50 protein-coding genes (2 of these 50 only partly in view) are annotated in these 56282 nt (G+C 74.4%); 30 read left to right on the top strand and 20 right to left on the bottom strand.

Translation table 11 applies throughout. The features are described from left to right. Positions 1-669, bottom strand: partial view of a GNAT family N-acetyltransferase gene (locus tag ACFC1T_RS10250; protein ID WP_375886032.1) — the 5' portion only. Its footprint begins 102 nt before the window's first position; the window shows 669 of its 771 coding nt (coding positions 1-669); its start codon is at positions 667-669; its stop codon lies off the left edge, out of view. A 50-nt stretch (positions 670-719) separates the two neighbouring features. Beyond that, on the bottom strand, positions 720-1484 hold the full coding sequence (locus ACFC1T_RS10245; protein ID WP_375886029.1) for a crotonase/enoyl-CoA hydratase family protein: 765 nt from the start codon (positions 1482-1484) through the stop codon (positions 720-722). Positions 1485-1629: 145 nt separating this feature from the next. On the opposite strand from ACFC1T_RS10245, the gene ACFC1T_RS10240 reads away from it, so the two are divergent. Then, positions 1630-2964, top strand: coding sequence for a PLP-dependent aminotransferase family protein (locus tag ACFC1T_RS10240; protein ID WP_375886026.1), 1335 nt, complete (start codon positions 1630-1632; stop codon positions 2962-2964). Between the two features lie 19 nt (positions 2965-2983). Here ACFC1T_RS10240 and ACFC1T_RS10235 read toward each other — a convergent pair whose 3' ends face one another. Then, positions 2984-4009, bottom strand: a complete 1026-nt coding sequence (locus ACFC1T_RS10235; protein ID WP_375886023.1) for a hypothetical protein — start codon at positions 4007-4009, stop codon at positions 2984-2986. 216 nt (positions 4010-4225) lie between these two features. Further along, entirely contained in the window at positions 4226-5200 is a 975-nt protein-coding gene (locus ACFC1T_RS10230) for a helix-turn-helix transcriptional regulator (RefSeq protein WP_375886022.1), read from the bottom strand. A 110-nt stretch (positions 5201-5310) separates the two neighbouring features. Here ACFC1T_RS10230 and ACFC1T_RS10225 point away from each other — a divergent pair, with 110 nt between their 5' ends. Then, positions 5311-5856 (top strand): DinB family protein, encoded by a 546-nt coding sequence (locus tag ACFC1T_RS10225; RefSeq protein ID WP_375886020.1) that lies wholly within the window; start codon positions 5311-5313, stop codon positions 5854-5856. Between the two features lie 49 nt (positions 5857-5905). Here the strand turns inward: ACFC1T_RS10225 and ACFC1T_RS10220 are convergent, their stop codons facing one another. Beyond that, the gene (locus ACFC1T_RS10220) at positions 5906-6121 is read right to left on the bottom strand and encodes a heavy-metal-associated domain-containing protein (RefSeq protein WP_375886017.1); all 216 of its coding nucleotides are present in this window, start codon (positions 6119-6121) and stop codon (positions 5906-5908) included. Between the two features lie 293 nt (positions 6122-6414). Between ACFC1T_RS10220 and ACFC1T_RS10215 the strand changes: the two genes are divergently transcribed. From ACFC1T_RS10215 to ACFC1T_RS10205, 3 genes are all read left to right on the top strand, one after another. Beyond that, positions 6415-7404, top strand: a complete 990-nt coding sequence (locus tag ACFC1T_RS10215; protein WP_375886015.1) for a TIGR03619 family F420-dependent LLM class oxidoreductase — start codon at positions 6415-6417, stop codon at positions 7402-7404. A 112-nt stretch (positions 7405-7516) separates the two neighbouring features. Further along, complete coding sequence (locus ACFC1T_RS10210; RefSeq protein ID WP_375886013.1) at positions 7517-8227, top strand: DUF3152 domain-containing protein; 711 nt, start codon at positions 7517-7519, stop codon at positions 8225-8227. A 156-nt stretch (positions 8228-8383) separates the two neighbouring features. Continuing rightward, positions 8384-9304: a glutaminase gene (locus ACFC1T_RS10205; RefSeq protein ID WP_375886202.1), complete on the top strand. Its 921-nt coding sequence runs from the start codon at positions 8384-8386 to the stop codon at positions 9302-9304. A gap of 50 nt (positions 9305-9354) precedes the next feature. On the opposite strand, the gene ACFC1T_RS10200 is transcribed toward ACFC1T_RS10205, so the two are convergent. Beyond that, positions 9355-9528, bottom strand: a complete 174-nt coding sequence (locus ACFC1T_RS10200; protein WP_375886011.1) for a hypothetical protein — start codon at positions 9526-9528, stop codon at positions 9355-9357. Positions 9529-9559: 31 nt separating this feature from the next. Here ACFC1T_RS10200 and ACFC1T_RS10195 point away from each other — a divergent pair, with 31 nt between their 5' ends. After that, positions 9560-11020, top strand: coding sequence for a hypothetical protein (locus tag ACFC1T_RS10195; protein WP_375886009.1), 1461 nt, complete (start codon positions 9560-9562; stop codon positions 11018-11020). A 53-nt stretch (positions 11021-11073) separates the two neighbouring features. Here ACFC1T_RS10195 and ACFC1T_RS10190 read toward each other — a convergent pair whose 3' ends face one another. Continuing rightward, positions 11074-12120, bottom strand: a complete 1047-nt coding sequence (locus tag ACFC1T_RS10190) for a HEAT repeat domain-containing protein (protein ID WP_375886007.1) — start codon at positions 12118-12120, stop codon at positions 11074-11076. 53 nt (positions 12121-12173) lie between these two features. Further along, a complete protein-coding gene (locus ACFC1T_RS10185) occupies positions 12174-12839 on the bottom strand; it encodes a HEAT repeat domain-containing protein (protein ID WP_375886004.1) in 666 nt (221 codons plus the stop codon). 106 nt (positions 12840-12945) lie between these two features. Between ACFC1T_RS10185 and ACFC1T_RS10180 the strand changes: the two genes are divergently transcribed. Continuing rightward, positions 12946-14340 (top strand): DUF2254 domain-containing protein, encoded by a 1395-nt coding sequence (locus ACFC1T_RS10180; protein ID WP_375886002.1) that lies wholly within the window; start codon positions 12946-12948, stop codon positions 14338-14340. A 388-nt stretch (positions 14341-14728) separates the two neighbouring features. Then, on the top strand, positions 14729-16249 hold the full coding sequence (locus ACFC1T_RS10175) for a serine/threonine-protein kinase (protein WP_375886000.1): 1521 nt from the start codon (positions 14729-14731) through the stop codon (positions 16247-16249). Positions 16250-16310: 61 nt separating this feature from the next. Here the strand turns inward: ACFC1T_RS10175 and glmS are convergent, their stop codons facing one another. Together glmS and ACFC1T_RS10165 are read right to left on the bottom strand one after the other, a co-directional pair. Continuing rightward, positions 16311-18137 (bottom strand): glutamine--fructose-6-phosphate transaminase (isomerizing), encoded by a 1827-nt coding sequence (glmS, locus tag ACFC1T_RS10170; RefSeq protein ID WP_375885997.1) that lies wholly within the window; start codon positions 18135-18137, stop codon positions 16311-16313. A gap of 39 nt (positions 18138-18176) precedes the next feature. Beyond that, positions 18177-18452, bottom strand: coding sequence for a hypothetical protein (locus ACFC1T_RS10165; protein WP_360237016.1), 276 nt, complete (start codon positions 18450-18452; stop codon positions 18177-18179). Between the two features lie 194 nt (positions 18453-18646). Here ACFC1T_RS10165 and asnB point away from each other — a divergent pair, with 194 nt between their 5' ends. From asnB to ACFC1T_RS10145, 4 genes are all read left to right on the top strand, one after another. Beyond that, positions 18647-20500: an asparagine synthase (glutamine-hydrolyzing) gene (gene asnB, locus ACFC1T_RS10160; protein WP_375885995.1), complete on the top strand. Its 1854-nt coding sequence runs from the start codon at positions 18647-18649 to the stop codon at positions 20498-20500. Positions 20501-20738: 238 nt separating this feature from the next. Then, the gene (locus ACFC1T_RS10155; RefSeq protein WP_375885994.1) at positions 20739-21860 is read left to right on the top strand and encodes a hypothetical protein; all 1122 of its coding nucleotides are present in this window, start codon (positions 20739-20741) and stop codon (positions 21858-21860) included. Positions 21861-21985: 125 nt separating this feature from the next. After that, positions 21986-23410, top strand: a complete 1425-nt coding sequence (locus ACFC1T_RS10150) for a pyridoxal phosphate-dependent decarboxylase family protein (RefSeq protein ID WP_375885992.1) — start codon at positions 21986-21988, stop codon at positions 23408-23410. Positions 23411-23487: 77 nt separating this feature from the next. Beyond that, positions 23488-23913, top strand: a complete 426-nt coding sequence (locus ACFC1T_RS10145; protein ID WP_375885990.1) for a hypothetical protein — start codon at positions 23488-23490, stop codon at positions 23911-23913. A 21-nt stretch (positions 23914-23934) separates the two neighbouring features. On the opposite strand, the gene ACFC1T_RS10140 is transcribed toward ACFC1T_RS10145, so the two are convergent. Then, positions 23935-24606 (bottom strand): hypothetical protein, encoded by a 672-nt coding sequence (locus tag ACFC1T_RS10140; protein WP_375885988.1) that lies wholly within the window; start codon positions 24604-24606, stop codon positions 23935-23937. 196 nt (positions 24607-24802) lie between these two features. On the opposite strand from ACFC1T_RS10140, the gene ACFC1T_RS10135 reads away from it, so the two are divergent. Continuing rightward, complete coding sequence (locus tag ACFC1T_RS10135) at positions 24803-25576, top strand: hypothetical protein (protein WP_375885987.1); 774 nt, start codon at positions 24803-24805, stop codon at positions 25574-25576. Positions 25577-25615: 39 nt separating this feature from the next. Here the strand turns inward: ACFC1T_RS10135 and ACFC1T_RS10130 are convergent, their stop codons facing one another. After that, entirely contained in the window at positions 25616-25885 is a 270-nt protein-coding gene (locus tag ACFC1T_RS10130) for a hypothetical protein (protein ID WP_375885986.1), read from the bottom strand. Between the two features lie 121 nt (positions 25886-26006). Beyond that, positions 26007-29966 carry an amino acid adenylation domain-containing protein gene (locus ACFC1T_RS10125; protein ID WP_375885984.1) on the bottom strand — a complete coding sequence of 1320 codons (3960 nt, stop codon included), beginning with the start codon at positions 29964-29966 and terminating at the stop codon, positions 26007-26009. Between the two features lie 222 nt (positions 29967-30188). On the opposite strand from ACFC1T_RS10125, the gene ACFC1T_RS10120 reads away from it, so the two are divergent. From ACFC1T_RS10120 to ACFC1T_RS10095, 6 genes are all read left to right on the top strand, one after another. Continuing rightward, on the top strand, positions 30189-30899 hold the full coding sequence (locus ACFC1T_RS10120; protein ID WP_375885981.1) for a GNAT family N-acetyltransferase: 711 nt from the start codon (positions 30189-30191) through the stop codon (positions 30897-30899). Positions 30900-31161: 262 nt separating this feature from the next. After that, complete coding sequence (locus tag ACFC1T_RS10115; RefSeq protein WP_375885978.1) at positions 31162-32424, top strand: MurT ligase domain-containing protein; 1263 nt, start codon at positions 31162-31164, stop codon at positions 32422-32424. Between the two features lie 46 nt (positions 32425-32470). Next, a complete protein-coding gene (locus tag ACFC1T_RS10110; RefSeq protein WP_375885976.1) occupies positions 32471-33199 on the top strand; it encodes a type 1 glutamine amidotransferase in 729 nt (242 codons plus the stop codon). 438 nt (positions 33200-33637) lie between these two features. Next, complete coding sequence (locus ACFC1T_RS10105) at positions 33638-34663, top strand: 6-phosphofructokinase (protein ID WP_375885974.1); 1026 nt, start codon at positions 33638-33640, stop codon at positions 34661-34663. 125 nt (positions 34664-34788) lie between these two features. Next, the gene (locus ACFC1T_RS10100) at positions 34789-35784 is read left to right on the top strand and encodes a 2-hydroxyacid dehydrogenase (protein ID WP_375885972.1); all 996 of its coding nucleotides are present in this window, start codon (positions 34789-34791) and stop codon (positions 35782-35784) included. Positions 35785-35820: 36 nt separating this feature from the next. Next, complete coding sequence (locus ACFC1T_RS10095; protein WP_375885969.1) at positions 35821-36324, top strand: DinB family protein; 504 nt, start codon at positions 35821-35823, stop codon at positions 36322-36324. Between the two features lie 27 nt (positions 36325-36351). On the opposite strand, the gene ACFC1T_RS10090 is transcribed toward ACFC1T_RS10095, so the two are convergent. Then, positions 36352-37254, bottom strand: coding sequence for a UTP--glucose-1-phosphate uridylyltransferase (locus tag ACFC1T_RS10090; RefSeq protein ID WP_375886200.1), 903 nt, complete (start codon positions 37252-37254; stop codon positions 36352-36354). 134 nt (positions 37255-37388) lie between these two features. Next, positions 37389-38936 carry an MFS transporter gene (locus tag ACFC1T_RS10085; protein ID WP_375885968.1) on the bottom strand — a complete coding sequence of 516 codons (1548 nt, stop codon included), beginning with the start codon at positions 38934-38936 and terminating at the stop codon, positions 37389-37391. Between the two features lie 258 nt (positions 38937-39194). On the opposite strand from ACFC1T_RS10085, the gene ACFC1T_RS10080 reads away from it, so the two are divergent. Then, a complete protein-coding gene (locus tag ACFC1T_RS10080; RefSeq protein ID WP_375885966.1) occupies positions 39195-39566 on the top strand; it encodes a YciI family protein in 372 nt (123 codons plus the stop codon). Further along, on the top strand, positions 39563-40777 hold the full coding sequence (locus ACFC1T_RS10075; protein WP_375885963.1) for an RNA polymerase sigma factor: 1215 nt from the start codon (positions 39563-39565) through the stop codon (positions 40775-40777). Before ACFC1T_RS10080 ends, ACFC1T_RS10075 begins: the two co-directional genes overlap by 4 nt. A 61-nt stretch (positions 40778-40838) precedes the next feature. Here ACFC1T_RS10075 and ACFC1T_RS10070 read toward each other — a convergent pair whose 3' ends face one another. Continuing rightward, a complete protein-coding gene (locus tag ACFC1T_RS10070) occupies positions 40839-41780 on the bottom strand; it encodes an NAD-dependent epimerase/dehydratase family protein (protein ID WP_375885961.1) in 942 nt (313 codons plus the stop codon). A gap of 245 nt (positions 41781-42025) precedes the next feature. Between ACFC1T_RS10070 and ACFC1T_RS10065 the strand changes: the two genes are divergently transcribed. Both ACFC1T_RS10065 and ACFC1T_RS10060 read left to right on the top strand, forming a co-directional pair. Then, positions 42026-43030 (top strand): cytochrome c oxidase assembly protein, encoded by a 1005-nt coding sequence (locus ACFC1T_RS10065; RefSeq protein WP_375885958.1) that lies wholly within the window; start codon positions 42026-42028, stop codon positions 43028-43030. A 152-nt stretch (positions 43031-43182) separates the two neighbouring features. Next, positions 43183-43821, top strand: coding sequence for a YdcF family protein (locus ACFC1T_RS10060; protein ID WP_375885956.1), 639 nt, complete (start codon positions 43183-43185; stop codon positions 43819-43821). Positions 43822-43942: 121 nt separating this feature from the next. Here ACFC1T_RS10060 and ACFC1T_RS10055 read toward each other — a convergent pair whose 3' ends face one another. Then, positions 43943-46162, bottom strand: coding sequence for an NADP-dependent isocitrate dehydrogenase (locus tag ACFC1T_RS10055; protein WP_375885955.1), 2220 nt, complete (start codon positions 46160-46162; stop codon positions 43943-43945). A 413-nt stretch (positions 46163-46575) separates the two neighbouring features. On the opposite strand from ACFC1T_RS10055, the gene ACFC1T_RS10050 reads away from it, so the two are divergent. Further along, on the top strand, positions 46576-46902 hold the full coding sequence (locus ACFC1T_RS10050) for an SAV_915 family protein (protein WP_375885953.1): 327 nt from the start codon (positions 46576-46578) through the stop codon (positions 46900-46902). Continuing rightward, a complete protein-coding gene (locus tag ACFC1T_RS10045; RefSeq protein ID WP_375885950.1) occupies positions 46899-47228 on the top strand; it encodes a hypothetical protein in 330 nt (109 codons plus the stop codon). Before ACFC1T_RS10050 ends, ACFC1T_RS10045 begins: the two co-directional genes overlap by 4 nt. 10 nt (positions 47229-47238) lie before the next feature. Here the strand turns inward: ACFC1T_RS10045 and ACFC1T_RS10040 are convergent, their stop codons facing one another. Together ACFC1T_RS10040 and ACFC1T_RS10035 are read right to left on the bottom strand one after the other, a co-directional pair. Further along, complete coding sequence (locus ACFC1T_RS10040) at positions 47239-47490, bottom strand: hypothetical protein (protein ID WP_360237083.1); 252 nt, start codon at positions 47488-47490, stop codon at positions 47239-47241. A gap of 91 nt (positions 47491-47581) precedes the next feature. After that, on the bottom strand, positions 47582-48445 hold the full coding sequence (locus tag ACFC1T_RS10035; RefSeq protein WP_375885947.1) for an EamA family transporter: 864 nt from the start codon (positions 48443-48445) through the stop codon (positions 47582-47584). Positions 48446-48900: 455 nt separating this feature from the next. Between ACFC1T_RS10035 and ACFC1T_RS10030 the strand changes: the two genes are divergently transcribed. Beyond that, a complete protein-coding gene (locus ACFC1T_RS10030) occupies positions 48901-50559 on the top strand; it encodes an APC family permease (protein WP_375885944.1) in 1659 nt (552 codons plus the stop codon). A 128-nt stretch (positions 50560-50687) separates the two neighbouring features. Here the strand turns inward: ACFC1T_RS10030 and ACFC1T_RS10025 are convergent, their stop codons facing one another. Then, positions 50688-52313, bottom strand: a complete 1626-nt coding sequence (locus tag ACFC1T_RS10025) for an FAD-dependent oxidoreductase (protein ID WP_375885942.1) — start codon at positions 52311-52313, stop codon at positions 50688-50690. Between the two features lie 302 nt (positions 52314-52615). Here ACFC1T_RS10025 and ACFC1T_RS10020 point away from each other — a divergent pair, with 302 nt between their 5' ends. The 4 genes in view from ACFC1T_RS10020 to ACFC1T_RS10005 are tightly spaced (at most 32 nt apart) and all read left to right on the top strand, a layout consistent with a single transcriptional unit that may run on beyond the window. Next, on the top strand, positions 52616-53782 hold the full coding sequence (locus ACFC1T_RS10020) for a SchA/CurD-like domain-containing protein (RefSeq protein WP_375885940.1): 1167 nt from the start codon (positions 52616-52618) through the stop codon (positions 53780-53782). A 32-nt stretch (positions 53783-53814) separates the two neighbouring features. Continuing rightward, on the top strand, positions 53815-54258 hold the full coding sequence (locus tag ACFC1T_RS10015) for a cupin domain-containing protein (RefSeq protein WP_375885938.1): 444 nt from the start codon (positions 53815-53817) through the stop codon (positions 54256-54258). After that, positions 54255-55511 carry a beta-ketoacyl-[acyl-carrier-protein] synthase family protein gene (locus ACFC1T_RS10010; RefSeq protein ID WP_375885935.1) on the top strand — a complete coding sequence of 419 codons (1257 nt, stop codon included), beginning with the start codon at positions 54255-54257 and terminating at the stop codon, positions 55509-55511. The genes ACFC1T_RS10015 and ACFC1T_RS10010 overlap by 4 nt, the downstream gene beginning before the upstream one ends. Before the next feature lie 5 nt (positions 55512-55516). Further along, on the top strand, positions 55517-56282 hold the 5' portion of the coding sequence (locus tag ACFC1T_RS10005) for a beta-ketoacyl synthase N-terminal-like domain-containing protein (RefSeq protein WP_375885933.1). Its footprint extends 476 nt past the window's final position; the window shows 766 of its 1242 coding nt (coding positions 1-766); its start codon is at positions 55517-55519; its stop codon lies beyond the right edge, outside the window.

Genomic DNA, 56282 nt, shown 5'->3' with positions numbered 1-56282 from the left:
CGGGATCCCGGCCGCCGCCGCCAGGGCCAGGCCGCTGGCCAGCAGGGTGTCCCCGTGACCGGCCCCGCGGTGCGGGATCGCGGTGACCAGGTCCTCCAACTGCGCCAGCCCGGCGGCCGGTTCGAGGTAGAGGTCGACCCAGGCGGCCACCTCGCCGTCCGCCGCCCGGGCCGCCAGGAAGTGCACCTGCTCGGCGCCGCGCCGCCTGGCCGGTCGGCGGTCGGTGAGCTGGCGGAGCAGCTCCGCCTCCTCGTACCACTCCCGCTGCTGCCGCAGGACGGGCTCCCGCAGTTCGGCGAACTCCGTCGGCAGGGCGGCCGGTTCGGGCAGTGCGCAGCCCGCCGTGCCCCTGGCCATGACCACCACGGCGCTGCGCGCGTACCCGGCCCCGGCCAGTACCGGCGCGGCCCGCTCGCCCCACGCCTCGTCGAGCACGGTGATCGCGTACTGCCGGCGCTGCCCGAGCCAGCGCGCCGCCAGCCCCGGCAGGGCCGCCGGGTCGGTGCCCGGCCCGGTGACGATCAGCTGGTTGTGCTCGTGGGAGCGCACGAACTCGGGGTTCCGTACGGCGAAAACCCCTGGGAACTCCGGCAGTTCGATGACCTCGGCCGCCTGGCGGCGGGCGAAGGCGACGTGGAAGGCGGCTACCCGCTCGAACAGATCGGACATCCCGCCATGATCGCCCGGCCCGCCACCGTCGGCCAAGCGAATATCCGGCCTCAGGTCCGGTCGAGGAACCGCCGGATCCCGTCCCGCACACCGTCCGTCGGCACGGTGGCGGCGAAGGCCGCCGCCTCCACCGCGAGGCCCTCGTCGATCGGCAGGTTGATCCCGCGGGTGACCGCCCGCAGGCAGGCGGCCACCGCGGTCGGCGCGTACCGGATGATGCGGTCCGCCAGGTCCCGTGCCTCGTCGAGCAGTTCACCGGCCGGGACGACCGCGTTGACCAGGCCCAGCTCGGCCGCCCGGGCGGCCGGGACCGGGTCCCCGGTGAGGATCAGCTCCAGGCCGCGCTTGCGGCCCACGTGGCGCGGCAGCCGCTGCGAGCCGCCGAAGGGTGGCGGGAAGCCGAGCGCGATCTCCGGCTTGGCGAAGCTGGCGTGCTCCGCCGCGATCGCCAGCGGCGCCGCCTCGGTGAGCTCGCAACCCCCGCCGTACGCCAGCCCGTTGACCGCGACGATGACCGGCTTGGGGAACTCCTCGATCCGCCGGGTCAGGGTGTGGCCGCGGCGGACGAACTCGCGCAGCGCCCGCTCCGGCCCGCCCGCGATGCTGGCCGCCAGCGACGGGATGTCCGCGCCCGCGCTGAACGCCCGCTGCCCGGCCCCGGTCAGGATGACGGCGCGGACGCTGTCGTCGGCGTCGATCCGGTCGAGTGCGGCGAGCAGCGCGTCGATCGTCGGGTAGTCGAGGGCGTTGAGCTTCTTCTCCCGGTCGATGGTGAGGGTGACGACGTGCTGGTCCCGCTCGCTGTGGACGGTCATGGCCGCTGGTTCCCTTTCGCCGTGGTCGCTTCGGTCACTGCCCGAGCGAGGCTAGGAAAGGTGGTCCAGGACAATCCAGTTATTGTCCTGGATACACTTCCTCCTCCCCCGCCCACGCCTTCGGACCACGGAACGGCAGGCCCCCGTGCGACCTCCCTCCTACAAGGCCGTCGTCGACGAGTACGCCGCCGCGATCCGCTCCGGCGCCCTGCCCGCCGGCACCCGGCTGCCGACCCACCGCGCCCTCGCCCGCGAACGCGGCCTCGCGCTCGCCACCGCCACCCGCGTCTACGCCGAACTCGGCGCCGCCGGGCTGGTCGTGGGCGAGCAGGGCCGCGGCACCTTCGTCCGGGTCCGCTCCGGCTACGACGGCCTCGAACCCTCCCGCGTGCTCCCGGTGCCCCGCACCGCCGACCTCTCCTTCAACCAGCCCCTCGCCCCCGATCAGGGCGACCAGCTGCGCCGGGCGCTGCGCGCCCTCGCCTCCTCCGGCGACGCCGAGGCCCTGCTGCGCCAGCACCCGCCCGGCGGCCACCGGCACGACCGGGCGACCGTCGCCCGCTACCTGCTGGACCGCGGCGTCGACACCGCCCCCGACAACGTCCTGCTCACCAGCGGCGCCCAGCAGGCCCTCGACTGCGTCCTGCGCACCCTCACCCGCCCCGGCGACGTCCTCGCCGTCGACGCGCTCAGCTACCCGGGCGTCAAACTCCTCGCCGCCGCGCACGGACTGGACCTCGCCCCCGTGCCCGTCACCCCCACCGGGCCCGACCTCGACACCCTCGACCGGCTCTGCCGCAGCCGCCCGGTCCGCGCGGTCTACACCGTCCCGACCGTCCACAACCCGCTCGGCTGGGTGCTCGACCGCGGCCAGCGGCAACGCCTCACGGCCCTCGCCGCCGCCCACGACTGCACCCTGATCGAGGACGGCACCTACGCCTTCCTGGAGGCCTCACCGCCCCCGCCGCTGCACGCCCTCGCCCCCGACCGCACCTGCTACGTCGCCGGCCTGTCCAAGAACGTCGCCCCCGGCCTGCGGTTCGGCTTCGCCGTCCTCCCCGACCGCCACCTGCGCGCCGCCACCACCCAGCTGCGCGCCGCCGCCTGGGGCGCCCCCGGCCTGATCACCGCCCTCGCCACCGGCTGGCTCGCCGACGGCACCGTCACCCGCCTCGAAGCCCGACGCCGCGCCGACGCCGCCGACCGCCAACGGCTCGCCCGCACCGCCCTGGCCGGCCTCGCCGTCACCGCCCACCCCGCCTCCTACATCCAGTGGCTCACCCTGGAACCCCACCAGCGCCCCGACCGGGTCGCCGCCCTGCTCGCCGCCGAGGGCATCCTCGTCTCCACCGCCGACGCCTTCGCCACCGGCCCCCACCACCCCAACGCCATCCGCCTCGCCCTCGCCAACCCCCCGCTGCCCGAACTCCCCGCCGTACTCGGGCGCCTGCGCGCCACCATCGAGTCCATCGCCCCGTAGTGGCGGCGGCCCGCCGCCACTACGGCTCCGGCGGCGCCTCGTGCAGATAGCCCGGGTCGAACCGGTGCACCGACGGCAGCAGCCGCGCGTCCGGGCCCGCCGCCTCACGCCCGTCCTGGCGACGCCCGTCCTGCCGGGCCAGTTGGGCCTTGGCCGTGCGCAGGACGTCGGACGGATCGGGATCGTCGTCACGCCTGTCCAGGTGCCAGTACCGGTCCTGGGTCAGCTTCCCGGCCTTCCGCACGCACGAACGCAACCTGGCCCGGGCCACGACGGGGTTCCCGACCCGGAGGAAGTGCTGGGCCAGCCACAGCTGACGCAGGTCGGGGCGGTCCACCCGCAACCGCACCATCGCCGCCACGTCCGGCTCCGCACCGGCGAGGACGGCCCGGCAGTCCAGGTAGAACAACTGCTCGTGGTCGAGGGCGGGATGCAGCTCACGGGCCGTCCTGAGGGCGTCGCGCACCTGCACCCGGTCGCCGACCTCCGCCACCCGCAGCAGAGCGAGGTACACCACCCGCTTCCGCACGTGCGGACAACCGAGGTCGTGCGACCGGGCGAAGTGCCGGTCGGCCAGCTCCAGGTCACCGTCCTCGACCGCCCGGTACCCGAGATCGCACCACCAGTCCGCCTCCGAACCCAGCGGGCCCACCGCCATCAGCAGCTCCATCGGCGGGTGCTCCGGGTGGTACTCCATCAGCATGTCGCGCACCTCCGGGGCACTGCGGTGCTCCCGAAGCGCCGGTTCCCCCCGGTACAGGTCGGTCAGCCGGGCGGCCAGCGACCGGCCGGTCGTGGCCAGGGCCTCCCGCAACCGTTCGTAGGCACCTCGCTGCAAACGGCCCTGCCGACCGGAACGGACCCACCGGGCCAGCGCCTCGTCGACGAACTCGCCGGTCGCCACGTCCAACCCGTCCACCACCGCGTCGGCGAGCGCCGTCAGCGCCAGGTCCGCATCCTCCTCCACCGCCCGCAGCCACTGCCGACGTACGAGCGGCAGCCGCCGAGCCCGCCGCCACCCCGACAGGGTGAGGAGCTGGAACACCCCCTCCAGCCTCAGGTCCGCCGCCCGCACGTACCTGTGGTCCGCCTCCCGGAACAACCTCCTGACCCGCCACACCCTGACCCGCGCCACACCCACCCCCATCCACCCCCGGCCGGCGTAACGACCGTACGAATCCCGGCAGTTCCAGCCCCACCCCACGGGAGGACCACCCCACCACAGCCCCACCCCGCACAGGAAGTCGATCGGGCCGACTTCCTACTCCTCCGCGGCGCCTTCCGCCGCCCGGCCGAAGCGGGTGGACCATTCCGCGATGAGGGTCCGCAGCTCCGGCGGGTGGACGACCTGGAACTCGGCGCCGAGGGAGCCCAGGGCCATGGCGGGCCAGTCCAGGGAGTCGGCGGTCATCCGTAGGCGGCAGCGGGTGGCGTCCACCGCCTCGACGTCGCCCCAGCGGCCGACGTGGGCGCGGACGCGGTCGGCGGGGGCCTCCACCAGGGCCTCGACGCGGTTGGGGCGGGGCATGGCGCTGAGGCCCGCGCGGACGAACTCGGCGGCGTCGGCGGCCGGGAGGGTGCGGGGCGCGAAGCGGGCGCCGGTGGCCTCGGCGGCGGTGAGGCGGTCGAGGCGGAAGGTCCGCCAGTCGCCGCGGTCGAGGTCGTAGGCGACCAGGTACCAGCGCCGGTCGAGGCAGACCAGCCGGTGCGGTTCGACGTGCCGCTCGGTGCGCCGCGCGGAGGCGGCGGTGTACGAGAAGCGGATCCGTTCGTCGTCCCGGCAGGCCAGGGCGACGGCGGTGAGGGCGTCGGGGTCGACGCGGGAGGCGGGGGCGGTGCCCCAGTCGACGGGGACGGTGACGGCGCGCAGCGCCTCGACCCGGCGGCGCAGCCGGCCCGGCATCACCTGCACGACCTTGGCCAGGACCCGGACGGAGGCCTCGGCGACCCCCTCCACCGGGCTGTCGGCCGCCGCCTGGAGTCCGACCGCGAGGGCGACCGCCTCCTCGTCGTCGATGACCAGCGGGGGCAGCGCCGCACCCGCGGCCAGCTGGTAGCCGCCCTCGACGCCGCGCTGGGCCTCGACGGGGTAGCCGAGGTCGCGCAGCCGGTCGATGTCGCGGCGCAGGGTGCGGACGGAGACGCCGAGCCGGTCGGCGAGTTCCTCGCCGGGCCAGTACCGGTGGGTCTGGAGCAGGGAGAGCAGTCGCAGGGTCCGGGTGCTGGTGTTCGCCATGTCCCGATTCTGGCCGCAATTCAGGACAGGAAGTGGCCGCAATGCTCCGTAACGTGGTTCTCGTCCGAGGGAGCAGGACCCGAGCAGGACCCGAACGGAAGGCCAGAGCCATGACCACGACCACCACCCCCGACGCCACCGCCCCCGTCACCGGCGAGCGCGCCGACCTCCTGGTCGCGCTGGAGAAGCAGCGGCACTTCCTGCGCTTCACCACCCGCGACCTCACCGACGAGCAGGCCGGCCTGCGGACCTGTGCGAGCGAGCTGTGCCTGGGCGGTCTGGTCAAGCACGTGACCACGGTGGAGCGGCTGTGGGCGGAGTTCATCGTGGAGGGCCCGTCCGCGATGCCCGACTTCTCCGCCATGACCGAGGCCGACTTCGCCCGCCGCGCCGACGAGTTCCGGCTCCTGCCGGGCGAGACGCTGGCCGGGGTGCTCGCGGAGTACGCCGAGGTGGCCCGCCGGACGGACGAGCTGGTGGCCACCCTGCCGGACCTGGACGCGACCCAGCCGCTGCCGAAGGCGCCCTGGTTCGAGGCGGACGCCGAGTGGTCGGCCCGCCGGGTGCTGCTGCACGTCATCGCGGAGACCGCCCAGCACGCGGGCCACGCCGACATCGTCCGCGAGTCGCTGGACGGCGCGAAGAGCATGGGCTGAGCCTGGTGGGGCCCGCCGTAGCAGGCGGCGGGCCCCGGCCCGTCCGGGGTCAGATCTCGTCGACGAGGGTGAAGCCGGCCCCGTCCACCACGCTGCGGACCGCCGCCGTCTCCAGCGGCTGGGCGGAGGCCACGGTGACCCGTCCGCTCGGCGCGTCCGCGACGACCTCGGTGACCCCGGGGATGGCGGCGAGCCCGGCGCTGACGGTCCTTTCGCAGTGGCCGCAGCTCATGCCGTCGACGGTGAGGACGGTGGTGATGGACATGACGGTGCCTCCGGTTACGGGTCGTGGTGCGGGTGGTCGTCGTGCGGGTGGTGGTGCGGGTCGTCGTGATCGACTCGCACCACAACAGCCGATTCCGACGGCGATCCCCAGGAACACGCCGCACGGGTGGCACCTTCGAGTGGTTCCGGGAACCGGCGGCGCCGCCCGCCCGACGGAAGCCCCGGCAGAAGCCCCGAAGGGAGTCCAGCGGGAGCCCCCGACGCCTGGCGTTCCGGGCACCCGTCGGCCGACACTGGGTGCTCCGACCCCCGCACGGAAGGCGGAAGCACCCCATGCCGCTCGGACTCGCCCTCCCCCAGTACGGCCGCTTCGCCGACCCCGCCCTGACCGTCCGGATCGCCGCCGCGGCCGAGGCGCTCGGTTACGACCGGCTCTGGACAGCCGACCGGCTCCTGGTCGCCAACGCCCCGCGGACCCCGTACCCCGGCGGCAGCGGCGCCGTCCCGGAGAGCCACCGGACCTTCCTCGACCCGCTCACCCTGCTGACCGCCGCCGCCGGCGCGACGAGCCGGGCGCGCCTGGGCACCAGCACGCTCAACGCGCCCTGGTACCCCCCGGCCCTGCTCGCCCGCACCCTGACGACGATCGACCTGCTCAGCAACGGCCGCCTCGACGTCGGCTTCGGACTCGGCTGGTCCGAGGACGAGTACGGGGCGGTCGGCGTCCCGTGGCGGGGCCGGGCGGCCCGGCTGGAGGAGACCCTGGACGTGCTGGAGGCGTTCTGGACCGGGGGCGCCGACGTCCGGCACACCGGTGCGCTGTGGACCGTCCCGCCGTCGACCGTCCTGGCCCGACCGGCCCAACGACCGCGCCCGCCCGTCCTGTTGGGCGGGGTGAGTCCGGCCGCGCTGGAGCGGGTCGGGCGGCGCGCCGACGGCTGGCTGGGCGTCGGCCTGCCGCTGCCCGCCCTGCGCCCGCTCTGGGAGCGCGTCCGCGACTCCGCCCGGTCCGCCGGCCGCGACCCGGGGGCGCTGCGCCTGGTGCTGCGGGTGAACCCGGTGGTCACCGCCGGCCCGGCGCCCGAGGGCGACGTCCCCCAGCGCGGCACGGTCGCCCAGATCGCCCACTACCTGGCCACCGCCGTACGGGAGTTGGGCGCGGAGCCGCTGATCGACCTGCACCACGCGGCGCGGTCCCCGGAGGAGTTCCTCTCCCTCGCCCGGGAGTTCCGCGATGCCCTGGCGCTCCCGCCGTCCCCTACCCTGGCCCCGACACCCACAACAGGACTGAACCCTCCGCCGCAACCGGACCGTTCCTCCTGATGTACCCCGTTTTGAGCCCGCCCAGGAGCACCACCACCATGTCCGACACCGCCGCGCCCCCGACCCACCGAATACGCCGGACGCACGGCCGTGCGGCGGCGGGCAGCGGCCGATGACGGCGGCCGCTGCCCGCCCGCGCCGTCGGTGGCGCCTGCGGCCCTGGCACGCCGCGCTCGCCCTGGCCCTGGTCGCGGCGGTGACCGCCGGCCTGCTGTGGTGGCAGCCCTGGCGCAGCGGCGAGCCCGCGCCGCTGGCCTTCACCACCGCCCCTGGCGGCTCCGCCCGCTTCGGCACCGGGGAGCACCTGTACCGCTACAAGGTGCGGGTGGAGGACGGCATCGCGGAGAGCCCGGCGCAGTTCGCCGCCGAGGTGGACGCCGTCCTCGGCGACACCCGGCGCGGCTGGGCGGCCGGGGGCACCGCGTCCTTCGAGCGGATGGCCGCCGACCCGGTGGACTTCACGGTCTACCTGGCGACCCCGGGCTCCACCGACCGGATCTGCGGCCAGTACGGGCTGGACACCGGCGGCTGGGTCAACTGCGGCGTCCAGCACCAGGTGGTGATCAACCTCAAGCGGTGGACCGAGTTGTCCGAGTTCTACCGGAACCAGCCGGAGCTGTACCACGCGCTGGCGATCAACCACGAGGTCGGGCACATCCTCGGCAACGGCCACGTCGACTGCCCGGGCCCGGGCGCCCCGGCGCCGGTGATGATGCAGCAGATCAAGGGCCTGCACGGCTGCGTCCCGAACGGCTGGCCCTACACGGACTCCGGCACCCTGCTGACCGGCCCGCCGGTCCAGGCGCCGACCGACGCGCCGTAGCGCCGGCCTCCCGGCACGCCACGCACCGCACCCCCGCCTGGCGCACAGCACTCCCCCGAAGACGGATAATCACAGGTCGGACGGTGCCCGTACCCGTCCATACCCGTCCGTACCCGTCCGCGCGTGGAGTGAAGAACCTTGTTCGATGTGGAGAACCTGGACTACCCCGTCCTGCTGGCCGCCGCCGAGGCGGCCGCCCGGGCGACCACGGGCCGGGGCCACGTCGCCGACTACATCCCGGCCCTCGCCGAGGCGGACCCGGAGGCCTTCGGCATGGCCGTGGCCACCGTCGACGGCGAACTGCACGGCGTCGGCGACTGGGAGCGGCCGTTCTCGATCCAGAGCGTCTCCAAGCTGTTCTCGCTCGCCCTCGCCCTCGCCTACAGCCCCGACGGCGGCGAGGACCTCTGGCGGGGCGTCGGCCGGGAGCCCTCCGGCAACCCCTTCAACTCGCTGGTCCAGCTGGAGACCGAGCACGGCATCCCGCGCAATCCGTTCATCAACGCGGGCGCCCTGGTGGTCACCGACCGCCTGCAGTCCCTGACCGGCGACGCCTCCGGCGCCGTACGGCAGTTCCTGCGCCGCGAGTCCGGCAACCGGCTGCTGGACACCGACCCGGTGGTCGCCGCCTCCGAGGCCGAGCACGGCCACCGCAACGCCGCGCTCGCCCACTTCATCGCCAGCCACGGCAATCTGCGGAACCCGGTCGACACCGTGCTGGACCACTACTACGCGCACTGCGCGATCGCCGCCAGCTGCCGCGACCTCGTGCTCGCCGGCGCCTTCCTCGCCCGCTACGGCGTGCGCACCGACGGCACCCGGCTGATGAGCCGCGGCGAGGCCAAGCGCCTCAACGCCGTCCTGCTCACCTGCGGCACCTACGACGCCGCCGGCGAGTTCGCCTTCCGCGTCGGCCTGCCCGGCAAGAGCGGCGTCGGCGGCGGCGTCCTCGCCATACTGCCCGGCCGCGCGGCCGTCTGCGCCTGGGGCCCCCGCCTCGACCAGGCCGGCAACTCGGTCGCCGCCGTGACCGCCCTGGACACCCTCACCACCCTCTCCGGCTGCTCGGTCTTCTGACCCGCACCACCCGGTCCCACGGGCCGGACGGACGCTTGTGCGACAAAGTGTCAGTGGTCCATGCTGGCCGCATGAACCGCCACACGCACCTGAGCCGTCGACTCGACGTCGACCTCGGGCACGCGTGCTCGGCGATCTGTCACCGCGCGCTCTGACGCGGTGATCAGCCCGGCGCCCCCGGCGCCGTCGGGAACCCCCACCCGGGCGATCACGTGCACCACCACGCCGTCCACACCTCTCCCGACGGGAACTCCCATGCGCCTCGCGCTGCCCGCACTCGTGACCGCCGCCCTGCTGGCCCTCCCGGTCCCCGCCCTCGCGGACCCCGCCCCTGCTCCTGCTCCTGCCCACGCCGACAGCCCGTTCGGTCCGCTCCCCCCGCACAACCCGTACGCGGGGCCCGACGGCACCGCCACCATGCACGGCGACACCGGCTCCTCCGACGCCACCCCGCTGCCCGGCCCGAAGCCCGGCCCGCTCGACTCCGAGCGGGTGGCCCTCCAGTCCGCCTGCCCGACGGTGCTGGTCGGCTCGGACGGACGCCCGGTCGCGCTCTGCACCACGATCTTCGGCCTCGTCCCGACGGTCCACCTGCTCGACCCGGCCGACGGCGGTTCCGTCGCCGAACTCCCCATCGCCAAGGGCTCGTTGCTCGGCGGCGTGTACGCCTACCTGGACCAGGACGACCGCCTGGTGGTGGTGGACGGCAACCGCGACCTGCTGCGGATCGGCCACCACCGCACCGCCACCGGCGCCTGGGCGCTGACCGTGGACAGCCGGCTGTCGCTGGCCGGCGCCGTGCCCGAGGGCGACGCCGTGACCGGCCTGTCCCCGGACTGGCAGGGCCGGGTCTGGTTCGCCACCGGCGGCGGGGTCGTCGGCACCGCCGACGACCGCACCGGCACCGTCCGCACCCTCGCCCTCCCGGCCGGGGAGAAGGTCGCCAACTCCCTCTCCACCGCCCCGGCCGGCACGATGGTGGCCACCACCCACGCCACCTACCTACTGACCGCCGGGGCCGACGGCACTCCGCGCATCGCCTGGCGGCGGCCGTACGACCGCGGGCCGGGCCGCAAGCCCGGACAGCTCAGCTGGGGCACCGGCTCCACGCCGACCTTCTTCGGCCCGCGCACCGGCACCGACTACGTCACCGTCGTCGACAACGCCGCGCCGACCGTGCACCTGCTGGTCTACCGCACCGCCGACGGCTCCGAGGTCTGCTCCGTCCCCGTCCTCAGGGCGGGCGGCAGCGGCAGCGAGAACTCCCCGGTCGGCGCCGGGAACGCCGTCTTCGTCGCCAGCACCTACGGCTACCCGTACCCCAAGCTGCCCGCCGACGCCGGCCCGAGCGTGCCCGCCTCCGGCCGCTTCTCCGGCGGCCTCAGCCGGGTCGACGTCCGCTCCGACGGCTCCGGCTGCGACCTCGTCTGGGACACCACGGTGCGCTCCGCCGCCGTGCCGAGGCTGTCCACCGGTGACGGTCTGCTCCACACCGTGCTGCGCCGGCCGGTCATCCCCGGCACCGACGCCACCTCGATCCTCGATCCGTACGACTACGCCGAGGTCGACCCGAGCACCGGCGCCGTCACCCGCACCCACTACCTCGGCGCGGGCTTCCTCTTCGACACCCTCCAGATGGTCGGCTCGATCGCCCCCGGCGGCGTGGTCTACCAGGGCACCACCACCGGCATCCTGCGGATCAGCAGCGCCGGCTGACCGGCCCACCGCCACCGGTCGCCCACAGCCACTGCGCGGCGCGCGGGAGCCCGCTACCGCGCGCCGCGCAGCGTGAGCACGTACGCCGCCGTGAGCGCGACCACCCGGTCACCGTCCCGCGCCAGCCCGGCGAGCGCGCGCGTCGCCGTGCTCCCCGGGATGTCCGCGAGCGCCTGGGTCAGCCGCCGCCGGGCGGGCTCGTCCACCCCGTCCCGGGCCAGCCGCTCGACGAGCCGCCCGGCGATCCGGTCCGCCAGGACGGGATCAACGGCAGCACCGACACCGGCAGCACCGCCCCCGGCGCCGCCGTTCGCCAGCGCGGCCAGCGCGTCGGCCGCGTCGGCGTCGTTCCGCTCCTCGACGATCATGTCGATGAGCGTCGGGACGGCATCGGCCACCCGCCTGGCCCCGAGCGCCAGGGCCGCGTACCCGCGGACCACCGGATCGGGGCCGGCCAGGGCGTCCCGCAGCAGTGCGGTCGCCGCCTCGTCCGGGATCTCGGCGAGGGACCGGACGGCGCGTTCCCGCACCTCGGCCGAGGGCGAGCCGAGGCCCGGCGCCAGCAGGGCCACCGCCGCCTCGCCGGCCCGTGCCAAGGCCCACCGCAGGGCCCCGGCGGCGTTCGGGTCCGACTCGGCCAGCACCGCCTCGGCCAGTGCCTCCAGGGGGACGGGGGCCTCCTCGACCGCCGCCAGGGCCGCGCGCTGCCGCGCCCCCGCGCTCCCCGACTCCAGCCCGCGCAGGAGCGCCACGGTCCGCAGGACGTCCTCCCAGCCGCCGGGCTCCGCCGCACCGATCCGGCGCAGCCGCGTCAGCAGCTCGCTCTCCGCCGCGATGCGCTCCAGCGTGCGGGCGACGAGGTCGTCGACCAGCCCCGAGGGCGCGAAGCCCGGGTCGTCGAGCGCCCGCCCGACGTCGTGCAGCGACAGGCCGAGCGAGCGCAGGCTCTCGATGTGGAAGATCCGCCGGATGTCCGCGTCGGAGTACTCCCGGTAGCCGGAGCCGGTACGGCCCGAGGGCCGCACCAGGCCGAGCGACTCGTAGTGCCTGAGCATCCGGGCACTGACCCCGGACCGCCGGGCGACTTCACCGATCAGCACCGCCCACACCGTCCAAACCGTCCACACCGTCCGCCACCGATCGACATCCCCCGCTACCCGTCCCGTTCGGTCCCGAGGACGGCGATCCGCTTCGCCTCCTCGATCGCCGACTCGAAGCCGGCGTCCGGGTCGCGGCGCAGCGCCTCCGTGGCGAGCGCGTGGGCGCGCACCCGGGGGTCGGGGTCCGTCGTCGCGGCGGTCAGGACCGGGGCCGCCGCCTCCCCGAGCGCGACCAGCGCCCGACTGAGGCTCAGCTGCGTCTCCCGGCCGCCGCGCCCGAGCTGCGCCGCCAACCCTACGGCCAGGGCGGGCCGCTCGTCCTCGGGCGCCAGCACGACCGCGGCCCGCCAGGCGCTGCGGGCCACCTCCTCGTCGGGGTCGGACAGCAGCGCCGGGGTGACGGCCGGCCAGGCCCGCCGGTCCCCGATCTTGGACAGGGTGTGCAGCGCCTGGCTCCGTGCCTGGGCACGCTCCGAGCGGACCTCGTCGAGCAGCGGCGGGACGGTCACCGCCGCCCGGTGGCGGGTGAGCGCCCAGGTGAGCATCTCCCGCACCGGGAAGTCGGGCTCGACGGCGCACCGCTCGACCAGCCCGTCGACGAACCCCGGGTCCGGGTTCGTCCCGACGGCCAGCGCGGCCCGCAGCCGCACCGACGGGTCGTCGTGCGCCAGCCCCTTCCACACCCGCATCGTGTTCTCGTCCTCGGTCGACGTCGTCATCGGGACCACCTCCTGGAGACCAGTGAAGGGCTTGTCACCGTGTCAAGGTCAAGCCGTACGGGCTGGGCGGACGCCGAGCCGGGAGGCCGCCGGGACCCTAGATTGGGTGATCGAGGGGGTGTGCCGGCGGGCCGGGCGTACGGAGGTGGGCGAGGTGATCCGCGGTGTCCACCTGGAGGCGCAGTGGCGGCGCGAGGCGCTGCGGACCAATCTGTGGGTCGTCCCGATCCTGGAGGTCGGGTTCGCCGCGGCCCTGTTCGCGGTCACGGTCGCGCTGGACCGGGGGGCGTACGACGGGACGCTGGGGCTGCCGTCCTGGGTGATCAGCGGGACGGCGGACTCGGCGCGGCAGGTCCTGGCGGCGATCGCGGCGGCGCTGATCACCGTGGTCGGCGTGGTGTTCTCGATCATGATCGTGACGCTCACGCTGGCCTCCACCCAGTTCGGGCCGCGCATGCTGCGCACCTTCATCCGGGACCGCACCACCCAGATGACCCTGGGCACCTTCGTCGGGACGTTCGTCTTCGCGATCCTCTCGCTGGTCGTCATCGGGCCCGGCCCGAGGGGCGACTTCGTCCCCCACCTGTCCATCACCGTGTGCATGGTGCTGGTCATGCTCGACCTCGCCGTACTGATCTTCTTCATCCACCACATCGCCACCTCCATCCAGTTGCCCCGGGTGATCGCGAGCATCGCGGCGGAGCTGTCGGAGGCGATCGAGGCGGGCGCGGGCGGGCCGGACCGGCCTGCCGGGGGCGGCGCGGGGCCGACGGCCGCGGAGCTGAACGTCCGGCTGGACACCTCGGGGGCGACGGTCCCGGCCCCCGCCAGCGGCTACCTCCAGTTCGTCCGGCACCGCACGCTCGTCCGGATGGCCGCGGAGCTCGACGCCGTCATCCGGCTGGACCACCGGCCGGGGCACTTCCTCGTCCAGGGCCACCCGCTGGCCACCGTCTGGCCGCCGGGGGCCGCGCCCGAGGTGGCCCGCAGCTTCGCCCGCGCCCACGTCGTCGGGTCGACCCGCACCCTCGCCCAGGACATCGCCTTCGCCGTCGACCAGCTGGTGGAGATCGCCATCCGGGCCCTGTCCACCGCGGTCAACGACACCTTCACCACCCTGACCTGCATCGACTGGCTGGGCGAGGGCCTGTGCCGGATCGCCGCCCGCTGGGACCCGAACCCCGTCCACCGCGACGAGGCCGGGTACGTCCGGGTGATGACCGTCCCGGTGAGCTACGAGCGGCTGGTCCAGCGGTCGTTCGAGAAGATCCGCCAGGCCGCCCCCGGCATGCCCGCCGTCCTGATCCGCCAGCTGGACGCGCTGGCCGAGATCATGGCGGAGACCCGGACCGAACAGCAGCGCCGGGTCCTGCTCCAGCAGGCGGAGATGATCGAACGCCTGAACCGGGAGTCGGTCCCGGAGGCCGCCGACCGCGACGACGTCCGGCGGCGCTACCTCTCGGTCCTGGCGGCCTACGCCCGGGCCGGCCGCGCGAACTGACCCCCGCCCCCGGGGCCCGCTCGGGGCCCGGAACGGAAGCGCGGAACTCGGTAGCGCTACGTGGATATGACATGTACTCTGCGTATCGCTGGTTGAACACGCTGCGGGCCTGGTCGCCACTCCGTGGGGGGAGTCACGCCCAGGCCCGATCGCCGGCCCGGGGCCCGGTTGCGCTCGTGGGGGAGCGTCAGCCGGGCCCTTCGGTGGGTCCACGTCGTTATGCCCAGCCCGACGGTGTTTCAGTCATGACAACCCGTCGGCATCCCGAAGCCCCACCGACTCCGCACCGCCGCCGCCCTCCCCCGTCACCCGCCCTCCCCCGCCGTCGGCCGTACGGGCTCTGCCAGACTGTGGCGGACGTGCAGGCCGAGGAACGGGGGAACCGACGGTGGCGGACAGCGGGGACGGCGGTACGGCCGTGACCTCGGCGGGGCGGCTGGTCGGCGGCCGGTACCGGCTGGCGCGGCGGCTCGGGGCGGGCGGTTTCGGCAGCGTCTGGCAGGCCCACGACGAGGTGCTCGGCGTGGACGTGGCCGTCAAGGAGGTCCGACTGCCGCCCGCCGCCTCGCCCGAGGAACACTCCGAGCGCCTGCTGCGCGCCCAGCGGGAGGCCCGGCACGCGGCCCGGCTGCGCGACCACCCGAACGTCGTCGGCGTCCACGACGTGGTGGTCGACGACGGCGCCCCGTGGACGGTGATGCAGCTGATCGTCGGCCGGTCCCTGGAGGAGCGGATCGCCGGGGAGGGCCCGCTCCCGACCGCCGACACGGTGACGGTCGCCGAGGCCGTCCTCGCCGCGCTCGACGCCGCGCACCGGGCGGGGATCGTGCACCGCGACGTGAAGCCGGCGAACATCATGCTGGCCGACGACGGCGGCGTGCTGCTCGCCGACTTCGGGATCGCCGTGCAGCAGGACCAGACCGCCCTCACCGCCTCGGGCGCCTTCATCGGCTCGGTCGACTACCTCGCCCCCGAGCGCGCCCACGGCAGCCCCGCGGCCCCGGCGGGCGACCTGTTCTCGCTCGGCGCCACGCTCTACCAGGCCGCCGAGGGCCGACTGCCGTTCCGCCGGGACACCCCGGTCGCGACGCTCACCGCGGTGCTGTTCGAACAGCCGCCGCCGATGACCCTGGCCGGCCCGCTGGCCCCGCTGATCGACGGCCTGCTGGCGAAGGACCCGAACGCCCGCCTCACCGGGGCGCAGGCGGCCGCCCTGCTCGCCGGGCAGCGGCCCCGGCAACCGCACCGGCCGGTGCCGCCGGCCCGGCCCGCGCACCCGCCGACCGCGCTCGCCACCCAGCCGGTCACCCCGCCGGTCACCCCGCCGACCCTCCCGGTCCGGCCGGGGGAACCGGTCCGGCCCCCGGCGACCGGCCGGCGGGAGCGCCTGCTCGCGTCCGTCCTGGTGCCGACCGGGCTGCTGGCCGTGTACGGCGTGTCGATGCTGCTCACCGGCGGCACCGTCAGCATCGCGGCCGGCGGGAACATGACCCCGCAGACGGTCGCCGCCATCAACCACGCGTCCGGGTCGGGCTTCCCGCTGCACTCCGCGCTCGGGCTCGACGACTTCCCCGGCACGGGCCGGGGCTTCCTGTTCATGCCCTGGCCGTGGCTGGTGCCCGCCGTACTCGCCCTGGTCTGCGCGGCCGTCCTGCCGTACCGCCCGTGGGGGCCGCTGCGCAGGTTCGGCTACCTCTGCGCCCTGCCGCTCCCGGCTGTGCTCGGCATCGTCGACGTCACCCTGCGCGCCCAGGACGCCGACGTCTTCCACACCCTGCCGCCCGCGGTGCAGGCGAACCTCACGCTGACCTTCGGGGCCGGCTGGTGGCTGCTGCACGCCGCCGCCGTGCTGACCCTGGCCGCCCTGATCTGGCAGCACGTCCGGACGGCACGCGCGAACCGGGCCTGACGGCGGCCGGGCCCCGGTCGTCCGCACAGCGACCGGGGCCCGGGCGTCGAACGCCTGACGGCTACTCCACCGTCACGCTCTTCGCCAGGTTCCGCGGCTTGTCCACGTCCCGGCCGAGGGCGACCGCCGCGTGGTAGGCGAGCAGCTGGAGCGGGATGTTGAGGAGCAGCGGGTCCAGCTCCGGCTCGCTCTTGGGGACCAGGATGCAGTGGTCGGCCAGCTTGTCCTCGGGCCGGCGGTGGGCGACCGCGATGACCCGGCCGGAGCGGGCCTTGATCTCGCCGAGGGTGGTGAGGTTCTTGTCGAGCAGCTCGTCGTCCGGGACGAGGGCCACGGTCGGCAGCTCGGGGCTGATCAGGGCCAGCGGCCCGTGCTTGAGCTCGCTCGCCGGGTAGGCCTCGGCGTGGACGTAGGAGATCTCCTTGAGCTTCTGCGCGCCCTCCCGGGCCACCGGGTAGCCGCGGACCCGGCCGATGAACATCATCCCGGCGGAGTCGGCGTACTCGGCCGCCAGCTTCGCGATCGCGTCGGACTGGTCGAGCACCTCGCGGATCTGGTCGGGCAGCGCCTGGAGGGCGGAGACGATCCGGCGGCCGTCGGCCGGCGAGAGGTCGTGGATCCGGCCGAAGTGCAGGGCGAGCAGGGCGAAGGCGACCACGGTGGAGGTGAAGGCCTTGGTGGAGGCGACGGACACCTCGGGCCCGGCGTGCAGGTAGATGCCGCCGTCGCACTCGCGGGCGATCGCACTGCCCACGGTGTTCACGACGCCGAGGACGCGGCCGCCCTTGCGCTTGATCTCCTGGACGGCGGCCAGCGTGTCGTAGGTCTCGCCGGACTGGCTGACCGCGACGTACAGGGTGTCGGCCTCGATCACCGGGTTGCGGTAGCGGAACTCCGAGGCGGGCTCGCTGTGGGCGGGGATGCGGGACAGCTCCTCGATCAGCTGGGCGCCCATCTCGCCCGCGTAGTAGGCGGATCCGCAGCCGAGGATCTTCACCCGGCGGATCTCGCGCAGTTCGCGGGCGTCCAGGTTGAGGCCGCCGAGGTGGGCGGTGCTGAACCGCTCGTCGAGCCGGCCGCTGAGGGTGCGCTCGACGGAGGTGGGCTGCTCGTGGATCTCCTTGAGCAGGTAGTGGTCGTAGCCGCCGGTGTCGAAGGAGTCGATCTCCCAGTCGACGGTGGACGGCTGGCGGTGGGTGGTGCGGGCGTCCGCGGTGAAGGTGCGGAAGCCGTCGGCGCGGACGGTGGCGAGCTCGCCGTCCTCCAGGTGCACCACCTGGCGGGTGTAGCGGACCAGGGCGGAGACGTCGGAGGCGGCGAACATCTCCTTCTCGCCGATGCCGAGCACGATCGGGCTGCCGTTGCGGGCGACCACGATGCGGTCGGGCTGCTCGGCGTCGAGCACCGCGATGCCGTAGGTGCCGACGACCCGGCCGAGCGCGGCGCGGACGGCGTCCTCCAGCTCGACGCCCTCGGCGGTGTGCGCGGCGATCAGGTGGGAGAGCACCTCGGTGTCGGTCTCGGAGCGGAAGACCGCGCCGTCGGCGGCGAGCTTGACGCGCAGCTCGTCGGCGTTCTCGATGATGCCGTTGTGCACGACGGCGATCCGCTCGGCGTTGTCCAGGTGCGGGTGCGCGTTGGCGTCGCTGGGCACGCCGTGGGTGGCCCAGCGGGTGTGGCCGATTCCGGTGCCGCCCTTGAAGCGGGCCGGCACGGCGGCGGCGAGGTCGGCGACCCGGCCCTTCACCTTGCGGAGCTTGATGCCGCCGGTGCGCCCGGCGACGGCGACGCCGGCCGAGTCGTAGCCGCGGTACTCCAGCCGGGCCAGTCCTTCCAGCAGGAAGGGGGTCGCGTCCTTGGGGCCGATGTAGGCCACGATTCCGCACATGCGTGGACTCCTCCAGTAAATAGCGAATGAACCCGGGGCTCAGCCGTAGACGATCCGGCGCAGCTGACGGGCCGAGAGCTCCGGCGCCGCGACGCGGCGGGCGGGCAGCTCCTCGGCGAGCCGGGCGAAGATCCGTTCGTTGGTGAGGCCGCGTGCCTGCAGCTCGCCGTGGCGGCGACGGACGTACTCCTCGGTGGTCTCGGAGAAGTACGCCAGCACCTCCGCCACGACCCGCGCCGCTTCCCGGGGCCCGAGCGGGCTGGTCCGGGAGAGGTGGGCGAGGAGGTCTTCGTGAGGGTGGGGTGAGCTCGGCACGAATGAGAACTCTAGGTCTCCCGGCGTGCCGAAGCCAAAGATCTTGCCCGAATTCGGGCAGGCTCGGCGACTTTCGGCCCGGGTAACCGCGCGGACCCCTGGCCGTCACCTTCCGGACAGGCTCTTGATGCCGCGCCGAGGGCGCCCGTAGCGTGACCCCCGCCACACGTACCCGAAGACCGGAGGGCTTGCTGATGTGCGGGATCACCGGATGGGTCGCCTTCGACCGCGACCTCACCGCCGAGCACGACGTCCTCGAGGCCATGACGGCCACCCAGGTCTGCCGCGGCCCGGACGCCGGCGGCGTCCACCTGGAGCCGCACGCCGCGCTCGGCCGCCGCCGCCCCGGCGCGGCCGGCACCGACGGCGGGGCGCGGCCGCTGTCCGTCGAGCACGACGGCCGCCCACTGGCCGTGCTCGCCCTCACCGGCGAGGTCCACAACCAGCGCGAACTGCGCGCGGAACTGGAGGCGGCCGGCCACCGCTTCCGCACCCGGGACGCCGCCGAGGTCGTGCTGCTCGGCTACCTGGAGTGGGGCGAGGGCCTGGCCGAGCGGCTCAACGGCGCGTACGCCTTCGCGATCTGGGACTCCCGGCACGAGGAGCTGCTGCTGGTCCGCGACCGGCTGGGCGTCAAACCGCTGCACTACCACCCCACCCCGGACGGCGTGGTGTTCGGCTCCGGGGTCAGGGCGGTGCTGGCCCACCCCGCGGTCCGCGCGGTGGTCGACCTGGACGGGCTGCGCGAACTGCTCTCCCTCACCCGCACGCCCGGCACCACCCCGTACCGGGGCGTCCACGAGGTCCGGCCCGGGCACCTGGTCCGGGTGCGCCGCGGCGGCGTCACGGAGCGCCGCTACTGGGGGCTGGAGGCGCGCGAGCACGTCGACTCCCTGGAGTCCACGATCGCCACCGTCCGGGCCCTGCTGGAGGACATCGTCCACCGCCAGCTCGACTCGGACCTGCCGCTCTGCTCACTGCTCTCCGGCGGCCTGGACTCCAGCGCCCTCACCGCCCTCGCCGCGGCGGCCCTGCGCCGGGCGGGGGCCGGCCCGCTGCGCACCCTCGCGGTGGACTTCACCGGCCGGGACGAGGACCTCCACCCCGACCCGGCCCGCTCGACACCGGACGGCCCGTACGCCCGGATGCTCGCCCGGCACGTCGGCGCCGAGCACGACGTGATCGCGCTGGACGCCGCCGAGCTCACCGAGCTGCGCCGCAGTCACGCCGTGCTGCGCGCCCGGGACCTTCCGGGCGGGCTCGCCGACCTGGACGCCGCCCTGCTGCTGCTCTTCCGCCGCGTCCGGGAGCGGGCCGCCGTCGCCCTGTCCGGCGAGGCCGCGGACGAGCTGTTCGGCGGCTACCCCTGGTTCCACGACCCGGCCGCGATCGCCGCCGACGACTTCCCCTGGGCCGCCCGGCTCGACGGCGGCCTGGCCGGCCCGGGCTCCGCCCCGCGCGAGCAGCTGCTCGACGCCGACCTGGTGCGCAAGCTCGACCTGGCCGGCCACCGCCGCACCCAGTACCGGGAGGCGCTCGCCGAAGTCCCGCACCTGCCCGCGGCCGACCCGGTGGAACGGCGGATGCGGGAGGTCTCGTACCTCAACCTCACCCGCTTCTCCGGTGTGCTGCTCGACCGCAACGAGCGGATGAGCCGGGCCGGCGGGCTGGAGGTGCGGGTGCCGTTCTGCGACCACCGGCTGGTCCAGTACGTCTTCAACACGCCGTGGGCGATGAAGACCTTCGACGGGCAGCAGAAGAGCCTGCTGCGCGCCGCCGTCCGGGACCTGCTGCCCGCCGAGGTCGCCGACCGGGTCAAGAGCGCGTACCCGATCACCGCCGACCCGCGCTACCCGCAGCTGCTGCGCGCCGACCTCGCCCGGCTCGCCGCCGAACGGACCTCCCCGGCACTGGAGCTGCTGGACCGGCGGCGGCTCGCCGACGCGCTCGCCCCCGACACCGACCCCGGGTCGGTGCGGCTGGGCGTCGACCTGGCGCTGGACCTCGACGTCTGGCTGACGGAGTACCGCGTGACGCTGGAGCTCTGACGCACCGTCCCCCCGCCCGAACGGCGGAACGCACGCCCGGCCCGCGGCGGACCCCTCCGTACGGGTGGTCCGCCGCGGGCCCCGCGCGCCGGGAGCCGTCCCGGCCCGCCGGGGCGTCCCGGCGATGCGGTAGCGTCGCCGACACCTCCCGAATGGCGGGCGATAACGCGGGATCGCGCTCCCGGTGCCGTCAGGATGGGAGCGAACCGTTCACCTCGATCCGCCGGGGGATCCCGTCATGCAGCCGCGAGTCTTCGCGATTCTCACCGCCGTGCTCCTGGGCGTCCTGGGCCTGGGCTCGGTGGCCGTCACCGACTGGAAGCCCGCCGCGGCCTCCGCCGCCCCGGCCGTCGCCGGTCCGGGCACGGGCGCCGGCACCGGCGCCCAGCCGGTCACGGCCGGCGCCGCGAGCGCCACCCCGACCGGCGACCCGGCGGTGTGGACCCGCTCGACGCTGCGCAACAAGATGATGGCCGAGATGGACGCCACCGACCCCGGTGTCGCCCTCGCCGACCTCGACCGGATCACCAAGGAGAAGCCGTACACCGTGCGCTTCTGCCACCCGATCGCGCACGAGCTCGGCCACGCGGCGGTCAAGCGCTTCAACGCCGACTTCCAGAAGGTCATCTCCTTCCCGCACGAGACCTGCGCGGCCGGCTACCTGCACGGCGCGGTCGAGGAGATGCTCAACGCCTCCACCCAGCCCGAGGTGGACCTGCTCAAGCTGTGCGCCCCCAAGAACAGCGGCCCCTGCATCCACGGCGTCGGCCACGGCACCATGTTCGTCGCCAAGCAGGACGTCGCCAAGGCCCGCGACCTGTGCAACAAGTTCACCAGCGACCAGAACCGGATCCGCTGCTCCGAGGGCCTGTTCATGCAGCTCTTCGGCCCGGACGAGGAGGACGAGCAGGCCAAGGCCAACCTGCCCGCCGACAAGCTCGCCCAGGACCCGCTGTACCCGTGCAAGGACCAGCCCTCGCTGTTCCAGTCCGCCTGCTTCTTCTACGCCCCGACCTTCTACCTGTCCTCGCACGACTACCCGAACCACCCCGAGGTCTACGCCGACGCGCTCAAGTGGTGCCTCAACGGCAAGGCCAGCGGCGGGGCGGTGGACTGCAGCCGCGGGGTCGGCTCCCGGACCATGAAGTACAACCTGGACCGCGAGGACTGGGCCGCCCAGCAGTGCGCCACCGCCGCCGACGGCTGGCAGCGCAAGGCCTGCGCGGAGGGGCTGGTCAGCTACTACACGGTCAACTACACCGACGGCGGCGCGGCCGGGCGGCTCTGCGCGAAGATCACCAACAAGGAGATGCAGGGCTACTGCCGCTCCGCGGGCGGGCTGTCCGCCTCCCTCGACTGATCGTCCCCGTCCCACCCTCCGGGCCCGCGCCGCACGGCGCGGGCCCGTTCCGTAGCATCTGCTGATCACGGTGCGCCGAGGACGCCGCGCCTCCCCCGGTCCCCCGGCCCCTGGAGCACACCCACATGACCTCCGACGACTTCCGCGGCGCCGCCCACGCCGCCGCCGACCTGGTCGCCGACTACCTCGCCGACCTGCCTGCCCGCCCGGTCTGGCAGCCGATGGACGACACCGCCCGGCAGGCCCTGCTCGACGCCCCGCTGCCCGCCGAGGGCCGCCCGCTCGCCGAGCTCGTCGAGGCCGTCGGGCAGGACGTCCTCCCCCACCCCATGGGCAACGGCAACCCGCGCTTCTTCGGCTGGGTCAACTCCGCACCCGCCCCCGCCGGGGTGCTCGCCACCCTCGCCGCCGCCGCGATGAACCCCAGCTCGGCCGGCGGCGACCACGCCGACGTCCACCTGGAGCGCGCCGTGGTCCGCTGGATCGCCGAACTGGTCGGCTTCCCGCACCCGGCCGGCGGCGGACTGCTCACCTCCGGCACCTCGGCGGCGACCATCGTCTGCCTGGCCGCCGCCCGCAACCGGGCCGCCCGCCGGGCCGGCCACGACATCCGCGAGGAGGGCCTGACCGGGCTGCCGCCGCTGGTCGGCTACGTCACCGGCGAGACCCACTCCTGCGTCCGCAAGGCCGCCGAGCTCCTCGGCCTCGGCAGCCGCCACCTGCGCACCGTCGCCACCGGCCCCGACGGGCTGCTCGACCCCGCCGACCTGCGCGCCGCCGTCGAACGCGACCGCGCCGCCGGACTACTGCCCTTCCTGGTGGTCGCCTCGGCCGGGACCGTCGGCACCGGCGCGGTGGACGCCTTCGACCCGCTCGCCGACCTCTGCCAGGAGCAGGGCCTGTGGCTGCACGTCGACGGCGCGTACGGCGCCTTCGGCCGGCTCGACCCCGCCATCGCCCACCGCTACGCCGGCCTGGAGCGCGCCGACTCGCTCGCCCTCGACCCGCACAAGTGGCTCGGCGTCCCGGTGGACTGCGGCTGCGCCCTGGTCCGGGACACCGACGAACTGCGCGGCACGTTCAGCCTCGTCCCGTCCTACCTGCGCGACGAGGCGGCCGGGGAGCTCGGCTGGTTCTCCGAGTACGGCACCGAGCAGACCCGCCCGTTCCGCGCCCTCAAGGTCTGGGCCACCATCGCCCACCGCGGCCGCACCGGCCTCGCCCGGGACATCGCCCGGTGCACCGCGCTCGCCCGTCGGCTCGGCGAACTCGTCGAGGCCGACGATGAGTTGGAGCTGCTCGCGGAGGTGCAGACGTCCATCGTGGCGTTCCGCCACCGGGCGCCCGGGCAGGACGCGGCGGCCCGCGACGCCCTCAACCGCGAGCTGCCGGTCGCCGTCCAGCGGCGCGGCCGGGTCTTCGTCACCGGCGCCCGGCTCGGCGGGCACGAGATGCTCCGCGCCTGCCTGCTCAACGCCGCGACCACCGAGGAGGACCTGCGCCTGCTGCTCGACGAGGTCCGGGCCGCCGCCCGCACGCTGCTGCCGTAACACCCCCGGACAGACCTTAACCAGCAGGTCACGGCCGGTTCGCGGACCGGAAACACCGAGCGGGCACGGTGGAGGGCATGGAGCACTCGAAGCCTTCCTTCCCCCGTGCCCCCCGCTGGCGCCGGGACACCGTCGAGCTCGCCGCGGTCTTCCTCTCCGTCACCGCGGCCGACCTGATCGCCAAGCTCGTGGTCGACGGCCCGGACGGCCCGGTCCTGCTGATCGGCTCGGCCGTCGCCCTGCTCGCCACCGCCCTGCTGCACTCCTGGTGGTCCCCCCACGGCCCGCCCCCGACCACGCTGTGGCGGGTCCGCACCACCGCCCTCGCCCACACCCCCGCCGCGCTCGCCGACCACCGGATCACCCTGCTCTCGCTCCACCGCCACCCCACGGCCGACGAGCTCTTCCTCCGGACCCCCCACTCCCTGGACCCGGCGGCCCTCACCGCCCTGCTCACCACCACCGGCCACACCGTCGAGGACACCCCGACCCGCATCGCCTGAACGGCCCGGGTGCAGTCCGGTTCAGGCCTCGACCTCGACGGCCGTACGAACCTCCGTGGTGCGCTTGGCCAGGTCGTCCGTGCTGGTCGTGCCCGACTCGTCGACGACCCCGCCGACCGTCGTCCCGTCCGCCCAGATGCAGATCGTCCGCTCCTCGCCGGGGACACCCACGACGGCGCAGTCCATCGCGCCGCCGAGCGGGCCGGCCGGGTAGTCCCGGCGGCTCCGGATCGGCTCGCTGTCCCTGGTCGTCCGGGCGCCCCAGTGCGCGCCGAACTGCCGGTCCAGCTCTTCCCGGGCGTCCGCGAAGCCGCCGGTCATCCCGACCACCCGGAGAGTGCTGCGACCCGATCCGACGGGGCCGTAGCCCGCCACCTCGACGTCCCGGTAACGGCTCAGCGCGGTGAGGTTCTGGTGCAGGCGCCAGCGCTCGGCCGTGATCTCGTCGGTGTCCGGCAACCGCTCCTGGTCGCCGATCCGGTCCGCCAGGGCGATCCGGTGCGAGGGCGGGGCGCCCGCGCCGGTGACGGCGGCGACGGTGAGCCCCGCGAACAGGGCCACGACCACGGCTCCGCCGATCCAGACCTTGCGGGACACCGTGCGGTACCAGGGCAGCGGGGCCACCGGCTCCAGGGTGTTGGCCCAGATCGCCCGGAGACCGGTGGGTCTCTCGGTCGGCTCTTCGTTCTCCATGTCCGCCATGTCATCTCATTCGCGTAAACAACAGCTCAACAGATCGCCGGATGATACGTCAGCACGCGAAGGGCCCGCACCCGCCTTCCGGGTCCGGCCAACGTTCACCGGGGCTTCCGTGCCCAGCCGCCCGGCGGACGCGCGCGCCCGGTCGGATGGGCCGACCGGACGACGGAACAGGGAGCGGGTGCGCAGCATGGATCGGCGGAGGTTCGCCGCGGCGGTGGCGGCGGGTGCGGTGGTGCCGGTGGTGGCCGGGGCCGGGCAGGCGCAGGCCGAGGGGACGGGCGGTCAGGAGGGCCTGCGGCGGCAGATGGTGAAGGCGCTGACCGGCGCGCTGGGCGACCGGGCGGCCGCCGAGGCCGAGGTGCCGCGGATCCTGGACGTCTGCTTCGACTGGGCGCCGCCGACGGTGGAGCCGGCGAAGGTCGACTTCCTGCTCGCCTACGCCTTCGGCAACCGCGCCCCGGCCGGCGGCGGGGACCCGGCCAAGGTGCGGTACGAACCGGGCCCGGTGAACCGGGAGTTGGCGGACACCGTGGCCAGGATCCACCGCCGCCGCAAGGTGCCGGTGTACGCCCAGTGGGAGATCGCCCACTTCCTGACCGACGTCCACGGGCTGACCGACGTCACCTCGATCGAACCGGTGGTCGCCCCGGACGGGACGATCACCTACCTGAGCACCTACGGCGTGGCCGCCCAGGTCGCCGCCGCCCGCAAGGGCCTGCCCGGCGGGATCGGCACCGCCGGGGTGGTCGGCTTCCGGGACCACGTGAAGCGCTGCGTGCTCACCACCCGGCTGGCCGGGATCGCCTCGGCGGGCGCCCCGACCGGGACGGCGATGCCGGGGACGTACGACCCGCGGTCCGGCCAGGCCTGGACCCGCAGCCGCGAGCTCTACCTGGTGCACGACATGGCGGCGCAGTGGCAGCTGCTGGAGCAGCGGCTGGTGGCGGCGGCGGGCGCCTGATCGGGCGCCCGCCGCTCCTTGGGCGGGTCGGCGGGCCGCTCAGCCCCGGTCGGCCGGCTGCACCACGCACACCGCGTTGCCCAGCATGCCGCCGAAGCCGCCGAGCAGCGCACCGGTGACGCTCTTGCAGGCGGCCGCCTCCTGGGGGGTCTTCGGGCCGTTGTTGCTGCTGGTGTTGATGCTGGTGTTGTTGTTGCCGGTGCTGCTGCCACTGCCGGCGGCGGCGGCCGCCGTCCCGGCGAGGGCGAGCGGTACGGCCAGCAGCAGGGCGCAACAGGCCGTGGCGAGTGCGGAGTTCTTCGCGAGCATGGGGGAGCCCCTTCGGATCGAGACGGGTTCGGCGGAAAGCCGAGCCATCCCTATCCGAAGGGGCTCCCGCGGTCACGGATCCTGGGCCATCCGTGAGCGTGTCCGCGTCAGCGCCCGGGCGTCACGGGGTGGGCCGCTCCACCGCCCGGATGGCGGCCGCGAGTTCGAGCACCCCGTGCTCCTTGAGCACCCCGTAGTGGTCCCCGGCCAGCTCCACCACGGTGGGCGGGGCGGCCGACCAGCCGGTGCTGCCCTCGATGAAGGAGTAGTCGTCGCCCGAGGCCTTGAAGACGGTCACCGGCGCCGCCAGCCGCCGCTCGGCCAGCTCGCGGAAGCTGTACTCGAACTCGTAGGTCTCGCCGACGATCCGGGTGATCCGGCGGATCACCTCCTCGTCCAGCGCGGGCAGCATCCGGTGCACCCCGGCGACGAACGAGGACTCGTCGACCGTCCCGGCCAGGCAGCGCTCCAGCTCGGGCCCGCTGATCGCCCCGGCGAACACCGAGAACAGGATGGTCACGTACGCCGGGTTGGCGTACGAGGACTCCCGTCCGTACTCCCGGCCGTCGGCCTGCCGGACCTCCGGATTGCCCGGGCAGATCAGCAGCAGCTGTTCCACCCGCTCGCCGGCCTGCTCCAGCTGCCAGGCCGCCTCGAAGGCGACCCGGGCGCCGAAGGAGTAGCCCCACAGGGTGTACGGGCCCTCGGGCTGCACCCGGCGCAGCTGGGCGAGGTCGGCGGCGGCCGTCTCCCGGATGGTGGCGTACGGCGTCTCGCCCTCGTTGATGCCGTGCGCCTGGACGCCGTAGAAGGCACGACCGTCGCTCGCCTCCCGGCCGAGCAGCCGCAGGTTCATCGGGTAGCCGCCCAGCCCGGGCCAGCAGAACACCGGCCGGCCCTGCTGCCCCGAAGCCCCCGACTCCCCCGACTCCCCCGACTCCCCCGGCTGCAGCGGGACCAGCCGTGAGGCCGGCGCACCGTCCGAGGCCGAGATCCGGGCCGCCAGGTCCGCCAGCTTCGGGCACTCGAACACCACCTGGAGCGGCAGCGAGGTCCCGAACTCCCGGTTGATCCGGTTGACCAGCGCCACGGCGGTCAGCGAGTTGCCGCCGGCGGCGAAGAACTCGTCGGTCACCGACACCTCCTCGTACGCGAGCGCCTGCCCCCAGGCCTCGGCCAGCCACCGTTCCCGCGCGGTGCGCGGGGCGACGAACTCGCCGCGCCCGCCGTCCGCGCGGACGGCCTCGGAGCCGGCCAGCGCCTTGAGGTCGACCTTGCCGTTCGCGGTGAGCGGCAGGGCGTCGACGATCAGCACCCGGTTGGGCAGCATGTAGTCGGGCAGCAGGGTGGCGAGTTCGTCCTTGATGATCTCGGCCGGGCCCTTCATGTGCACGGTGTCCTCGTGCATGCCCTCGCTGCCGATCTGCTCCTCGCTCACCTTCCCGCCGAGGAAGAAGTACGAGGCGCCGGTGGCGATGCCCGCCGCGTCGAGGATCTCGTCGATCCGGCGCGAAGCGGGCAGCGGGTGGCCGGACTTGGAGCTGTAGCCGGAGGACATGAAGCCCAGGCCCAGGCCGTTGCGCTGGAGGTGGTGCAGCTTCGTGCCGAGCGCGACGTACTCCAGCCAGTCCTCGGCGGCCCGGCTGACCGCGGTGATGCCGAACGCGGCCCGGGCGTACACGGCCTGGTTGATCGCGATCACCTGCCGGGACTCCACCACCTCGTCCGCGACCCCGGTCAACTCGCCGTCGGCGTAACGGTAGAGGCCGGCCGGCAGGCCGTCCACCCGGTCGCCGTGGGCCTGGACGTACAGCTCGGTGTGCTCCTCGGGGGCGAGGCCGCGGTTGCGGTCGACGGTGAAGCTGCCCAGGTAGTGGTCCTCCTCGGCGACGTCCAGCCGCGGCCGGACGGCCGGGTCGAAGCCCTGCGGGCGCACCTCCAGGCCGTACTCGGGCAGCACCTCCTCCAGCACGCCCAGCATGTGCCCGGTCTCGAACTCCAGCACCTCGCGGATGTTGTCCTTGTACACCGGCTCGATCGCCGCGGTCCGCCCGGAGAAGTGCAGCGTCAGGTACGGCTCCGGGCGGGCGTCGGCGGCGCCGACCCTGATCAGGGTGTGCTCGACCGGGTGGTAGTAGTACATCCCGGCGGCCAGCCCGTCCAGGCCGCCGGTCTCCAGGTACAGCTGGGTCGCGTAGAGCGCGCCGGGCGAGGCGTAGGCGTACTTGGGCAGCAGCCGCTCCTCGCTGTGGAACTGGCCGAACCAGCGCAGGATCCGGCCGAGTTCGGGGAAGCTCAGCAGGCCGAGCTCGCGGCCGAAGGGGCCGGCCGGGCGGGGGGCGAGCAGCGCGGTGAGGTCGTCCCGGGTGACCGGGCCGCCGTCGTAGAAGCGGTAGGTCTTGCGGGCGAAGACGGCCCGCCGCTGGGTCCCGCTCTCGCGCCGGCCGGGCAGTTCCACCTTCTCCCGGCCCGCCAGCTGGGCCGGGGCCCGCACCCCGGGGTCGGACAGCTGGGCCCGGACCTGGAGCCGGCTGGCCTTGGACTGGTGGTGGCCGCCGTGGTTGCCCTGGTCCATCAGGGCGGCCTCGCGCGGGTTCAGTTCGACGCAGGCGACCAGGTTCTGGTGGCCGGTGCGCCCGTCGGCGGTGACCACCGCGGCCGAGCGGCGGACCCAGGTGTGCTCCTCGATCGCCCGGGCGATCTCGTCCAGCTCGACCCGGTAGCCGCGCAGCTTGACCTGGTTGTCGACCCGGCCGGCGAACTGGAGGGTGCCGTCCGGGTTCCAGTGCACCAGGTCGCCGGTGCGGTACAGCTTCTCGGCCGGGGCGAACGGGGAGGGCACGAACCGCTCGGCGGTCAGCTCCGGCCGGTGCAGGTAGCCGCGGGCCAGCTGGACACCGCCGATGTACAGCTCGCCGACGTCCCCGAGGCCGACCGGGGCCAGCCGTTCGTCCAGGACGTAGCACTGGGTGTTGTCGACCGGCCGGCCGATCGGCACCGAGCCGGCGCCGTCGCCCAGCGCGGCCGGGTCGACCAGGTGGGCGGTGGCGTTGATGGTGCACTCGGTCGGGCCGTACAGGTTGACCAGCGCGGCCCCGGGCAGGGCGGCGGCCAGGTCGCGGGCCAGCCGCAGCGAGAGCGCCTCGCCGCCGGAGAACAGGCCGGTCAGGCCGGTGCAGTCGGTGAAGCCCTCGGTGTCCAGCAGGGCCTGCAGCAGCGTCGGCACGCACTGCAGGGCGGTCACGCCGTACCGGCGCACGGCGGCGACCAGCGCCTCCGGGTCCCGGTACAGCCCGGGCGTGCCGGCCACCACCCGGGCGCCGACGGCCGGGGCGAGGATCTCCCACTGGGCGGCGTCGAAGCTCATCGGGGTCTTCTGCAGCACGGTGACCCCGGGGGCGAGGTGCCCGGCGGTGTGCAGCCAGCGCAGCTGGGAGACCACCGCCCGGTGCTCGATCTGCACGCCCTTGGGGCGGCCGGTGCTGCCGGAGGTGTAGATCACGTAGGCCGTCGACTCCGGCTGCGCCCACTCCTCGGGCTGCCCGTGCGCCTCCGTCCGCTCGTGCGCAGGCGGCTGCCCGTGCGCCGACGGCGCCTCCTCGACGGTGAGGACCGCGGTGCCGGCCGGCAGCAGCCCGGCCAGCCGCTCGCGCAGGTGCTCCTGGGTGAGGACGATCCGGGTGCCGCTGTCCTCGATCATGTAGCGGAGCCGGTCCTCCGGGTACTCGGGCGACAGCGGCAGGTAGCCGGCCCCGGCGTACAGGACGCCCCAGGCCCCGGCGACCAGCTCCACCGAGGGCTCGACGTACAGGCCCACGCAGTCGTCCGGGCCCGCGCCCAGCGCGCGCAGCCGCGCGGCCAGCCCGCGGGCGCGTTCGGACAGCTCCAGGAAGGTGAGGCGGCCGTGCTCGCCGACGACGGCCGGGGACGCGGGGCGGGTGCGGGCCTGCCGGTCCAGCAGACCGGTCAGCGCGGTGCCGACGGGTGCCCGGCGGGCGTGCGGGAGGCGGGTGGCGGGGTTGGCGGGGGTGCCGCCGGTGGCGGTGGTGGTGGCGGTGGCGGCGAGGTCGGTGTTGCGCATGGGAGAGCCTTCGGTGCGTGGACGTACGGACCCCGGCGGACCTGCTCACCAGGAGCGCCGGGTACGGACTCCACCGTCGGCCGCCCGCCGTCCCGACCGCATGAGGCACCGGTCTGGACCTGTGCCGGATCCGTCCCGGCGGGACGCCCGTGCGCGGTCGGGCATTCGTGCGTTCACGATCACGTAACCGGCCGGAAGCGAGCCGTCGGTAGCGTCGGACCCATGACGGCACCCCGCACCCGCCCCGAACGGCTCTGGCACCGGCCCTTCCGCAGGTCGAACCGCAGGTGCGCGGCGCCCGACGCCCAGTCCACCCGGCCGCCCGCGCACCCCGGCGGCCCGCACCGGCCGACCCGCGGCCACGCCGCCCCGGCCGCTCCGGCCGCTCCGGCCGCTCCGGCCGCAGAGGTGTCCCGGCTGTCCCTGCCGGACGGGACCGAGCTGCTGCTGCGCCCGGCCGGCCCGGCCGACAAGGCGGCGGCCCTGGCGATGCACGAGCGCTGCTCCCCCGCCGCGCTGCGGCTGCGCTACCACGGGCCGGTCCGCGACGCCGACCGCTACCTGGAGCACCTGCTGGACCCCCGGCACGGCCGCAGCCTGGTGGTGGTGGCCCCGGACGGGCGGGTCATCGCCCTCGGGCACCTGATGTGGGACGAGGACGAGGCGGAGCTGGCCGTGCTGGTCGAGGACACCTGGCAGCGGCAGGGGCTCGGCCTGGCCCTGCTCCGGCGGCTGACCGCGCTGGCCCGGGCGGCCGGGATCGGCGCGGCGTACGCGGTGACCCAGGCCGCCAACACCGGGCTGATCGCCGCGATGCGCCGGCTGGCGGCGCCGCTGGACTTCCACTGCGAGGACGGCACCCTGGTGATCACCGCCACCCTCGCCGCCGGGGCCGCGCCCGCCACCGCCTCCGCACCCGTTCCGGGCCGCTGATCATTTCTTCACGACATCCTTACCGGCTGCTCCGGGAACCCGGGGCAGCCGGTACGGCGTCCTTCCCCGCAGCAGGGGTCCCTCCGTACACCGCCCTCCTTGACGGGCCGTCAGCAGCCCCGGCAGCGGCGTCGCAGCTGGCGGCATGGGGTCCGGATCGTCCGGCCGGGCTACGGAGTCGGTAGGCTGGCCCCGTCCCCGCCGCCCGACGGCCCGTTATCCGGCCGACAGGTGGTGCCGCAGCAAGGAGGAACCACTGAGCATGGCAGGCACCGAATCGGAGCCCACAGGCGCACGCGACGCCTCGCTGCCGGCCCGCGCCAAGATCGCGGTCACGGCCGGCAAGGTCGCCGCCGCCGTGTCCCGCAAGGCCGGTCGCGGGAGCGGCTCGGTGATCGGCGGCAAGGTCGCCCTCAGGCTCGACCCCGACCTGCTCGCCACCCTCGCCGACCACCTCGACGTCGTCCTGGTCAGCGCCACCAACGGCAAGACCACCACCACCCGCCTGATCGCCGAGGCGCTGCGCGCCGCCGGCCCGGTGGTCTCCAACGCCCTCGGCGCCAACATGCCGGCCGGCATCACGTCCGCCCTGGCCGGTGGCTCGGAGGCCCGCTTCGGCGTGATCGAGGTCGACGAGAAGTACCTGGCGACGGTCGCCCGCGACACCCACCCCAAGGCGATCGCCCTGCTCAACCTCTCCCGCGACCAGCTCGACCGCGCCGCCGAGACCCGCATGATGGCGGAGAAGTGGCGCGAGGGCCTCCAGGACACCGAGGCCGTGGTCATCGCCAACGCCGACGACCCGCTGGTGACCTGGGCCGCCTCCTCCTGCAAGAAGGTGGTCTGGGTGGCCGCCGGACAGGCGTGGAAGGAGGACGCCTGGTCCTGCCCCGCGTGCGGCGGCGTGATGCAGCGCCCCGGCGACGACTGGTTCTGCCAGGACTGCGGCTTCCGGCGCCCCAACCCGCACTGGGCGCTCCAGGGCACCCACGTGATCGACCCGCAGCGCGGCGCCTGGCCGATCCAGCTGCAGCTGCCCGGCCGGGCCAACCTGGCCAACGCCACCAGCTCGGCCGCCGTCGCCGCCGTGTTCGGCGTCTCCCCGCAGGTCGCCCTGGAGCGGATGCGCTCGGTGTCCGCCGTGGCCGGCCGCTACGACGTGGTGCAGTACCAGGGCCGGGACATCCGGCTGCTGCTCGCCAAGAACCCGGCCGGCTGGCTGGAGACCTTCTCGCTGATCGACGGCCCGCCGGCCCCGGTGATCCTCTCGGTGAACGCCCTCGACGCCGACGGCACCGACACCTCCTGGCTGTGGGACGTCGACTACGAGCGGCTCGCCGGGCACCCGATCTTCGTGATGGGCCAGCGCAAGCTGGACCTGGCCGTCCGCCTGGAGGTCGCCGGGCTGCAGTTCCACGTCGTGGACACCCTGGAGCAGGCCGTCCGGATGGCCCCGCCCGGCCGGATCGAGGCCATCGCCAACTACACCGCCTTCCAGCAGCTGCGGAAGGTCGTGGCCGGCTGATGCCGCGCCCGCACACCAGTCTTTTCGTGACGGAAGGCCTTCGAGGATGAGTGAGAGCAGCCTGCGCGTGGTCTGGGTCTACCCGGACCTGCTCAGCACCTACGGCGACCGCGGCAACGCCCTGGTCGTGGAGCGCCGGGCCCGCCAGCGCCATCTCAACGTGACCCGGATCGATGTCCGCTCCGACCAGGCGATCCCCACCAGCGGGGACATCTACCTGATCGGCGGCGGCGAGGACCGCCCGCAGCGACTGGCCGCCGAGCGGCTGCGCGCCGACAGCGGCCTGGTGCGGGCCGCCGAGAACGGCGCGATCATCTTCGGCGTCTGCGCCGGCTTCCAGATCATGGGCCACGAGTTCGTCAACGACCTCGGCGAGCGCGAGCCGGGCCTCGGCCTGCTGGACGTCTGGACCACCCGGGGCGAGGGCGCCCGCTGCGTCGGCGACGTGCTCGCCGACGTGGACCCGCGGCTCGGCCTGCCGCAGCTGACCGGCTTCGAGAACCACCAGGGCGTCACCCACCTCGGCCAGGGCGTCCAGCCGTTCGCGAACGTCACCGTCGGCCGCGGCAACGGCACCGGCGACGGCACCGAGGGCGCCTGGCGGGACACCGTCTTCGGCACCTACCTGCACGGCCCGGTGCTGGCCCGCAACCCCGCCGTCGCCGACATGCTGATCCGGCTGGCCCTGGACGTCAACGCCCTGCCGCCGGCCGACACCACCTGGTACGACGCGCTGCGCGCCGAGCGCATCGCCGCCACGGCGCGCCCCGCGTAGTACCCACGCAGTGCCCGGGGAGTGACCACGTGGGACCCGCGTGGGACCCACGTGGTCACCCACCCCTCACGACGCACCCCGCGTCGTACGACCGGGCCGCCCCGCCCGGGTGCCCGCGATGCGGTCATCCGGCCCACGGGCGGCCCCGGACGTACGACAATGGGGCTGCCGGCTGCACACCCTCCTCGGCAGCAGGCTGCAATTCCGCGCGGGGGCGCCGACGGCGCCGCTCCCGCGTCGGCTCCTGCCCGGCCGGACCAGGGGTCGTATGCTCGACTTCACGGCCGTTTTCGGATGCTCTGTCCGGATCCGGCCGGTGCTTCACCCCGAGGCAACCTCCCCGTCACCCCGGTGGGGAAGGCCTCGTCGCGGTGACGGCTCGTCGTCCCAGCCTGTAGTCCGGCCGTTCCTCGGTTCTGCTCGGGAGTTGCAAAGCTAATGCGTATCGGAGTGCTGACCAGCGGCGGTGACTGCCCCGGCCTGAACGCGGTGATCCGTTCCGTGGTCCACCGGGGGGTGGTCGACCACGGCGACGAGATCATCGGGTTCGAGGACGGTTGGCGCGGTTTCCTGGAAGGGCACCACCGCCCCCTGACCCTCGACTCGGTGAGCGGCATCCTGGCCCAGGGCGGCACCATCCTCGGGTCCTCCCGGGTGCAGCCGAGCCACCTGCGGGACGGCGTCGAGCGGGCCAAGAAGTACTGCTCCGACCTCGGCCTGGACGCCGTGATCCCGATCGGCGGCGAGGGCACCCTCAAGGCCGCCAAGCTGATGAGCGACGCGGGCCTGCCGATCGTCGGCGTGCCCAAGACCATCGACAACGACATCGCCGCCACCGACGTGACCTTCGGCTTCGACACCGCCGTCTCGGTCGCCACCGAGGCCCTGGACCGGTTGAAGACCACCGCCGAGTCCCACCAGCGGGTCATGGTCGTCGAGGTCATGGGCCGGCACACCGGCTGGATCGCGCTGAACGCGGGCATGGCCGCCGGCGCGCACGCCATCGTCGTCCCGGAGCGCCCCTTCCACATCGAGAAGCTCACCGCCGTGGTCCGCGAGCGCTTCGACCGGCAGAAGAAGTTCGCCATCGTGGTCTGCGCCGAGGGCGCCAAGCCCGAGCCCGGCACCATGCACTGGGAGGAGGGCAGCAGGGACATCTACGGCCACGAGCGCTTCACCGGCATCGCCACCCAGCTCTCCCGCGAACTGGAGCACCGCCTCGGCAAGGAGGCCCGCCCGGTCATCCTCGGCCACACCCAGCGCGGCGGCACCCCCACCGCCTACGACCGGGTGCTCGCCACCCGCTTCGGCTGGCACGCCGTCGAGGCCGTCCACAAGGGCGCCTTCGGGCACATCACCGCCCTCCAGGGCACCGACATCAACCTGGTGCCGCTGGCCGAGGCCGTCGCCGAGCTCAAGACCGTCCCGCAGGAGCGCTACCAGGAGGCCGAGACGGTCCTCTGACCGCCGCCCCTCCCGCCCGTTCCGGAGCCCCCGGCAGCCGCCGGGGGCTCCCGTGCGCCCGGCGGGCGTTCCGGCCACCGCCCCGTTAGCGTGGGCCCCAGGAGCCCTCCCCGGAAGGACGACGCATGGAGATCCTGGCGTACGGCGTGCAGGCCGACGAACGGCCGCTGCTGGAACGGGCCTTCGCCGGCCGGCACGCACTGCGCTGCCTGGACGTGTTCCTCGACCGCGACACCGCCCCGCTCGCCGCCGGCCACCCCGCCGTCAGCAGCAGCGTCAACGCCGTCCTCGACGCCGACACCCTGGCCGTCCTCGCCGCCGGCGGCACCGAGCTGATCGCCCAGCGCTCCACCGGCTTCAACAACATCGACCTCGACGCCGCCGCCGACCTCGGCCTCACCGTCGCCCGGGTCTCCCACTACAGCCCGTACGCCGTCGCCGAACACGCCTGGGCGCTCGCCCTCGCCGTCAACCGCCGCCTCACCCGCGCCGCCACCCGCACCCGGGAGTTCGACTTCCGCCTCGACGGCCTGCTCGGCCGCGACGTCCACGGCATGACCGTCGGCGTGATCGGCACCGGCAAGATCGGCGAGTGCTTCACCCGGATCGCGGCCGGCTTCGGCACCGAACTCCTCGGCTGGGACATCGCCGAGAACCCGGCCTGCCGCGAACTCGGCATGCACTACACCGAGTTGCCCGAACTCCTCACCCGCGCCGACCTGGTCAGCCTGCACGTCCCGCTGCTCCCGGCCACCCACCACCTGATCGACACCGCCGCCCTGGCCCGGATGAAGGACGACGCCATCCTCGTCAACTCCAGCCGCGGCGGCCTGATCGACAGCGCCGCCCTGGTCGAGACCCTGCGCGCCGGACGCCTCTCCGGCGTCGGCCTGGACGTCTACGAGGAGGAGACCGGCGTCTTCTTCACCGACCGCTCCGTCCAGGGCATCACCGACGACGTCCTCGCCCGCCTCGTCACCTTCCCCCAGGTCCTGGTCACCAGCCACCAGGCCTACTTCACCCGCACCGCCGTCGGCCAGATCATCGACGCCACCGCCCGCAACATCGACGACTACGCCGCCGGCCGCACCAACGAGAACACCCTCGTCCCCGGGCCCTGACCGAAGGGGGCGGAGGGGTCTGCTAGCGTCCCGCGCATGATCAAGACCGTGCCGTTCACCGGCGGCGAGAAGGAAAGCCTGCACACGGCCCTGGACCGGCACCGGGACGTGGTGGTGTGGAAGGTCCAGGGCCTGGACGACGAGCAGTTGCGGCGGCCGATGACGCCGTCGGGGACGAGCCTGCTGGGCCTGGTCAAGCACCTGGCCGGCGCCGAACTCGGCTGGTTCCGGGAGACCTTCGGCCGGGAGACCGGGCCGCTGCCGTTCGACCTCGACGCGGACGAGAGCTCCGACATGCGGATCGAGCCGCACGAGTCGACGGCGGAGGTGCTGGCCTTCTACGCCCGCGCCCGGGCCGCCGCCGACGAGGTGATCGGGGAGCTCGACCTGGAGTCCACCGGCACCTCCTGGTCGGGCCGGACGGTCTCGCTGCGCTGGGTGCTCATCCACATGGCCACCGAGACCGCCCGGCACGCCGGGCACCTGGACATCCTGCGCGAACTCACCGACGGCGCCACCGGGGACCACGACCGGAGCTGACCGGAAGCGACCCCGGCCCCGGCCCGCCTACTCGGCCGGGGCCAACTCCGCCGCCAGCTGCCGCAGTTCGTGCCCGTACTCCGGGTTGGCGAGGGCCGCCGCGAACTGCGCCCGCAGGTAGGCGGCGGGGTTGCCGGTGTCGTACCAGGTGCCGGCGATGACCTGCCCGTACACGGCGCGGCGGGCCGCGTAGGCGTTGATGGCGTCGGTCAGGTAGACCTCGTCCTCGGGCTTCTCGTGCCAGCGGCGGGTGAGTTCGCGCAGTTCGTCGACGATGCCGGGGGTGATGACGTACCCGCCGATGGCGGCGTACCCGGAGGGGGCGTCGGCCGGCTTGGGCTTCTCGACCAGGCCGGTGATCCGCAGCGACCCGCCGCCGAGGTCCTCCTTCACCACCGGGACGCCGTAGCGGTAGGAGTCCTCGGGCGCCATCGGCATCAGCGCCAGCACCGGCGCGTTGGTCTGCTCGAACGCCCGGATCAGCTGCTGCGCCCGGGGCACCTCGGCGACGAACACGTCGTCCGGCCAGAGCACCAGGCAGGGCTCGTCCCCGAAGTGCCGGGCGGCGTTGAGCACCGGGGTGCCGTTGCCGTAGGGGCCGTGCTGGTAGAGGTAGCTGATGTGCCCCTTGCGGGACAGCTCCCCGACCTCCTCGACCGCGTCCGCGAACGCCGCCTTGCCGTCCCGGCGCAGTTGCTCGACCAGCACCGGGTTGGGGCGGAAGTGCTCCTGGATCAGGCCCTTGTCGCCGTTGACGACGATGGTGATGTCGGTGATGCCGCTCTCGATCAGCTCGCGCACGGTGTGCTCGATCACCGGCTTGTCGCCGACCGGCAGCATCTCCTTCGGGGTGGCCTTGGTCAGCGGCAGCAGGCGGGAGCCCAGCCCGGCGGCGGGGATGACGGCACGGCGGATGGTCCTGGGGGCCATGTGATGCTCTCTCATGTCGATGGTGCTGAGCCGCAGTTGAGCGGCACCGCGACCGACGCTACCAAGGATCACTCCATGATCATTACCGCCCGCCGGGAAGCGGCGGACACCACCGCCGCCCCCGCACCGGCCGTTCACCCGGGCCGGGTAGAGGCCGTTTCCCCGGCCTCCTCCATGGCCTCCTCCACGGCCCCCTCCCCTGCCGTTTCCCCGGCCACTCCCCCCGCTGGCCGTACCGCCGGCCGCACCGCCAGGGCCAGCAGCGCGAGCCCGGCGAACAGTGCGGCGGCGATCAGCCCGTTCACCTGCAGCCCGGCCGTGAACGCCGAGCGCGCGCCGCGCAGCAGCGCGGCGCCCTGCTCGGCGGGCAGGTGCCGGGCCGCCTCGACCGCCGCGGCCGGCGAGTCGGGGCCGCCGCCCGTGCGGTCGCGGTAGACCGCGACGGCGACGGTGCCGAGCACCGCGAAGCCGAGCGAGCCGCCGAGGTAGTTGCCGGTCTCCGACATCGCCGCCGCCGAGCCCGCCCGCTCCGGCGGCACCGAGTCGAGGACCAGCCCGGTGCCCAGGGCGAACAGCGGCCCGGTGCCGAGCGCCAGCACCGCGATGCCGGTCATCACCAGCGGCAGCGAGCCCGCACCCCCGTCCACGGCGACCAGCAGCAGGGCGCCCAGCGCCGAGAGCGCCAGGCCGCCGGCGATCGCGGTGGTCGGCCGCACCCGGCCGAGCAGCCGCGGCGCGGCCAGGGTGCCGGCCGCCACCGCCAGGCCCATCGGCGCGAACAGCACGGCCGAGGCGAACGGCGAGCGGCCCAGCACGCTCTGGAGGTACTGGGTGACCAGCAGTCCGGTACCGGCCATCGCCGTCCCGGCCAGCACCAGCGAGACCAGCACCGCCGCGAACGGCCGGTTGCGCAGCAGCCGCAGGTCCAACAGCGGCTGCTCCAGCCCCCGTTGACGCCGGACGAAGAGGTAGCCGACGCCGGTGCCGAGCAGCAGGGCGGCCACCGGGACGCCGGTCGCGCCCCCGACCGGCAACTGCTTGACGCCGTACAGCACCAGCAGCACCGCCGCCAGCGACAGCCCGACCCCGGCCGGGTCCGGCCGCCCCACCTCCTCGCCACGGAACTCGGGCAGCAGGAACGGCCCGGCGGCCAGCAGCAGCGCCATCGCCGGGACGGCGGCCAGGAACACCGACCCCCACCAGAAGGACCGGAGCAGCAGTCCGGCCAGCACCGGCCCCAGCGCACCGCCCGCGAACTGGCAGGTCGCCCAGACGGCGACGGCCCGTCCGCGCTCGCGGTCGTCCCGGAACATGTTCGTGATCAGCGCCAGCGTGGACGGCGCCAGCGTGGCCCCGGCGACGCCCAGCAGGGCCCGGACCACGATCAGCATCAGCGGGTCGACCGCGAGGGCGGCGACCACCGACAGCACCGCGAAGGCCGCCGCGCCGATGAGCAACAGGCGTCGACGGCCGATCCGGTCGCCCAGCGTGCCCATGGTGATCACCAGCCCGGCCACCATCAGCCCGTAGCCGTCGCTGATCCACAGCTGTTCGACGGCGGAGGCGCCCAGGTCCGCGCTCAGCCTCGGCAGGGCGAGCAGCAGCGCCGTCATGTCCATCGCGACCACCAGGGTCGGCAGCATCAGCAGGGCCAGCCCCAGCCGGGCCCGGTCGGCTCTCATCGCGTGCTCCTCGTCGTCTCTCGTCGCGGGTTCCCCGCACCGGTCGGTCGGAGCGGCCGGGGACTTCTTGACGTCGGAGCACCGGGGGACGGAAAGAGGCCCGGGGGACGGGAAGAGACCCGACGGATGGGAGAGACCCGAGGGGGGCGACGAAACCCGTGGGAGATTTCTCCGACGGGGATGTCAAGACGGCGGCCCCGGCTCCGACCGTACGGTCGAGGGGCCCGCACGGGGCCCGCCCACGACGAGGAGGACGCGATGAAGTTCCTGATCAGCCTGCACATCAACCCGGCCGTGCTGGACGCGCTGACCGACGAGGAGAAGGCCGCGATCGGCGCCGGGCACGGCGCGTTCATCGAGGAGTTGAAGGCCTCCGGCGAACTGATCCTCACCCAGGCGCTGGTCGACCCGTCGCAGGCCGCCGTGGTCACCGTCCGGGACGGCCGGCCGGTGGTGACCGACGGCCCGTACCTGGAGGCCAAGGAGTTCCTGGGCGGCTTCTACCTGCTCGACTGCGACAACAAGGAGCGGGCCGTCGAACTGGCCGCGCGGATCCCGGACGCGGCGATCGAGGGGCTGGGCGTCGAGGTGCGCCAGGTGATGTTCTCCGACGGACACTTGGAGGCATGACGGCACCGGACTTCGAGGGCCTGCTGCGTGAACTCACGCCGCAGGTCCTCGGCACCTTGGTACGACGGTACGACCGCTTCGAGGGCTGCGAGGACGCCGTCCAGGAGGCCGTCCTCGCCGCCACCGTGCAGTGGCCCGAGGAGGGCGTACCGGACAACCCGCGCGGCTGGCTGGTGACGGTCGCCTCCCGGCGGCTGGTCGACCGGATCCGCAGCGACCGCGCCCGCCGCGAGCGCGAGCACGCGACCACGGCCGCCGAGGTGCTGCCCGAGGACGTGCCGGACACCGACGACACCCTGGTGCTGCTGTTCCTGTGCTGCCACCCGGCGCTCACCGCCGCCTCCCAGACCGCGCTCACCCTGCGCGCCGTCGGCGGCCTGACCACCGCCGAGATCGCCCGCGCCTTCCTGGTGCCGGAAGCCACCATGGCGGCCCGGATCAGCCGGGCCAAGCAGCGGATCCGGGCCGCCGGCAGCTCCTTCGCCCTCCCCGAGGGCGCCGAGCGCGAGGAACGGCTGCGGGTCGTCCTGCACGTGCTCTACCTGATCTTCAACGAGGGGTACACCGCCTCCTCGGGCAGTGAGCTGCACCGCACCGACCTCGCCCAGGAGGCCGTCCGGCTGGCCCGGATCGTGCACGCCCAGCTGCCCGAGGACTCCGAGGTGACCGGGCTGCTCGCCCTGATGCTGCTCACCCACGCCCGCCGGGCCGCCCGCACCACCGCCACCGGCGACCTGGTCCCGCTGGCTGAACAGGACCGCACGGGCTGGGACCGCCCGCTGCTCGACGAGGGCACCGCCCTCGCCAAGGCCGCCCTGGCCGGCCCCGCCCTGGGCCCGTACCAGCTCCAGGCCGCCATCGCCGCCACCCACGCCGACGCCGCCACCGCGGACCGGACCGACTGGGCCCAGGTGCACGCGCTCTACCTGATCCTGGAGCGGATCGCCCCCAACCCGATGGTCACCCTCAACCGCGCCGTCGCCCTCGCCGAGCTGAACGGCCCGCGGGCCGGCCTCGACCTGCTCGCCACCCTGGACGGCGACCGGCGCCTGGCCGACCACCACCGGCTGCTCTCGGTCCGGGCCCACCTGCTGGAACGCTCCGGCGACCGGGCGGCCGCGTACGACCACTACCGCCGCGCGGCCAAGGCCACCGCGAGCCTCGCCGAGCAGCGCTTCCTGGAGGCCCGGGCCCGCCGCCTCCAGCCCTGACGCACTCCTGCGGCGCCGACCCGCTCTACAACCCTGTCCCGCCCTACGACCCTGCGACGCCCTACAGCCCCAGCGCCGTCCGGTACCAGGGCGCCGCCCCGGCGAGGCGGGCCAGCGGGCCCGGGCCGGGCGGGCAGGCGGCAAGGCGCCAGACCGCGTCGCTGCGGTACCAGTGGTCGCGGGCGACCATGGCGAACTGGCGCTCGGAGACCGGGCCCGGCGCGGCGGCGAGCCGTCGGCGGCACTGCGCCCAGGACAGCGCCGGGCCGTCCTGGGCGGGCAGCAGGCCGAGCCCGGCGAGGGCGTCGAGCAGCTCGCCGCTGCGGACCGGTTCCGGGTGGGCCGCGTGGTGGACGCCCGTCACCCGCTCCGGGGCGTCCAGGGCCAGCCCGGTGATCAGCCGGGCCAGGTCGGTCCGGTCCACCAGGGAGAGCCGGGCCGCGCCGCCCGCCCAGCGGCCCGGGACCCTGCGGGCCAGCTCGGCCAGCGCGGGCACCACCCAGCGGTCGCCCGTCCCGGTGACCAGGGCCGGGCGCAGCACCGCGGCACCGGCGGCCAGGGCGTGCCCCTCCCCGAGCAGCCGGGTGCGGCTGGCCGCCGACAGCGGCGCGGTCGGCGCCCCGCCGACCCCGAGGTCCGTGTGCGGGCCCCCGCCGTACACCGCCGTGGTCGACAGGTGGACGATCCGCCCGATCCCGGCCCGGGTGGCCGCCGCCATCAGGGCCGCCGTGCCCTGGTCGTTCACGGCCGCGCACTCCTCCTCGCCGCCGGCGACCCGGGAGGCGAGGTGGAGCAGCACCCCCGCGCCCGCACACAGCCCGTCCAGTGCGGAACGGTCGGCGAGGTCGCCGGGAACCCAGGCGGTGTGCCCGTCCGCGACGGGCTCCCCGCGCACCAGGGCCCGCACCGGCACGCCGCGCGCCGCGAGGGCCTCCCGTACGGCCGATCCGATGAACCCGGTGGCCCCGGTGAGCGCGACCACGGGCCGCTGTGCCGCCGCCATGCCTGATTCCTCCCTGCCGACCGGCCGGTCAGTCTAGCGACGCCCGGCCCACCCGAACCCTCGCCCGACACCGCCCCGCCCACCGCCCCGCCCACCGGCCGGGCCACCCGTACGGAGGGGGCGGCGGCACGCCCGGGGTAAGGCCCACCTAGGCTGTATGCCAAGCAAAACGGGCGAACCGGACCCCCAGCGGGGACCACAATGACGGAAAGCGGGACCCGCCGATGGGCGACGGAATGTCAGGAATGCACCACCACGGCGGGATGACCCCACTAGGCCCGTTCACCCTCTCCAACGTCTGGACCTGGTCCCCGGACTGGGTGTTCCTGCTCGGCGGCCTGGTCGCGCTGGCGCTGTACCTGACCGGCGTGGTCCGGCTGTACCGGCGCGGCGACCGCTGGCCGATCGGTCGGGTCATCGGCTGGGTCGCGGGCGTCGCCAGCCTGCTGCTGGTCACCTGCAGCGGGCTGAACGACTACGGCATGGTGCTGTTCAGCGCGCACATGATCCAGCACATGGTGCTGTCCATGCTGACGCCGATCCTGCTGCTGCTCGGCGCCCCGATCACGCTGGCGCTGCGCGCGCTGCGCCCGGCGGGCAAGGGCCGGCCGCGCGGTCCGCGCGAGCTGCTGGTGGCGCTGCTGCACAGCCGGTACGTCCGGGTGATCTCGCACCCGGCGTTCACCATCCCGATGTTCATCGCCAGCCTGTACGGGGTCTACTTCACCCCCGCGTTCGACTTCCTGATGCAGTACCGCCTCGGGCACATCTTCATGATGGTGCACTTCCTCATGACGGGTCTGGCCTTCTTCTGGCCGATCATGGGCGTCGACCCGGGCCCGCACCGCCCCGGCCACGTGATGCGGATCATCGAGCTGTTCATGGGGATGCCGTTCCACGCCTTCTTCGGCGTGGCGGTGATGATGGCCAGCCACCCGCTGGTGACCACCTTCACCGTCCAGAGCGCACCACCCGGCACGGACCTGCTGGAGGACCAGAAGCTGGCCGGCGGCATCACCTGGGCGTTCGGCGAGATCCCGACCGCGATCGTGCTGATCGCGCTGGTCTACCAGTGGATGGGCTCCGAGCAGCGGCAGGCCCGCCGCCGGGACCGCTCCGAGGAGCGCACCGGCGACGCCGAGCTGGAGGCGTACAACGCCTACCTGGCCTCGCTGCACAAGAAGGGCCAGCGCCCGGCCGCCGCCCCGGCCGCCGCGCCCACCGCCACCCCGGCGGCCGACGCCGGCTGAGCCCCGGCCCGCCCGCAGCACCCGGCCCGCCCAGACCACCCGGCCCGCCCGGAACACCCGGAGCCCACGCCCTCCCCGGAGCCCACGCCCCCGGAGGACGTGGGCTCCGTCATGTCGTGGAACGGTCGTTCCCCCGGGCGCGTTCGAGGGGTATGCACGCCCTGTTCCTCCCCGCCGTCCTGCTCGGCGGGTACGTCCTGCTCTGGCTGCTCGGCTTCCTCGGCTGCGCGCTGTTCCAGCGCCGCCGCCCGGTGCCCGCCGGGGCCGACTACCTGGTGGTCCTGGGGGCCGCGCTGGACGGCTGCGAGCCCGCGCCGACCCTGGCGGCCCGGCTGGACGCCGCGCTGGAACGATTCGCCGCCGAGGAGGCCGCCGGGCACGCGCCGCTGCTGCTGGTGACCGGCGGCAAGGGCCCGCACGAGGACTGCACCGAGGCCGGCGCGATGGCCCGCTACCTGGTCGCCCGGGGCGTCCCGGCCGAGCGGATCCGGCGCGAGGAGCGGGCCGTGAACACCGCCGAGAACCTGCGGTTCAGCGCCACCCTGATGGCCGCCGAGCACCCCGGCTACCGCTGCGCCGTCATCACCAGCGGCTTCCACACCGTCCGCTCCGCCCTGGCCGCGCGCCGGGCCGGCGCCCCCGCGCGGGTGCTCGGCGCGGACGGTCCGCTCGCCCACGGCCCGTACCAGCTGCTGCGCGAGGCGGTCGGCACCGCGCTCGCCCTGCCGCGGGCCAACGGCGCCGCCGTCCTGCTGCTGACCGGGGCGGGAGTGGTGCTCGGCCTGGCCTGACCGGGCCACGGGCACCCGCCGCCCGGTCCGGCGGCCCGGCGGGCCCGGTGGAGATGCGAGGAGGCCCCCGGGCCCGCCGCAGCGGTCCCGGGGGCCTCCCGGTGCGTCAACCCGAAGGGTGTCAGCCGAGGTTGGCGATCGCCTCGTTGAAGGTCTTCGACGGGCGCATCACGGCCGCGGCCTTGGCCGGGTCCGGCTGGTAGTAGCCACCGAGGTCGACGGCCGAGCCCTGGACGGCGATGAGCTCGTCCACGATGGCCTTCTCCTGCTCGGTCAGCGCCTTGGCCAGCGCGTCGAAGGCCTGGGCCAGCTCGGCGTCGGCGGTCTGCTTGGCCAGCTCCTGGGCCCAGTACATGGCCAGGTAGAAGTGGCTGCCGCGGTTGTCGATGCCACCGAGGCGGCGGCTCGGCGACTTGTCCTCGTTGAGGAAGGTGCCGGTGGCGCGGTCCAGGGTGTCGGCCAGCACCTGGGCGCGGGCGTTGTCCGTGGTGGAGGCCAGGTGCTCGAAGCTGGCGGCCAGCGCGAAGAACTCGCCCAGGCTGTCCCAGCGCAGGTAGTTCTCCTTGACCAGCTGCTGGACGTGCTTCGGGGCGGAGCCGCCGGCGCCGGTCTCGAACAGGCCGCCGCCCGCCATCAGCGGGACGACCGACAGCATCTTGGCGCTGGTGCCCAGCTCCAGGATCGGGAACAGGTCGGTCAGGTAGTCGCGCAGGACGTTGCCGGTGACCGAGATGGTGTTCTCACCACGGCGGATGCGCTCCAGCGAGAACGTGGTGGCCTCGACCGGGGACTTGATCTCGATCTGCAGGCCGGTGGTGTCGTGCTGCGGCAGGTACGCCTTGACCTTCTCGATCAGCACGGCGTCGTGGGCGCGCTCGGCGTCCAGCCAGAACACGGCCGGGTCGCCGGTGGCGCGGGCGCGGGTGACGGCCAGCTTGACCCAGTCCTGGATCGGCAGGTCCTTGGTCTGGCAGGCGCGGAAGATGTCGCCGGGCTGGACGGCCTGCTCCAGCACCACGTTGCCCTCGGCGTCGACCAGGCGGACGGTGCCGGCGGCCGCGATCTCGAAGGTCTTGTCGTGGGAGCCGTACTCCTCGGCCTTCTGGGCCATCAGGCCGACGTTCGGGACCGAGCCGATGGTGGCCGGGTCCAGGGCGCCGTGGGCGCGGCAGTCGTCGAGGACGGCCTGGTACACGCCGGCGTAGCTGCTGTCCGGCAGCACCGCGAGGGTGTCGGCCTCCTGGCCGTCCGGGCCCCACATGTGGCCGGAGGTGCGGATCATGGCCGGCATCGAGGCGTCGACGATGACGTCGCTCGGCACGTGCAGGTTGGTGATGCCCTTGTCGGAGTCGACCATGGCCAGGGCCGGGCCCTCGGCCAGCTCGGCCTCGAAGGAGGCCTTGATCTCGGCGCCGTTCTCCAGCGCGTCCAGGCCGGCCAGGATGCCGCCGAGGCCGTTGTTGGGGTTCAGGCCGGCCGCGGCCAGCGCGTCGCCGAAGCGGGCGAAGGTCTGCGGGAAGAAGGCGCGGACGACGTGGCCGAAGACGATCGGGTCGGAGACCTTCATCATGGTGGCCTTGAGGTGCACCGAGAACAGCACGCCCTCGGCCTTGGCCCGGGCGACCTGGGCGGCCAGGAAGTCGTTCAGGGCGGCGGCGCGCATCACCGAGGCGTCGACGACCTCGCCGGCCAGCACCGGGACCTTCTCGCGCAGCACGGTGGTGGCGCCGTCCTGGCCGACCAGCTCGATGCGCAGGGCACCGTCGGCGGCGATCACGGCGGACTTCTCGGTGGAGCGGAAGTCGTTCTCGCCCATGGTGGCGACGTTGGTCTTGGAGTCGGAGCTCCAGGCGCCCATCCGGTGCGGGTGGGTCTTGGCGTAGTTCTTGACCGACTGCGGGGCCCGGCGGTCCGAGTTGCCCTCGCGCAGGACCGGGTTGACGGCGCTGCCCTTGACCTTGTCGTAGCGGGCGCGGACGTCCTCGTCCTCGGCCGTGCGCGGCTCGTCCGGGTAGTCCGGCAGGGCGTAGCCCTGGGCCTGGAGCTCGGCGATGGCGGCCTTGAGCTGCGGCACCGAGGCCGAGATGTTCGGCAGCTTGATGATGTTGGCGCTCGGGGTCTTGGCGAGCTCGCCGAGCTCGGCCAGGGCGTCGCCGATCCGCTGGGCCTCGGTCAGACGCTCCGGGAAGCTGGCGATGATCCGCCCGGCCAGGGAGATGTCACGGGTCTCCACCCGGACGCCCGCCGTCGAGGCGTACGCCTGGACCACCGGCAGGAACGAGTAGGTCGCCAGGGCCGGAGCCTCGTCGGTGTGCGTATAGATGATGGTCGAGTCAGTCATCGAAACTCCGCTTCACGTCTCCAACGTCTTGACGTCAAGATATCTCGTCCCGGGCCCCACTCTCCACCTCCCCCCGCCCCGGAGCGCGCGCCGGTCGGATCCGGGAGCCCGCGCGGGGCGCGACCGGCGGCCGGATCCACCGTGGTCCGGTGCGCGGCGCACGGCAAGCGGAGCGCTCCGGAGCCGTACGGGACGGGCGGGGTTGGGGCGGTTGTACGACACCGTTCGGGCCGAGTTCGGGCCGACGCGGGACTGGTGTAGTCCAATCGGGTGAGCCGGGTGTCAGGAGTGCGTCAACGCACCACCCCATTCGGTCAACGCTGCGTCAGGACCGGCGCGGTCCGGCAGGACCCGGCCTAGCGTCGGGACGAGCAGTTCCGGCAGCAACCACCACCCCACTCGGGAGCATCCGCATGGCCTGCGTCGTCTGGCACGTTCCGGTCACCACCACCGGCACCGGAAGCACCGCCGCCCTCCGCCTCTTCCGCATGCGCAACGGCGTCCGCTGCGCCGTCGGCTTCTCCAGCCCCGAGGCCCTCGCCGCCCTCCTGGGGCCGGACCAGGCCTGGACCGAACTCGGGGAGGCCGCGCTGCGCAACCTCACCCGGCCGCTCGGCGTCGACACCCTGGTGCTCGACCCGGGGCTGGTCGCCCCGCCGGTCACCACCCCCGCCACCGTCGGGGCCGCCCCCGGCACGGCCCCGACCGCGACCCCGACCGCCCGCCTCCAGCACCGGTGACGGCCCCGCTACAGCTCGTCCCGGACGGCTTCGAACCCGCTCCGGGCCGTCCGGAGCAGGTCCGGGCGCTGCACGCCATCGCCCGGATCAGCCACGGGCCGGTGCCGCTGGACTTCGACCGGCTCGCGGCGGAGTTCCCGGCGGTCCAGAGCGGCCTGGCGCTCGCCGGGGACGCCGACCTGGAGCTGCGGCTCGCCTGCACGGGGCCGGAGGAGCTGCGGGCGGTCGCCGCCGCCCTGCACCGGGCCGGCGCCGCCAAGGTCAGGATCGACCTGGTGCTGCGGGCGCTGACCCCGGCGCCGGTGACGCTCCGGCCGGTGCCGTGAACCGGCCGGGTCACTCGAACCCGGGGCGCGGGTTCGGGTTGACCGCCTGGCCGTCGATCTCCGCCCCCCAGGCGTCCACCCCACCGGCGTCCACGCAGTAGCCGCTGCCCTCGACATGCCCGCCCGCGGCCCGGCAGGTGGCGGCGGTGACGTCGCGCCGGGCGGCCCCCGCCGCCGAGGCGGTGGGGGCCGCGGCCCCGGCGGCGAGCAGGACGGCGGTCGCGGTCGTGACGGCCACCCGGGCCGCGCGTGAGGTCATCATGCGGCCCACGACAGCACGGCGGCGCGCCCCTGGCGACCACAGCTCGCCCGCCCGGGTGCACGCCGCCGCGCCACGCCGCCCGCGCCGCCCGCTACACGCGGGCCAGGGCCGCGATCGCGGCCAGCAGCAGCGCCGAACCGGCCACCAGGCCCGCGGTGACCGGCTCGCCGAGGAACAGCACGCCGATCACCGCCGCCGTGGCCGGCTCCAGCAGCACCAGCACCGAGGCGGTGGTGCCCGGGACGGCCGTCAGCCCGGAGAAGTACCACCGGTAGGCGAGCAGCGTGGGCACCGTCCCGAGGAACAGCAGCGCTCCCCCGGTCAGCGCCGGCTGCCCGGTGCTGGGCAGCACGCCCTGGAAGGCCGCGAACGGCAGCAGGCAGAGCAGGCCGGTGACGAAGGCGCCCCGGTCGGCCCGGGCCGACCCGCCGGCCCGGGCCCACAGGGTCAGCCCGCTCTGGCCCGCGCCCGCGACCACCGCCAGGCCGACGCCCAGCACCGGCCGGGGCCCGGCGGCCGGGGACGCCACTAGCAGGGCCAGCCCGCCGAGGGCGAGCGCGACGGCGGCCACCGCCCGCCCGGTGAGGCGTTCGCCGAGCAGCAGGTGCCCGCCGAGGCCGGTGAGCACCGGCCCCGCCCCGATGGTGACCAGGGTGCCCAGCCCCAGCCCCGCGCAGTGCACGGAGGCGAAGTAGGCGCACTGGCTGACGGCCAGCCCGAGGCCGGTCAGCACGGCGGAGCCGCGCCCGCCGCCGGAGGCCCGCCCGGCCCCCGAGGGCAGCAGTGCCAGACAGAGCGCCGCGACGCCGAAGCGCCAGCAGGAGACGGCCACCGGGCCGAGCCCGCTGGTGCGCATCAGCAGCGCGGCCACGGCTCCGCCCGCCCCCCAGGCGACGGCGGCGGCGGAAATGGACAACAGGCCGTGCCGGAACGGCACGGCGGTGCAGGAGGTCATGCGTCGGTACTCCACGATGGCTCGCCGGTTCAGGTCCGCGGGGTACGCGGGCGGCGGTCATCGCCCCGGCGCCGGGGGCGCTGCCTGCCGGCCGGGTCCGATCGGTGCGCCGCCCGCTAGCGGACCGGCGGCGGCAGGATCACGAAACGCACGGAACAAGGCTACGCCGCGCCTCCGGCGGCATGGCTATGCGGTTCACGTCATTCCCATAGACGAGTGGGTGATCCATATTGCCGGACCGGACGGCGAAGCTCAATTGCCGCTCAAATACTGAACCTACTCGCGAGTCACGTAACACGCCCATGAACAGACGGCCCCCTACCTGCACGGATATCTGGCAAAGAAAGTAAACATTCAGCAATGGAATCTGTGCAGAGGTCTATGAATAGCCCTACTGTGTGGCAACTCTCCGCGCTCCGCCCACCCCGGAGCCCCCACACACAGAGAGATCATCCATGGCTTCCCTCAACCAGATCTCGCCGCCCGACCAGAGCTCCGGCACCACCGGGACCGCACACCGGTCGCTCAAGCGCCACGTCGGACTCATCGGCCTCATGTGGGCCTCGGTCGGCTCGATCATCGGCTCCGGCTGGCTCTTCGGCGCGAAGAGCGCCGTCACCGCCGCCGGGCCGGCGGCCGTCATCTCCTGGGGCATCGGCGCCGTCGGCATCGTGCTGCTCGCGCTCGTGCACGCCGAACTCGGCGGGCTCTTCCCGGTCTCGGGCGGCACCGCGCGCTACCCGCACTACGCCTTCGGCGGCCTGGCCGGCATGTCCTTCGGCTGGTTCTCCTGGCTCCAGGCGGCCACCGTGGCACCGATCGAGGTCGAGGCCATGATCGGCTACGCCAAGGACGTGCCCTGGGCCAGCGGACTGCAGCACACCAACGGCACCCTGACCACCAGCGGATTCATTGTCGCGACCATGCTGATGGCGGTGTTCGTCGCGGTCAATTTCCTCGGTGTGAAGGTCCTCGCCCGGACCAACAGCATCGCCACCTGGTTGAAGATCTTCGTTCCTCTGCTCACGATCTTCATGCTGGCGATCACCAGCTTCCACGCCTCCAACTTCACCTCGCACGGATTCGCCCCGTTCGGCGCCAAGGGCGTGCTCGCCGCGATCAGCACCAGCGGCATCATCTTCGCCCTGCTCGGCTTCGAGCAGGCCATCCAGATCGCCGGTGAGAGCCGCAACCCCAAGCGCGACATCCCCCGCGCCGTGCTCGGCTCGGTCGCCATCGGCACCCTGATCTACACCCTGCTGCAGGTCGTCTTCATCGGCGCACTGCCGGTCACCGCCTTCGCCAACGGCTGGGCGAAGCTGGACTTCCCCGGCATCGACGGCCCGTTCGCCGGCCTGGCCACCCTGGTCGGCCTCGGCTGGCTGTACTACGTGCTCAAGGTCGACGCGGTGATCTCCCCCGCCGGCACCGGCCTGATCTACACCACCTCCACCTCGCGCATCTCCTACGGCCTGAGCCGCAACGGCTACGCCCCGCAGAAGTTCGAGCAGCTGGACCGGAACGGCGTGCCGTGGTTCGGCCTGATCCTGTCCTTCGTGACCGGCGTGATCTGCTTCCTGCCCTTCCCGAGCTGGCAGCAGCTGGTCGGCTTCATCACCTCCGCCAGCGTGCTGATGTACGCCGGCGCCCCGCTGGCCTTCGGCGCCCTGCGCCGCCGGCTGCCCGACCGCGAGCGTTCCTACCGGCTGCCGCTGGGCGGCGTGATCTCCCCGGTCTCCTTCGTGGTCGCCAGCCTGATCATCTACTGGGCCGGCTGGCAGACCCTGTCCCGCCTGGGCATCGCCATCGTGCTCGGCTACGCCCTGCTCGGCGGCTACGCGGCCTACGCGATCAAGAACCGCCTGCCCAACGCGCCGCGGCTCAACTGGAAGGCCGCCCAGTGGCTGCCGGTCTACCTGCTGGGCCTCGGCCTGATCTCCTGGCAGGGCGGCTTCGGCAACGGCACCGGCCTGATCCCGCTCTGGTACGACATGGCGCTGGTCTCGGTGTTCGCGCTGGCGATCTACTACTGGGCGATCCGGGTGGCGCTGCCCGCCGAGGAGATCGAGCGGGAGGTGGCCGACGTCGAGGTGGTCGACGCGGGCGGTCACTGACCGCCTGAGCACCCCCTGTGACCCCCGAGACTCCTGACCCATGACACCCGGGACCTGACGCCTGGGACCTGACAGGACGGGCCCGCCGGTCGTGACGACCGGCGGGCCCGTCCGCGCGCGTCAGAGGTTCAGAGGTCCAGCACCGCCCGCAGCGCGGCCTCCACCTCGGCCTCCGGGTCCTCGACCGGCCCCGGCGAGCGCCAGGCGACGAAGCCGTCCGGGCGCACCAGCAGCGCACCGCCCGGGCCCACCCCGTGCAGGGCGGCGAAGTCGCTGCCCGGCTCCGGCGCCAGGTCGTCCTCGGCGCCGTCGCCGATCCGGTAGGCGTCCAGCGGGACGGCCAGCCGGTCCGCCGCCCGCCGGGCGCCCTGCTGCCAGGCCGCGCCCTCGGGGTCGGTGAGCAGCACCATCGCCTGCTCGTACAGGTCCAGCGTGGACAGCCGCACGCCCGCGCACAGCAGCCACTGGTGCGGGGCCCGGCTGCCCGGCTCGCCCGCCGACTCGAACTGCTCCGGGACGACCGCACCCTGCGGGTCGGTGCCGACCACCGCGCCCCGCGGGTAGCGGTAGCCCAGCGCCACCGACAGCACCCCGGCCTGCCGCCCGACACCGGGGACGACCGCGTAGCCGGGGTGGCTGTGCTCGGCGGAGCGGGCCGAGGCGCGCTCGCCGGTGACCTCGGCGACCGGGCGGCGCTCCTGCCCGTACGTCTCCAGCAGGCCGGGCCCGGCCCAGCCGCAGAGCACCGCGGCCAGCTTCCAGGCCAGGTTGTGGGCGTCCTGGATGCCGGTGTTGGAGCCGAACGCGCCGGTCGGGGACATCTCGTGGGCGGAGTCCCCGGCGAGCAGGACCCGGCCGACGCCGTACCGCTCGGCGACCCGTTCGGCGGCGTGCCAGGGCGCCTTGCCGGTCACCTCGACGTCCAGCTCGGGCAGGCCGACGGCGGTGCGGATGTGCCGTTCGCAGCGCTCGTCGGTGAAGGCCTCCAGGGGCTCGCCGTGCTCGGGGTGCCAGGGCGCGTGGAAGACCCACTCGGACTGGTTGTCCACCGGCAGCAGCGCGCCGTCCGCCTCCGGGTTGGTCAGGTAGCACGCGATGAAGTGCCGGTCGCCGACCACGTCGGCCAGCCGCTTGGCCCGGAAGGTGATGCTGACGTTGTGGAACAGCTCGCCCTTGCCGGTCCGGCCGATGCCCAGGCCGGTCCGGACCGGGCTGCGCGGGCCGTCCGCGGCGATCAGGTACTCCGAGCGCACCACCCGCTCCTCGCCGGTCTCCCGGCTGCGCAGCACCGAGGTGACGCCGTCGGCGTCCTGCTCGAAGGACATCAGCTCGGTGCTGAACCGCAGGTCCGCGCCGAGGTCGCGGGCCGACCGCAGCAGCACCGGCTCCAGGTCGTTCTGGCTGCACAGGCACCAGGAGCTGGGGCTGAACCGGGCCAGCCGCCCGCCCGGGTCGATCTCCCGGAACAGCCACTCCTGCTCCTCGCCGGTCAGCGAGGGCGCTTGCAGGATGCCGTGGTTCGGGGCCAGCACCGAGGCCGCCTCACGGATCGCCGGCTCGATCCCGGCCACCCGGTACAGCTCCATCGTGCGGACGTTGTTGCCGCGCCCGCGCGGGTGGTGCGAGGTGTCGGCGTGCTTCTCGACCAGCAGGTGCCGGACACCCAGCCGACCGAGGAACAGCGAGGCCGACAACCCGACCAGGGAGCCGCCCACGATCAGGACCGGCACCCGTTCGTCCACCTTCGGATTCATCAATTGCTCCACCCTGTAAGGGGATTCCGCGGCCCGGCGACTGGACTCGGCGCCGCCCTGGACGGGCCCGCTCAGCCGGGCCCCGCTCTTCCATCCCCCGCCCGAGGGGGCCTGTGCCGCCCCTTCGCCCGGATGGCCCGCAAATCTCGCGCCGCGCCCGGTCGGCCGCTCACGATCGACCTCAGGCCTGGCGCCGAGCGCCCCGGGCCGACCGCCACCGCACCGCCCTCCCCCAGCCGGGAGCACCCGCCGGACGCGGCCGCCACGGCCCGCCGCGTGCGGCCAAGAGCAGAAAGTGGATCATGACGACTCTGTCCGAACCGCAGCCGAAGCAGCACGAGGAATCCGACACCCGGCTGAGGGTGGTGCTGATGCTGGAGATCCAGGACGGCGCCCAGCAGCGTTTCCTCGACGTCTACGAGCAACTGCGCCACCAGGTGGCCTCGGTGCCCGGCCATGTCAGCGACCAGCTGTGCCAGTCCATCAACGACCCCCGCCAGTGGCTGATCACCAGCGAGTGGCAGGACCAGGAGACCTTCCTGCAGTGGGTGGACAGCCCCGCCCACCGCGAGATGGTCAAGCCGATGCACGGCTGCGTCAGCGACAACTTCCGCTCGCTGCGCTACGCGGTGCTGCGCGAGACCTCGGCGGCCGGGTCCACCGGCACCAGGGCCCCGATGGAGGTGCCGCCCGGCCTGCCGCGCAGCGAGCCCGCCGGGCACGTCGGCCCGCCGCGGGCCGACCCGGGCCCGGACGGCGTGGTGCGCCACGCACTGACCTTCACCGTCAAGCCCGGCAGCGAGGCCGAGGTGGCCCGGATCCTGTCCGGCTACACCTCGCCCCGGGCCGAGGTGGACGAGCACACCCGGCTGCGCCGCACCTCGCTGTTCATGCACGGCAACCGGGTGGTGCGCGCGGTCGAGGTGGTCGGCAACCTCGGCGACGCGCTGCGCCACGTGGCGATGCAGCCCGAGGTGCGGGCGGTCGAGGAGGAGCTCAACCCGTACCTGGAGGAGGCCCGGCAGCTGGGCGACCCGCAGTCCGCCCGGGCCTTCTTCGCCAAGGCCGCGCTGCCCGCCCGGCACCAGGCGATCGCCAGCTCCCCCTCCTCCGGGCGGCTGCACCGGCACGCCGTCCTCTACCCGGTGCGCCCGGGCCGGGGGCCGGCCGTCGCCGAGCTGCTCTTCGACCACGACAACCTCGCCACCGCCGACCCGACCGGCCCGGTCGCCGCGGCCATCGTCTTCCAGCGCGAGGACACCGTGGTGCGCCTGGTCGACCTCCGGGTGCCGGCCGAGGCCGAGGCCGCCGCCGCGCTCGGCGTGGCCGGCGACCAGGAGGCCGCCGAACTGGCCGCCCTGCTCGACCTCGGCCCCGCCGGGGACCTGCGCACCGCCGCGGGCCTGGGCGCGTTCCTCGCCGCCCGCGCCATGAGCCCGGTCACCGACCGCAGCTCGCAGAACGACTGACACCCGGCCAGCCCTCCCGGAGGAAAGCCATCATGACCACGCAGTTCCCGCCGATCATCAACGTCGACGAGGCCCCGGAGAACCGCCGCCACGGCGCCCTGTTGCGCACCATGCTCACCCCGCCCAGCTGCGGGGCGACCAGCGGCTTCATGGGCCTGGCCATCATCGGGCCCGGCGAGCGGATCAACGAGCACTACCACCCGTACTCCGAGGAGTTCGTGTTCGTCGTCTCCGGCGACCTGGAGGTCGACCTGGACGGGGAGACCCGGCCGCTCAAGCCCGACCAGGGCCTGATGATCCCGATCAACATGCGCCACCGCTTCCGCAACGTCGGCGACACCGAGGCCCGGATGGTCTTCCACTGCGGCCCGCTCGCGCCCCGCCCCGACCTGGGCCACGTGAGCACCGAGGAGACCTCCGGTGCCGGGGGGTCCGCCCCCGCCGGCCCCCCGGAACACGCCAAGGTGGCCTCGTGACACGGCGGGTCGCCGTCACGGGGATCGGCGTGGTCGCGCCCGGAGGGATCGGGATCCCCGCGTTCTGGGACCTCCTGACGGCCGGCCGCACCGCCACCCGGGGCATCACCCTCTTCGACCCGGCCGGGTTCCGCTCCCGGATCGCGGCCGAGTGCGACTTCGACCCGGCCGCCCACGGGCTGAGCCCCGAGGAGGTCCGACGGGCCGACCGCTACGTGCAGTTCGCGATGGTCGCGGCCGCCGAGGCGGTCGCCGACGCCGGGCTGGACCTGGCCGCCGAGGACCCGTGGCGGATCGCCGTCTCGCTCGGCACCGCCGTCGGCGGCACCACCCGGCTGGAGCACGACTACGCCCTGGTCAGCGCCTCCGGCGCGCGCTGGGACGTGGACCACCGGCACGCCGAGCCCCACCTGCACCGGGCCTTCGCGCCCAGCACGCTGGCCTCCGCGGTGGCCGAGCGGGTCGGCGCGCACGGCCCGGTGCAGACCGTCTCCACCGGCTGCACCTCCGGCCTGGACGCGATCGGCTACGGCTTCCAGGCGGTCGAGGAGGGACGCGCCGACATCTGCGTCGCCGGCGCCTCCGACTCCCCGATCTCGCCGATCACCGTCGCCTGCTTCGACGCCATCAAGGCCACCAGCGAGCGCAACGACGACCCGGAGCACGCCTCCCGCCCCTTCGACGCCCACCGGGACGGCTTCGTCCTCGGCGAGGGCGGCGCCGTCCTGGTGCTGGAGGAGCTGGAGCACGCCCGCCGCCGCGGCGCCCGGATCTACGGCGAGATCGGCGGCTTCGCCACCTTCGGCAACGCCTACCACATGACCGGCCTCACCACGGAGGGGCTGGAGATGTCACGGGCGATCGACCACGCGCTCGACCACGCCAAGGTCGACCGCGGCGACGTCGACTACGTCAACGCGCACGGCTCGGGAACCAAGCAGAACGACCGGCACGAGACCGCCGCGGTCAAGCGCTCGCTGGGCGGCCACGCCTTCGAGACGCCGATGAGCTCGATCAAGTCGATGGTCGGGCACTCGCTGGGCGCGATCGGCGCGATCGAGGTGGTCGCCTGCACCCTGGCACTCGCCCACGGCGTGGTGCCGCCGACCGCCAACTACGAGACTCCGGACCCGGAGTGCGACCTCGACTACGTGCCGCGCACCGCGCGCGAGCTGCCGCTGAGCCACATCCTCTCGGTCGGCAGCGGATTCGGCGGATTCCAGTCCGCCGTCGTGCTCAACAGAACGGGGTGAGTTCCATGACGTCACGTCAGCAGGGCCGCCGGGCGGTCGTCACCGGTCTCGGCGTGGTGGCACCGAACGGTGTCGGGGCCGACGCCTTCTGGAAGGCCACCAGGCAGGGCGTGAGCGTCCTCGACCGGATATCCCGCGAGGGCTGCACCGAGCTGCCGCTCAGGGTCGCGGGCGAGGTGCGGGAGTTCGAGCCGCAGTCGGTGATCGACAGCCGCTACCTCGTGCAGACCGACCGCTTCACCCACTACGCGATGGCCGCCGCCGACCTGGCGGTGGCCGACGCGGGGTTCCGGCCCGATCCCGAACGGCCCTTCGCGGTCGGCGTGGTGACCGCGGCCGGCTCCGGCGGCGGCGAGTTCGGCCAGCGCGAACTCCAGCAACTCTGGGGCCAGGGGCCGCGGTTCGTCGGCCCGTACCAGTCCATCGCCTGGTTCTACGCGGCCAGCACCGGCCAGATCTCGATCCGCGGCGGCTACAAGGGCCCGTGCGGGGTGGTCGCCAGCGACGAGGCCGGCGGCCTGGACGCGCTCGCGCACGCCGCCCGCTCGGTCGAGCGCGGCACCGACGCCGTGGTGGTCGGCGCCGCCGAGGCCCCGCTCGCGCCGTACTCCATGGTCTGCCAACTCGGCTACCCCGAGCTGAGCCTGGCCGACCGGCCGGAGGCCGCCTACCTGCCGTTCACCGCGCAGGCCTGCGGCTTCGCCCCCGCCGAGGGCGGCGCGATGCTGCTGCTGGAGGACGAGTCGGCGGCCCGCCGGCGCGGCGCCGCCG

Origin of the sequence: Kitasatospora sp. NPDC056076, from assembly GCF_042266305.1 — a bacterium.
GTDB lineage: Bacteria > Actinomycetota > Actinomycetes > Streptomycetales > Streptomycetaceae > Kitasatospora.
Note: the sequence above shows the minus strand (reverse complement) of the source record. Positions and strands in the feature narration are given on the sequence as shown.

Coding starts and splice junctions, on each gene's coding strand:
- ACFC1T_RS10245 (WP_375886029.1), bottom strand. CDS start 1,484: ATGACCGTCCACAGCGAGCGGGACCAGCACGTCGTCACCCTCACCATC.
- ACFC1T_RS10230 (WP_375886022.1), bottom strand. CDS start 5,200: ATGGCGAACACCAGCACCCGGACCCTGCGACTGCTCTCCCTGCTCCAG.
- ACFC1T_RS10225 (WP_375886020.1), top strand. CDS start 5,311: ATGACCACGACCACCACCCCCGACGCCACCGCCCCCGTCACCGGCGAG.
- ACFC1T_RS10220 (WP_375886017.1), bottom strand. CDS start 6,121: ATGTCCATCACCACCGTCCTCACCGTCGACGGCATGAGCTGCGGCCAC.
- ACFC1T_RS10215 (WP_375886015.1), top strand. CDS start 6,415: ATGCCGCTCGGACTCGCCCTCCCCCAGTACGGCCGCTTCGCCGACCCC.
- ACFC1T_RS10210 (WP_375886013.1), top strand. CDS start 7,517: ATGACGGCGGCCGCTGCCCGCCCGCGCCGTCGGTGGCGCCTGCGGCCC.
- ACFC1T_RS10195 (WP_375886009.1), top strand. CDS start 9,560: ATGCGCCTCGCGCTGCCCGCACTCGTGACCGCCGCCCTGCTGGCCCTC.
- ACFC1T_RS10185 (WP_375886004.1), bottom strand. CDS start 12,839: ATGACGACGTCGACCGAGGACGAGAACACGATGCGGGTGTGGAAGGGG.
- glmS (WP_375885997.1), bottom strand. CDS start 18,137: ATGTGCGGAATCGTGGCCTACATCGGCCCCAAGGACGCGACCCCCTTC.
- asnB (WP_375885995.1), top strand. CDS start 18,647: ATGTGCGGGATCACCGGATGGGTCGCCTTCGACCGCGACCTCACCGCC.
- ACFC1T_RS10155 (WP_375885994.1), top strand. CDS start 20,739: ATGCAGCCGCGAGTCTTCGCGATTCTCACCGCCGTGCTCCTGGGCGTC.
- ACFC1T_RS10150 (WP_375885992.1), top strand. CDS start 21,986: ATGACCTCCGACGACTTCCGCGGCGCCGCCCACGCCGCCGCCGACCTG.
- ACFC1T_RS10145 (WP_375885990.1), top strand. CDS start 23,488: ATGGAGCACTCGAAGCCTTCCTTCCCCCGTGCCCCCCGCTGGCGCCGG.
- ACFC1T_RS10140 (WP_375885988.1), bottom strand. CDS start 24,606: ATGGAGAACGAAGAGCCGACCGAGAGACCCACCGGTCTCCGGGCGATC.
- ACFC1T_RS10135 (WP_375885987.1), top strand. CDS start 24,803: ATGGATCGGCGGAGGTTCGCCGCGGCGGTGGCGGCGGGTGCGGTGGTG.
- ACFC1T_RS10130 (WP_375885986.1), bottom strand. CDS start 25,885: ATGCTCGCGAAGAACTCCGCACTCGCCACGGCCTGTTGCGCCCTGCTG.
- ACFC1T_RS10125 (WP_375885984.1), bottom strand. CDS start 29,966: ATGCGCAACACCGACCTCGCCGCCACCGCCACCACCACCGCCACCGGC.
- ACFC1T_RS10120 (WP_375885981.1), top strand. CDS start 30,189: ATGACGGCACCCCGCACCCGCCCCGAACGGCTCTGGCACCGGCCCTTC.
- ACFC1T_RS10115 (WP_375885978.1), top strand. CDS start 31,162: ATGGCAGGCACCGAATCGGAGCCCACAGGCGCACGCGACGCCTCGCTG.
- ACFC1T_RS10110 (WP_375885976.1), top strand. CDS start 32,471: ATGAGTGAGAGCAGCCTGCGCGTGGTCTGGGTCTACCCGGACCTGCTC.
- ACFC1T_RS10105 (WP_375885974.1), top strand. CDS start 33,638: ATGCGTATCGGAGTGCTGACCAGCGGCGGTGACTGCCCCGGCCTGAAC.
- ACFC1T_RS10100 (WP_375885972.1), top strand. CDS start 34,789: ATGGAGATCCTGGCGTACGGCGTGCAGGCCGACGAACGGCCGCTGCTG.
- ACFC1T_RS10095 (WP_375885969.1), top strand. CDS start 35,821: ATGATCAAGACCGTGCCGTTCACCGGCGGCGAGAAGGAAAGCCTGCAC.
- ACFC1T_RS10090 (WP_375886200.1), bottom strand. CDS start 37,254: ATGGCCCCCAGGACCATCCGCCGTGCCGTCATCCCCGCCGCCGGGCTG.
- ACFC1T_RS10085 (WP_375885968.1), bottom strand. CDS start 38,936: ATGAGAGCCGACCGGGCCCGGCTGGGGCTGGCCCTGCTGATGCTGCCG.
- ACFC1T_RS10080 (WP_375885966.1), top strand. CDS start 39,195: ATGAAGTTCCTGATCAGCCTGCACATCAACCCGGCCGTGCTGGACGCG.
- ACFC1T_RS10075 (WP_375885963.1), top strand. CDS start 39,563: ATGACGGCACCGGACTTCGAGGGCCTGCTGCGTGAACTCACGCCGCAG.
- ACFC1T_RS10070 (WP_375885961.1), bottom strand. CDS start 41,780: ATGGCGGCGGCACAGCGGCCCGTGGTCGCGCTCACCGGGGCCACCGGG.
- ACFC1T_RS10065 (WP_375885958.1), top strand. CDS start 42,026: ATGCACCACCACGGCGGGATGACCCCACTAGGCCCGTTCACCCTCTCC.
- ACFC1T_RS10060 (WP_375885956.1), top strand. CDS start 43,183: ATGCACGCCCTGTTCCTCCCCGCCGTCCTGCTCGGCGGGTACGTCCTG.
- ACFC1T_RS10055 (WP_375885955.1), bottom strand. CDS start 46,162: ATGACTGACTCGACCATCATCTATACGCACACCGACGAGGCTCCGGCC.
- ACFC1T_RS10050 (WP_375885953.1), top strand. CDS start 46,576: ATGGCCTGCGTCGTCTGGCACGTTCCGGTCACCACCACCGGCACCGGA.
- ACFC1T_RS10040 (WP_360237083.1), bottom strand. CDS start 47,490: ATGATGACCTCACGCGCGGCCCGGGTGGCCGTCACGACCGCGACCGCC.
- ACFC1T_RS10035 (WP_375885947.1), bottom strand. CDS start 48,445: ATGACCTCCTGCACCGCCGTGCCGTTCCGGCACGGCCTGTTGTCCATT.
- ACFC1T_RS10030 (WP_375885944.1), top strand. CDS start 48,901: ATGGCTTCCCTCAACCAGATCTCGCCGCCCGACCAGAGCTCCGGCACC.
- ACFC1T_RS10025 (WP_375885942.1), bottom strand. CDS start 52,313: ATGAATCCGAAGGTGGACGAACGGGTGCCGGTCCTGATCGTGGGCGGC.
- ACFC1T_RS10020 (WP_375885940.1), top strand. CDS start 52,616: ATGACGACTCTGTCCGAACCGCAGCCGAAGCAGCACGAGGAATCCGAC.
- ACFC1T_RS10015 (WP_375885938.1), top strand. CDS start 53,815: ATGACCACGCAGTTCCCGCCGATCATCAACGTCGACGAGGCCCCGGAG.